At 64.8% G+C, this 45657-nt stretch carries 42 protein-coding genes and 2 tRNA genes (1 of these 44 cut by a window edge); 26 read left to right on the top strand and 18 right to left on the bottom strand.

The features are described from left to right. Positions 1-779: 779 nt before the first annotated feature. Positions 780-1262, bottom strand: a complete 483-nt coding sequence (locus AC07XB_RS11570; protein WP_492829144.1) for a plasmid fertility inhibition factor family protein — start codon at positions 1260-1262, stop codon at positions 780-782. A gap of 1706 nt (positions 1263-2968) precedes the next feature. Between AC07XB_RS11570 and AC07XB_RS11565 the strand changes: the two genes are divergently transcribed. Together AC07XB_RS11565 and AC07XB_RS11560 are read left to right on the top strand one after the other, a co-directional pair. Further along, complete coding sequence (locus tag AC07XB_RS11565) at positions 2969-4513, top strand: methyl-accepting chemotaxis protein (protein WP_492374584.1); 1545 nt, start codon at positions 2969-2971, stop codon at positions 4511-4513. Positions 4514-4901: 388 nt separating this feature from the next. Further along, positions 4902-6140 (top strand): cation:proton antiporter domain-containing protein, encoded by a 1239-nt coding sequence (locus AC07XB_RS11560; protein ID WP_492374583.1) that lies wholly within the window; start codon positions 4902-4904, stop codon positions 6138-6140. Between the two features lie 27 nt (positions 6141-6167). Here the strand turns inward: AC07XB_RS11560 and AC07XB_RS11555 are convergent, their stop codons facing one another. Then, positions 6168-7073 carry a LysR family transcriptional regulator gene (locus AC07XB_RS11555; RefSeq protein ID WP_492829147.1) on the bottom strand — a complete coding sequence of 302 codons (906 nt, stop codon included), beginning with the start codon at positions 7071-7073 and terminating at the stop codon, positions 6168-6170. Positions 7074-7197: 124 nt separating this feature from the next. Between AC07XB_RS11555 and AC07XB_RS11550 the strand changes: the two genes are divergently transcribed. After that, the gene (locus AC07XB_RS11550; RefSeq protein ID WP_492374581.1) at positions 7198-8301 is read left to right on the top strand and encodes a YeiH family protein; all 1104 of its coding nucleotides are present in this window, start codon (positions 7198-7200) and stop codon (positions 8299-8301) included. Between the two features lie 50 nt (positions 8302-8351). Here the strand turns inward: AC07XB_RS11550 and AC07XB_RS11545 are convergent. Beyond that, positions 8352-8438 (bottom strand) — tRNA-Leu (locus AC07XB_RS11545). 208 nt (positions 8439-8646) lie between these two features. On the opposite strand from AC07XB_RS11545, the gene AC07XB_RS11540 reads away from it, so the two are divergent. The 3 genes from AC07XB_RS11540 to AC07XB_RS11530 all read left to right on the top strand — a co-directional run bounded on the left by AC07XB_RS11540 (position 8647) and on the right by AC07XB_RS11530 (position 10117). Beyond that, positions 8647-8973: a hypothetical protein gene (locus tag AC07XB_RS11540; protein WP_492376824.1), complete on the top strand. Its 327-nt coding sequence runs from the start codon at positions 8647-8649 to the stop codon at positions 8971-8973. A 282-nt stretch (positions 8974-9255) separates the two neighbouring features. Continuing rightward, complete coding sequence (locus AC07XB_RS11535) at positions 9256-9513, top strand: hypothetical protein (protein ID WP_492376823.1); 258 nt, start codon at positions 9256-9258, stop codon at positions 9511-9513. Positions 9514-9709: 196 nt separating this feature from the next. Then, on the top strand, positions 9710-10117 hold the full coding sequence (locus AC07XB_RS11530) for a heme-binding protein (protein WP_006158644.1): 408 nt from the start codon (positions 9710-9712) through the stop codon (positions 10115-10117). Between the two features lie 248 nt (positions 10118-10365). Here AC07XB_RS11530 and AC07XB_RS11525 read toward each other — a convergent pair whose 3' ends face one another. The 4 genes from AC07XB_RS11525 to AC07XB_RS11510 form a co-directional block, all read right to left on the bottom strand. Continuing rightward, positions 10366-10698, bottom strand: coding sequence for a hemin uptake protein HemP (locus AC07XB_RS11525; protein WP_492376822.1), 333 nt, complete (start codon positions 10696-10698; stop codon positions 10366-10368). Positions 10699-10915: 217 nt separating this feature from the next. Beyond that, positions 10916-11329 (bottom strand): ExbD/TolR family protein, encoded by a 414-nt coding sequence (locus tag AC07XB_RS11520; protein WP_492809117.1) that lies wholly within the window; start codon positions 11327-11329, stop codon positions 10916-10918. Between the two features lie 29 nt (positions 11330-11358). After that, positions 11359-12096 (bottom strand): MotA/TolQ/ExbB proton channel family protein, encoded by a 738-nt coding sequence (locus AC07XB_RS11515; protein ID WP_150983190.1) that lies wholly within the window; start codon positions 12094-12096, stop codon positions 11359-11361. 29 nt (positions 12097-12125) lie between these two features. Next, complete coding sequence (locus tag AC07XB_RS11510) at positions 12126-12782, bottom strand: energy transducer TonB (protein ID WP_150983191.1); 657 nt, start codon at positions 12780-12782, stop codon at positions 12126-12128. Between the two features lie 448 nt (positions 12783-13230). Here AC07XB_RS11510 and AC07XB_RS11505 point away from each other — a divergent pair, with 448 nt between their 5' ends. After that, positions 13231-15531, top strand: coding sequence for an AAA family ATPase (locus tag AC07XB_RS11505; RefSeq protein ID WP_492376244.1), 2301 nt, complete (start codon positions 13231-13233; stop codon positions 15529-15531). Between the two features lie 21 nt (positions 15532-15552). On the opposite strand, the gene murI is transcribed toward AC07XB_RS11505, so the two are convergent. Next, positions 15553-16365 (bottom strand): glutamate racemase, encoded by an 813-nt coding sequence (murI, locus tag AC07XB_RS11500; RefSeq protein WP_492809120.1) that lies wholly within the window; start codon positions 16363-16365, stop codon positions 15553-15555. Between the two features lie 96 nt (positions 16366-16461). After that, entirely contained in the window at positions 16462-17985 is a 1524-nt protein-coding gene (locus AC07XB_RS11495; RefSeq protein ID WP_492829149.1) for a fumarate hydratase, read from the bottom strand. A 285-nt stretch (positions 17986-18270) separates the two neighbouring features. Between AC07XB_RS11495 and AC07XB_RS11490 the strand changes: the two genes are divergently transcribed. The 3 genes from AC07XB_RS11490 to AC07XB_RS11480 all read left to right on the top strand — a co-directional run bounded on the left by AC07XB_RS11490 (position 18271) and on the right by AC07XB_RS11480 (position 21180). Beyond that, complete coding sequence (locus AC07XB_RS11490) at positions 18271-19083, top strand: hypothetical protein (protein ID WP_492829151.1); 813 nt, start codon at positions 18271-18273, stop codon at positions 19081-19083. Between the two features lie 82 nt (positions 19084-19165). After that, the gene (locus AC07XB_RS11485) at positions 19166-19918 is read left to right on the top strand and encodes a response regulator (RefSeq protein ID WP_492829153.1); all 753 of its coding nucleotides are present in this window, start codon (positions 19166-19168) and stop codon (positions 19916-19918) included. Beyond that, entirely contained in the window at positions 19915-21180 is a 1266-nt protein-coding gene (locus AC07XB_RS11480) for a sensor histidine kinase (RefSeq protein ID WP_492829155.1), read from the top strand. The genes AC07XB_RS11485 and AC07XB_RS11480 overlap by 4 nt, the downstream gene beginning before the upstream one ends. 81 nt (positions 21181-21261) lie before the next feature. On the opposite strand, the gene AC07XB_RS11475 is transcribed toward AC07XB_RS11480, so the two are convergent. Then, positions 21262-22197: a DMT family transporter gene (locus AC07XB_RS11475; RefSeq protein WP_492376238.1), complete on the bottom strand. Its 936-nt coding sequence runs from the start codon at positions 22195-22197 to the stop codon at positions 21262-21264. 356 nt (positions 22198-22553) lie between these two features. Here AC07XB_RS11475 and acs point away from each other — a divergent pair, with 356 nt between their 5' ends. From acs to AC07XB_RS11455, 4 genes are all read left to right on the top strand, one after another. Further along, a complete protein-coding gene (gene acs / locus AC07XB_RS11470; RefSeq protein WP_492829157.1) occupies positions 22554-24536 on the top strand; it encodes an acetate--CoA ligase in 1983 nt (660 codons plus the stop codon). A gap of 127 nt (positions 24537-24663) precedes the next feature. Continuing rightward, a complete protein-coding gene (locus AC07XB_RS11465; protein WP_492829159.1) occupies positions 24664-26715 on the top strand; it encodes a VC_2705 family sodium/solute symporter in 2052 nt (683 codons plus the stop codon). Between the two features lie 62 nt (positions 26716-26777). Further along, a tRNA-Ser gene (locus tag AC07XB_RS11460) sits at positions 26778-26867 on the top strand. A 501-nt stretch (positions 26868-27368) separates the two neighbouring features. Then, positions 27369-27749 (top strand): DUF5594 family protein, encoded by a 381-nt coding sequence (locus tag AC07XB_RS11455; protein WP_492829161.1) that lies wholly within the window; start codon positions 27369-27371, stop codon positions 27747-27749. 21 nt (positions 27750-27770) lie between these two features. Here the strand turns inward: AC07XB_RS11455 and AC07XB_RS11450 are convergent, their stop codons facing one another. Then, entirely contained in the window at positions 27771-28595 is an 825-nt protein-coding gene (locus AC07XB_RS11450; protein ID WP_492809131.1) for an IclR family transcriptional regulator, read from the bottom strand. Beyond that, on the bottom strand, positions 28595-29377 hold the full coding sequence (locus tag AC07XB_RS11445) for an IclR family transcriptional regulator (RefSeq protein WP_492376233.1): 783 nt from the start codon (positions 29375-29377) through the stop codon (positions 28595-28597). Before AC07XB_RS11445 ends, AC07XB_RS11450 begins: the two co-directional genes overlap by 1 nt. Before the next feature lie 227 nt (positions 29378-29604). Between AC07XB_RS11445 and AC07XB_RS11440 the strand changes: the two genes are divergently transcribed. The 6 genes from AC07XB_RS11440 (at position 29605) to AC07XB_RS11415 (ending at position 34100) form a co-directional block, all read left to right on the top strand. Further along, positions 29605-30762, top strand: coding sequence for an acyl-CoA dehydrogenase family protein (locus AC07XB_RS11440; protein WP_416049155.1), 1158 nt, complete (start codon positions 29605-29607; stop codon positions 30760-30762). Positions 30763-30827: 65 nt separating this feature from the next. After that, positions 30828-31805 (top strand): Bug family tripartite tricarboxylate transporter substrate binding protein, encoded by a 978-nt coding sequence (locus tag AC07XB_RS11435; RefSeq protein ID WP_492376232.1) that lies wholly within the window; start codon positions 30828-30830, stop codon positions 31803-31805. A gap of 54 nt (positions 31806-31859) precedes the next feature. Then, complete coding sequence (locus tag AC07XB_RS11430) at positions 31860-33101, top strand: CaiB/BaiF CoA transferase family protein (RefSeq protein ID WP_492829163.1); 1242 nt, start codon at positions 31860-31862, stop codon at positions 33099-33101. An 82-nt stretch (positions 33102-33183) separates the two neighbouring features. Beyond that, a complete protein-coding gene (locus AC07XB_RS11425) occupies positions 33184-33387 on the top strand; it encodes a hypothetical protein (RefSeq protein ID WP_043347764.1) in 204 nt (67 codons plus the stop codon). Positions 33388-33476: 89 nt separating this feature from the next. Then, positions 33477-33698, top strand: a complete 222-nt coding sequence (locus tag AC07XB_RS11420) for a hypothetical protein (protein ID WP_253927639.1) — start codon at positions 33477-33479, stop codon at positions 33696-33698. 117 nt (positions 33699-33815) lie between these two features. After that, positions 33816-34100: a hypothetical protein gene (locus AC07XB_RS11415; RefSeq protein WP_043347757.1), complete on the top strand. Its 285-nt coding sequence runs from the start codon at positions 33816-33818 to the stop codon at positions 34098-34100. Positions 34101-34208: 108 nt separating this feature from the next. Here the strand turns inward: AC07XB_RS11415 and AC07XB_RS11410 are convergent, their stop codons facing one another. Continuing rightward, the gene (locus tag AC07XB_RS11410; protein WP_492829165.1) at positions 34209-35480 is read right to left on the bottom strand and encodes a serine hydrolase domain-containing protein; all 1272 of its coding nucleotides are present in this window, start codon (positions 35478-35480) and stop codon (positions 34209-34211) included. Positions 35481-35682: 202 nt separating this feature from the next. Between AC07XB_RS11410 and AC07XB_RS11405 the strand changes: the two genes are divergently transcribed. Both AC07XB_RS11405 and AC07XB_RS11400 read left to right on the top strand, forming a co-directional pair. Continuing rightward, positions 35683-35910, top strand: a complete 228-nt coding sequence (locus AC07XB_RS11405; protein ID WP_150983206.1) for a hypothetical protein — start codon at positions 35683-35685, stop codon at positions 35908-35910. Positions 35911-36038: 128 nt separating this feature from the next. After that, positions 36039-36323 carry a hypothetical protein gene (locus AC07XB_RS11400; protein WP_043347749.1) on the top strand — a complete coding sequence of 95 codons (285 nt, stop codon included), beginning with the start codon at positions 36039-36041 and terminating at the stop codon, positions 36321-36323. A gap of 525 nt (positions 36324-36848) precedes the next feature. Here AC07XB_RS11400 and AC07XB_RS11395 read toward each other — a convergent pair. From AC07XB_RS11395 to glpK, 4 genes are all read right to left on the bottom strand, one after another. After that, positions 36849-37235: a hypothetical protein gene (locus AC07XB_RS11395; RefSeq protein ID WP_043347745.1), complete on the bottom strand. Its 387-nt coding sequence runs from the start codon at positions 37233-37235 to the stop codon at positions 36849-36851. Positions 37236-37333: 98 nt separating this feature from the next. Then, positions 37334-37708, bottom strand: a complete 375-nt coding sequence (locus tag AC07XB_RS11390; RefSeq protein WP_492376099.1) for an MliC family protein — start codon at positions 37706-37708, stop codon at positions 37334-37336. 123 nt (positions 37709-37831) lie between these two features. Then, positions 37832-39436: a glycerol-3-phosphate dehydrogenase/oxidase gene (locus AC07XB_RS11385; protein WP_492376100.1), complete on the bottom strand. Its 1605-nt coding sequence runs from the start codon at positions 39434-39436 to the stop codon at positions 37832-37834. 94 nt (positions 39437-39530) lie between these two features. Further along, complete coding sequence (gene glpK / locus AC07XB_RS11380) at positions 39531-41093, bottom strand: glycerol kinase GlpK (RefSeq protein ID WP_492829167.1); 1563 nt, start codon at positions 41091-41093, stop codon at positions 39531-39533. Between the two features lie 102 nt (positions 41094-41195). On the opposite strand from glpK, the gene AC07XB_RS11375 reads away from it, so the two are divergent. Both AC07XB_RS11375 and purU read left to right on the top strand, forming a co-directional pair. Beyond that, complete coding sequence (locus tag AC07XB_RS11375; RefSeq protein WP_492376102.1) at positions 41196-42062, top strand: NUDIX hydrolase; 867 nt, start codon at positions 41196-41198, stop codon at positions 42060-42062. Between the two features lie 29 nt (positions 42063-42091). Further along, positions 42092-42958: a formyltetrahydrofolate deformylase gene (gene purU, locus AC07XB_RS11370; RefSeq protein ID WP_043347737.1), complete on the top strand. Its 867-nt coding sequence runs from the start codon at positions 42092-42094 to the stop codon at positions 42956-42958. Between the two features lie 127 nt (positions 42959-43085). On the opposite strand, the gene AC07XB_RS11365 is transcribed toward purU, so the two are convergent. Next, complete coding sequence (locus tag AC07XB_RS11365; RefSeq protein WP_150983211.1) at positions 43086-43853, bottom strand: DeoR/GlpR family DNA-binding transcription regulator; 768 nt, start codon at positions 43851-43853, stop codon at positions 43086-43088. Between the two features lie 156 nt (positions 43854-44009). Between AC07XB_RS11365 and AC07XB_RS11360 the strand changes: the two genes are divergently transcribed. Continuing rightward, entirely contained in the window at positions 44010-45110 is a 1101-nt protein-coding gene (locus AC07XB_RS11360) for an ABC transporter ATP-binding protein (protein ID WP_492829169.1), read from the top strand. Position 45111: 1 nt separating this feature from the next. Further along, positions 45112-45657, top strand: partial view of an ABC transporter ATP-binding protein gene (locus tag AC07XB_RS11355; protein ID WP_492376104.1) — the 5' end (the start) only. The gene runs 561 nt beyond the window's last position; only the first 546 of its 1107 coding nucleotides appear in the window; it begins with the start codon at positions 45112-45114; its stop codon lies beyond the right edge, outside the window.

Raw genomic sequence — 45657 nt, 5'->3', positions numbered from 1 at the left:
CCCCACTTATCGATAGGTGGGGACCTATTGTGCTTATCGGTGCTTCAGTGTCTAGACGGTCATGACCGGGTGCTTACGCTAAATGGCTATGAGATGTCGAGGCACCGACCTACTATCTAATGCATGCTGCGGCGCGGCAATTCGTCCTGTTCGCGGCCACTTGGGGGCGCCGATATGCCATCTTTCGCTCGGAACGGCATATCGTGCATTCAGAATCACTCTATTAGATTCGCCGCTAGTGATGAAACATGTCTTCTTTCACCAGGCAGGACACCCGGAACAGCCGTGGCATGGGGCGCGCTACTACTGGGTGATAGGTGGGGTCCTGGTTGCCTGCGGGCTCGCATACGCCATTTTGGTAACGCTTTGACGAGCCTGTGAGAGTGAGCTGCGCTTTGCTCTCAGGGCTATGCAAATGGGAATAGGGCGCGAGTCGGCCGTATGATTGCCACCCCAGCGACGTTGAAGTTGTAGCTGTGACCACGCCACTCAAAGGACAAGTAGTGCGGTGCCCAAGTCAAGGCTATTAGTTGCCGCACCTCGACACCCTCGACGACGAGGCCTCCCGGGGCGATGGTAATGCTCCCACAATCGAGCTGCAACGTGGCAGCACCTCGGGTAAGGCGGCTCTCTTCGAGTAGGAGTGTTCCCGGAAAGTGTGTTGTCATGGTGAGGCAACTTGCCAAAATTAATCGCGAGCGCGTGCCTGAATCTTGTATTTCGAGGTTACCTCATCTGCTCCCGCGGTGATGGAAGACAAAAACGCACGCGTGGACTAATCAAGGGCTGCAATAGCGTTCGAGCAAGTCTGCCTCAGTCTCATGCACCTCGACTGGAAAGCACGTAGCACCAGCAAATGCCAGGTAGCGCGCGCGATGTTGACCGTTCCGAAAGGAAGCCACGCCTTCCATGCCAATGCCAATCAACCCTAGCAGCTTGTGGCGGCTCTGGATCCCAAAGGTGACATATGGCATTTCGGGGATCCTTGGTTGCCTCGGATCAAGAAAGTCGCGGATGCCACGGACCTTTCCCGGGTGCCAATACTGTACAGATGGCAGTACGTAGTCACCGGTATCGCGATCGGCACATTTGAGCAATTTTTCAGCATCGACCACAACAATCCTGTGGCGGGAGTCGGCAGAAACGAACCCACGTCTTAAACGCGCGAATGCATATGGCTCGTGGTGGCGAAGAGGGACGATCCAAACGTTGTCGTCGCCACAATGCACCTGATCAACGTCCGGCACCTGATTCACTTCCACGTCACCCCCAGCAATTTTTTGCAAAAACGAAGAATTATGCCGACGGGATATGACAAAAGCTGCGGTGCGCTCCCTTGCATCCGCAATGCTCGGCTGATGACCTAACGGTCGGGGCGTGCCGCGGTTGACTAGGGGGAGGGGTTCCGGAAAAAGGTAACCAGGGTAACCACCCCTCAAAAATAGCGCTAAGTAATTGATTTGTAAGGGTCGGCTTGGTTACCTATCAAAGGTGACTTGAGGTAACCAAAAAGGTAACCTGTTCGTAAGTAATTGATTTTATTGATAGTTTTAAAGAGGGGAAGTTACTCTATAGAAAGGTAACCGGTTACCTCTTGGTTACCCCGAAGTTACCTTTTTTCTGAAACCCGGATTCCCTTGTCTGGTAAGGCTCTCCGGGCGATTCCGATAGCACGGTTACCTTGGCTACCTTTTTCCCGACCCCCCCGCCGACTGTAGCGTGGTCCCTCGGCTATACTGTGTTTTTATACAGTGGTCGTGTCAAACGGTTGCATGAGATCCCGGCACACACACCAAACCTCGTGGGCGCAGGACGTGGTCGACGGAAAGCTCGACGCGCCGGCTCGCCCTGGCCAGCCTGGGCACAACTTCCCGGCGCCGCTGACAGCCGCGGAGCTGCGTGCCATTTACGGGCGAAACCGGACGCCGGAAGTTCGAGCCCTGCTGTGGGGATAGCGCGCCTGCGGACGCGGCTGCGCCGGGCCGATCAACTCCGGTCGTGCATCGTGAGGGAGGATCCGATCGCTCGGCAGCTGCTGCCGCACGTCCTGGAGACGCTGAGGCGCGAACTGGAGGGTGAACCATGCCTGCAGCAAGACGAGCCATGTGGCAGGCACGCGATGATCGATGAGGAGATTTTCAGCGTCGGCCAGTCGGTGGGAGGTACTGAGCGCACTAGGCGAAGGAAGTAAGGCGGGCTCTGCCGAGTCGATGGACGCCGAATTGGCGCCGCACTTGGTGCCTGGCTTGAGCCCGCATCTTCTTGAAAATCGTTGTGGCTCGCGCGCACTGCCCGAGGAGGGAGGGCAAGGGAGTGTCTGTGTTCGGGCCAATGAGACCCACCCGGCCATGGGTGGTGTGCCGCGGGGATAGCTTTCGCCATGCGGAGACCGTGCCGCGTGGGCAATAGGATTGGAGGGGCTTGTTTCTGGGAATTGGTGAAAGCGATTCTAATCTAAGTGGTTGATCTAATTGGGAAAAGCCGATGCCTGCAAAGCCGTGTACGCCGGTTCGATTCCGACCCCCGCCTCCAGTATTCAAGCACTTAGCGCTACCCTAACCGGTGGCGCTTTTTGCTTTCTGGCGATCCGATCGCTGGCGCCATCCGCACCGGCAATTCCCTCTTCCTTTCCCCTCCTTCTTCCCCCTCTTTTTTCCCCTCAAATTTCCGCTAGATTGCGCGTCTCGGCTCTTTTTTGTCGTTTATCCTCTCCGATTTTTAGGACAAGTCCTAATATCGTCGCTTATTTTTGTTGTATTTCCCAATTCTGCTTCAGCTATTCCAGTGGCTGCCGTAAAGGCGGATGTGAGGGTCGTCCAAAAGACGGCTCACCGGATTCCGAGATTGTTGCAAGCGCGCTTCCAAAACAGACTGCTTGACCCCGTTCCCGTTGCTCACGGGCGTCATTTCATCGTCCACCTTTCTTGGAGAATCGGTGCCGCCCTCTCGCGCGCGCCGACATTGCGTCATGAACATCACCCAACGCCTCTTAGCTACCTTGTCGCTGGCCTTGCTGGCCCTGCTTGCCGTCGGAGTCGGCGGCCTCTGGCAGCTTCGCGAGTCGCAGGAGCGTTTTACCTACTTCAATGACAACACGCTCATCAGCGTTCGCACGCTGAGCGACCTGCGGGATACCGTCAGCACCATGCGCGTGTCGCTCTACCGCTATGCCTTGTCGCCGGAGGCGAGCAGCCGCGCCGAAGCCACGAAGGCGTTGGCGGAGGCGGATGCGGTTTTCGACAGCACGGTCGCGACCTACGAGCGCAGCGATATTTCCGACGAGACAGACCGCCAGATGCTGGAGGCGGACCGCGCCGCGGCGAGGCAATATCGCGCGGAGCGGGAGCGCTTCCTGGAGCGCTTCGCCGCCAACGACGATGAAGGTGCGCGTGGCATGCTGATGGGGGGCTCGCTCTTTGTCGCGGCCTCGGCGCTGCGCACCGCCATCAACAAGCACGTGGCGTATAACGCGGGTCTGGGCGAGCAGGTGGTGGTGAGCAACGGCAAGGCATACGGACTGGCCTTGACGGTCTTCTCGGCGATCATTGCCTGCGGCTTTCTGGTTACCGGTACGCTTGGCTATTCGCTCTACCGCCACATCCACAACAGCCTTGCCGAGATTGAGCAGACCCTGCGCTATGTGAGCGAGTCGCTCGACCTCAATCGCCGCGCTTCGGTGCGCCATGAGGATGAGATCGGGCGCACGGCGATTGCTTTCAACCAGTTGATAGAGCGCGTGGCGTCGGCACTGCATGAAGTCCGCTCGTCGACCGACTCGGTCAGTACGGCCGCCCACCAGATTGCGGCGGGCAACGCGGATCTGTCCACGCGTACCGAGCAGCAGGCGGCATCGCTGGAGCAGTCTGCCGCCAGCATGGAAGAATTGACCACGACCGTGCGCCAGAATGCCGACAATGCGCGCCAGGCCAGCAGCCTGGCGGACAATGCCGCCGAGGTGGCGGAGCAAGGCAGCACGGCCGTGCAGCAGATGGTGGAAACCATGGGTGCAATCAGCACCAGTTCCACCCGCATTGCTGAAATCACCACGCTGATCGAGGGCATCGCCTTCCAGACCAATATCCTCGCGCTCAATGCGGCGGTCGAGGCGGCGCGCGCCGGCGAGCAGGGCCGCGGCTTTGCGGTTGTGGCTGGCGAGGTACGCAGCCTGGCCCAGCGTTCGTCCAGCGCGGCGAAGGAAATCAAGGATTTGATCGACACCTCGGTGGACACGGTTCGCCAGGGCTCGACGCAGGCCGAGGGTGCGGGCAAGACCATGAGCGAGATTCGCCAGGCCGTGCGGCGCGTCTCCGACATCATCGGGGAGATTGCCGCGGCGTCGAGCGAGCAGAGCACCGGGATCGAGCAGATCAACCAGGCCGTCGGGCAGATGGACCAGGTCACGCAGCAGAACGCAGCTTTGGTGGAGCAGGCGGCAGCGGCTGCGCAATCGCTGGAAGAGCAGGCCGACAAGCTGCGCGATACCGTGGCGACGTTCCAGTTGGCCGGGCGGTAGGACTTCAGGGCGGCGGGATGGCAGGGGGGGGCGGCGCACTTGCGCGGGGATGGGGGGCACATCCTGCCCCGATTCCGCGCTTTGCCATTGTGGTGATCGTGTTACATTCCATGTTGTAGTCTTCACGGGGCGTTCAGGGGATATCCGACCTGAACAGCGTGCCATCGTCGTCCGCTTGGACTCATGCCGCGCTTTTCGCCTCCAGGCTGCCGTAAAACTCCCGTTCCCGTTTTCCCTCAATCAGTGCGGTACCTCTCGGCCTGTGCCCGGCGTTCAACGCCGCAGCGCGGCCCAGAGGTCGCTTTGTGGTCCCCGCCATACGGCCGCTGGGGGCGGGCGGGTTGTCCAGTCACCGCCGCCATGGCCAAGCACGAGGAACCCAGAACGCATGCATCACGCTACCCCGCTCATCAGCACCATCGTCGGCGGTCTCGTCCTGGCGTTTATATTGGGCGCGCTGGCCAACCGGCTAAAGCTCCCGCCGCTGATCGGATACTTGTGCGCGGGCATCGTGGTTGGCCCGTATACGCCGGGCTACACCGCGGACCAGGCGCTGGCGCCGGAACTGGCGGAACTTGGCGTGATTCTGCTGATGTTCGGGGTTGGCTTGCATTTCTCGCTCAAAGACCTGATGGCGGTGAAAACGATCGCCATTCCCGGGGCGGTGGTACAGATCGGCATTGCCACCTTGCTCGGGATGGGCGCGGCCTGGGGCTTTGGCTGGGAATGGGGGCCAGGCCTGGTCTTCGGGCTGGCGCTTTCGGTGGCTAGCACCGTGGTATTGCTCAAAGCTTTGCAGGAGCGCGAGCTGGTGGAGTCGCCGCAGGGCCGGATCGCGGTGGGCTGGCTGATCGTGGAAGACCTGGCCATGGTGCTGACGCTGGTGCTGCTGCCGGCGCTGGCGGGCCTGCTCACGCCGTCCGCAGATGCCACGGCGTCAGGCGCGGCCGCACCGGACTCCGGCGACATCGTGTTCGCCGTGTTCGCTACCCTGGGCAAGGTGGCTGCCTTCGTCGCGGTGATGCTGGTGATCGGCCGTCGCTTTATTCCCTGGATGCTGGAGCGCATCGTCTGGACCGGGAGCCGTGAACTCTTCCGTCTGGCGGTGTTGGCAACGGCGCTCGGCGTGGCCTTTGGCGCGTACTCGCTGTTTGGCGTGTCGTTTGCGCTCGGTGCATTCTTTGCAGGCATGGTGCTGGCGGAGTCGGAATTCAGTCACCGCGCGGCAGAGGAGTCGCTGCCCCTGCGCGATGCGTTTGCAGTGCTGTTCTTTGTTTCGGTCGGCATGCTGTTCAACCCCATGGTGCTGATCAACGACCCCTGGGGCGTGCTGGCCACGCTGTTCATCATCGTGGTGGGCAAATCGCTCGCTGCGCTTTGCATCGTTCGGGTGTTCGGGCATTCCACCCGTACCGGCATGACCATCGCGGTCAGCCTGGCCCAGATCGGCGAGTTCTCCTTTATCCTCGCGGGCCTCGGTGTCTATCTGAAGATCCTGCCTGAGCGGGGCCACGCCCTGATCCTGGCAGGCGCGCTGCTGTCCATCGTGCTGAACCCGCTGCTGTTCCACCTGCTCGATCGCTATACCGCCAAGCATGCAGGCGAAGCGGATCCCCACCCCGCGTGAGCGCGGGCATGCAGCGGCTTGCGCAGCTCACTGGCTGGTCGCCGCGGCATCGCGGCGAAGATACTCCGTAAAGGCCAGCAGGCCTTGCGTAGGGTACTTGTCCTGGTGAACCACGAGGTGCAGCGGCCTCACCACGTCGGGCAGGCCATTGCGCAGCGCCACCAGTGTGCCGCGTTGCAATTCGTCTTCCACCACCTGCAGCGACAGGCAACTCACTCCATAGCCGCTCATCACGGCACGCTTGATCGCTTCGGAGTTGCCCAGCTCCAGCGCAAAGCGCAACTCGCCCAGCAGTGGTGCCAGCCGCTGTTCGATGATCTCGCGCGTGCCCGAGCCGGGTTCGCGCACGACCCAGTCGGCGTCGCGCAAGGCAGCCAGATTGCCAGGGTAGCTTGCGAGCGGGTGTGACGGGCTGACCACTACCACCATCACATCGTCCCGCCAGTGGGCGCTGCGCAGGTCGCGCTCGTGGCATGTGCCCTCGATCAGCCCGATGTCCGCCTCGAAATGCAGCAACGCCTGCAGGACCTCGCGCGTGTTGCCAATGCGCATGTCGAGCGCGCAGGGCCCGCTCTGTGCATGTCGAAAACCCGCGAGCAGACCCGGCAGGATATAGCTGCCGATGGTGTTGCTGGCGGCAATGCGCAGTTGCACCCCGGGTTGCACGGTGAAGCGCTCGAGTTCCTGTGCCTGGTCCAGCAGCGACAGTGCGCGCGGGAAAAACAGCCGGCCGGTCTCATTGATGCTCAGGCGGCGCGCGACCCGGTCAAAGAGGGCGCCGCCCAGCGCGGCCTCCAGATCCGCCAGCGCGGCGCTGACCGCGGATTGCGACATGGCCAGCGCATCGGCCGCAGCCACGGTGCTGCCGTGCTGGGCCACCGCGACGAACACGGAGAGTTGGCGCAGGGTCAGGCGTAGCGGGCGATGGGTCATATCTGTAAAGCAGGTAATGTATAGCGATATTACCTGTTTTACAGATTTCTGCCTGCTAAGTACGCTTCGGACATATTCAATATGCGCCCCGAAGCCCTCCGGCGTTACGGGCAGGACCCCCGCCATGTCTTCCATTCAATCGTCCGCAGTTGCCAATCTCGGCACCGAACCGCCTTCGTGGCCGACCCGGGTCTTGACGCTGGTGCCGCTGGGTTTCATCGCCTGGCTGGCCATGGTGTTCTCGGCCAACCCGGCGGTCTCTCACCTCGGCATGAGCGCGCTGACGCTGGCCATGTTCGCCGGCATGGTGGCGGGCAATACGCTGCCGCAACGCTGGCTCACCCCGCTTGCGCCGGGCATGCAGCTGGCACGCCAGCAACTGCTGCGCCTCGGCGTGGCGTTGTATGGCCTGCGCCTCACCTTCGGCGCTATCGCCGACCTGGGCTTGGCAGGCGTGCTGGTGCCGCTGGCCATGCTGGTCTCGACCATGTTGCTGGGGATCTGGATCGGTTCTTCGCTGCTGGGACTAAGCCGCCGTGAAGCCATCCTCGTTAGCGCGGGCAGCGCCGTATGTGGCGCCGCGGCGGCCATCGCGGTGGCTTCGGTGGTGCGCACCGACGACCGCCAGACGGCCGTGGCCGTGGCCACGGTGGTGCTGTTCGGCACGGCTGGCATGCTGCTGTATCCCTATCTGTTTGAGCTGGCCACCCAGCACTGGCACCTTGCCATCAGCGAGCGCACGTTTGGCATCTACACTGGCGCCACGCTGCACGAGGTGGCACAGGTTATCGCCTCGGGCAAGATGGTCAGCGATGCCACCGCGGATGCCGCCGTGGTGACCAAGATGGTGCGCGTGTTGGCGCTGGGTCCGCTGTTGCTGGTGCTGGCGTTGTGGCCGAAGGCCGGCATCGGGCTGGAGGAAGACGGCAAAGGCGAGAAGGCGGCAGGCGGGCGTCCGTGGGGTGCCATCCTGAAGGCGATCCCGTGGTTTGCGGTGGGTTTCGTGGCGGTGATGGCCGTGCATTCGGCGGGCCTTGTGCCCCAGGGCTGGAAGCCTGCCCTGCTGGCCTTCGATAACTGGCTGCTTGCCTGCGCGATGCTGGCAATTGGCTTGCACACCCGCATCGGCACCTTGCTGCGCGCCGGGCGCAAGCCCCTGGTGCTGGCCGGCCTGCTGTTTGTGTTCCTGGTGTGCGGTGGCGCGCTGTTGTGCGCGGCGGTGGCCTGAGCGCGCAAAGCCGGGACAGGGGGAGGGCGGAAGCTGGGGAGGGTGGATGCTGGTGCGGCCGACGGGGGTCGAACCCGTAAGCCCGTAAAGGCGGCAGATTTTAAGTCTGCTGAGTCTACCAATTTCTCCACGGCCGCACGGCAAGCCCGATATTGTGGTCGGTTGGGCGCGGTGATGCAAGCTTCGCGCGGGATTTGTACCGTGGGCAGCCAGGCGGGCGGCAGCAACGTGTTTATGCGTCGGTTGTTACGCTTGGTAACAATGTAACGTTCTCGGTTTCACCTGCAAATTTCCAGGAACCTACAATACCTCTTATCGAATAACGCATTGCAAGAGGCAAGGATCATGAAACGTTGGTGGCTCGCAGGACTCGCTTTGCTTGGGGCGCTGGCATCCGGTGCGGCAATGGCCCATGTGAGCGTTGGCGTGGCGATTGGGGTGCCTGGCGTTGTGGTCGGCGGCCCGGCGTACTATCCGCCGCCAGCCTACATTGCCGCGCCGCCCGTGGTCATGGCGCCTGCCCCTGTCTACTATGGTCCGCCGCCGGTCATCGTGCGGCCGGCGCCGGTCTACTACGGTCCGGGGCCGGCCTATTACGGCCCGCGTTACTACGGCCGCGGCTACTATGGGCGGGGCTACTATGGCCCGGGACATGGACGCCACTGGCGATAAGCATGAACGACCTGCCTCGTGCAGGCTGGTAAAAGGGGCCCTGCGGGGCCCTTTCGTTTTTCACGCACAGCCCTGGGAGGCAAACTGTAGGCGGCAATCCGGACAAGGTTCCATTGTTATTGGTAGGGTCAAAAAATTTGAAGAGACAGGTCAAACCGGCTCTCATATCCTTATTAGGGTTTCCACCTATACTGCTGCTGTGACGCCGTGATGACAAGATTCCGCAATGCTTCATCATCCAGCGCCCCTCCAGCACGACCTAATTCCCAAGAGGATCCGCCCATGAAGATCAAAAACAGCCTGGTGGCGATCGCAGCCCTGACCGCCCTCTCCGCCCTCTCCGCCTCCGCCTTCGCAGCCGGTATTGCCAAGGCAGACCCTTACACCGATGGCGCCAAGATCGGCAAGGTTGATCCCTACACCGATGGTGCCAAGCTTGGCAAGGTTGACCCGTACACCGACGGCGCACGCAAGGTGGATCCCTACACCGACGGCGCCAAGGTTGGCGATCGCCGCGACCAGTTCAGCGACGGAGCCTGAGTTTGCCGGACACAAGCCTGTGGCCCTGAGGGCTTCGGCTGTCCGCATCCAGCAACGCCGTGAATCATCGAAAGGCCCGCCTCGAGCGGGTCTTTTGCTTTTTGCGGGCAGGTGCCAGGACGGTGGCGGCATGGTCATGCCAAGGGCCGTGGCGCTATACTTCCGGCTCACTGAAATGATCTTCGAGGAGAGTGGTATGCAGCAAAAAACCGTGCTGACGGCAGATGATGTGAAGAAGGTACTGGCCGCAGCCGAGCTGGAAGCCAAGAATCACCAATGGGCGGTTTCGATTGCCATCGTGGACGACGGTGGTCACCTGCTGGCATTGCAACGCCTGGACGGCGCCGCACCGATCTCGAGCTACATCGCGACCGAAAAGGCACGCACGTCGTCGCTGGGCCGTCGCGAGTCCAAGGTTTACGAAGACATGATCAACAACGGCCGTCACTCTTTCATGACCGCGCCGGTGTTGCAAGGCATGCTGGAAGGTGGTGTGCCTATCGTGGTCAATGACCAGGTAGTGGGTGCAGTTGGCGTGTCGGGCGTGAAATCGACCGAAGACGCACAGATCGCGCGCGCGGGCATTGCCGCCCTGGGCGTCTGATACTCGCCTGCAAACAGAGGCGGTCGTGGTGCCGGCAGTGAGCGTGGCTCACTGCCCACGCACCTCCTGCCGACTGCGGAGCAAATCGCTTGTGCTCCCGGATGCTGAAGCCTGTCGACGGGCTTTGGCATCGGGCTGCCGGTTCCGGTAGCCCTTCTTGCATCGAAATCCCGTACAGCGTTACATGGTTGCCACAATGGTTTCCCACGGCATGGCTTGTGCTGGCGCGTGCGCGCGCCTGGGCACGGTCACTTCGTCAGGATCAGCTTGCCATAGCGCGTGATGCGCAGCGTGTAGACCTCGCCGTTATGCAGGATCGGCAGCAGGTTGGCGCCACGCATCAACGAATCCAGGGGCACGGCATCCCCTGCGGGCGCAGCTGGGAGGCTGTCGCGCACCAGCGCTTCGAGCCGTGCGGGCAGGGCAGCTACAGCAGATTTCATCGATTCGATCGCCGCGCTGGCGGGGCTTTCGCGCCGCGCCTGCGCAGCCTTGTTGGAATTGACTTCGACCCGGCGCAGGGAAAGGCGGCGACGGGTGACTTCATGCGGTTGCGACAGCGGCAGGGTCAGGGTGCTCATGGGCGGGCTCCGGTCCGGTGGTCTGTGGCGGCTGCGCGAGACTGCGAGCGGTCACGACCGGGTTCAAGTTGGCTCAATCTTAAATGAGAATCGTTATCATTACAATAGAGATTTTTAATCGTGCAGGACGGGCCAGCGCAAGCAAAAAGGGCACTCCTTTGAGCGCCCTTTTTGTCGATGCTACGTTGCCGGCCCAAAGAGCACGGCACGAACAACACTAGTGCTTGGGTTCCGTGATGAACCCGATCTTGCCCAACCCGCCGTGCTGCGCGGCTGCCATGACTTCCGCCACACGCTCATAGCGCACGTCGCGATCGGCCCGCAGATGCAGCTCAGGCTGCGGCTGCTGCTGCGCGGCCTGGGCTATGTTGGCTTCGAGCGTGGGCTCGTCCACCTCAGCCTGGTTCCAGAAGACCTTGCCGCTGGCGTCGATCGACAGGTTGATGTTCTGTGGCTTGGGATCGTTGGGCGTGTTGGTTGCACGCGGAAGGTCGATCTTGACCGTGTGGTTGATCACGGGAATGGTGATGATGAAGATGATCAGCAGCACCAGCATGACGTCGACCAGCGGCGTCATGTTGATTTCGCTCATTACTTCGTTATCGTCCGAGTCGAGGGTGCCGAATGCCATGATGACTTCCTTGTTGCCTTGCTGCGGCCTTACTGATTCTTGACTGCGAGGCGCACACCGTTGTCATCGGTGGCACGCGCGCTGGCGCTGGTCGGGCGCACACGGGCGCCGGTGACGAAGTAGGCGTGCAGGTCGTGGGCGAAGCGGTTGAGTTTCGAGATCACGCCCTTGTTGCCGCGGGTCAGCGCGTTGTAGCCCAGCACCGCGGGGATCGCAACGGCCAGGCCGAAGGCGGTCATGATCAGTGCCTCGCCCACCGGGCCTGCCACCTTGTCGATGGTCGGCACGCCGGAGGCGCCGATGTTGATCAGCGCGTGATAGATGCCCCACACGGTGCCGAACAGGCCAACGAACGGCGCTGTGGAACCGACGGACGCCAGCACGGCCAGGCCCGATTGCATGCGTGCAACGGCCTCGTCGATGGCGCTCTTGAGCGAGCGGGTGATCCAGTCCGAGATGTCCATCACGTCGTGCAGCTGCGGCTGGCTGGCGCGATGGTGCTGCGCGGCTTCCTTGCCGGTCATGGCCAGCGTGCGAAACGGGTTGGCTTCGCTGCTGCCGAGGGTTTCGAGAGCGTGGTCGAAATCGTCGGAGTGCCAGAACTGCTTTTCAGCGCCATGCGCCATCTTCTTCAGCCGGAAGAGATCCCACGCCTTCGTGAGAATCACGATCCACGAAGCCAGCGACATGATGAGCAGAATGATGGCGGTGGCACGCATGACGAAATCGCCTTGCGTCCAGAGGTGAGAAAGTCCGAGGTCCTGCATGTTGGTTCCTGGTGAGGTCGGTATTGAAATCAGTTGAGTTCGAACCCGATCGGCTGCTGGGCGGTAACCGCCACGGCACGACCGTTGTCCAGATAGGGCTTGCAGCGCATGCGTCGCACCGCCTCCTCGGCGGCCTGGTCCAGCCTCGAGGATCCGCTCGAGGTCACGACTGCGGTCTTGACCACCTTGCCGGTATCGTCTGTAGTCAGACGCACCACGGCCTTGCCGGTTTCACCCATGCGGCGCGATTGCGACGGATAGGTGGGTTGCGGCGGGCTGCACTGGATCTCGCCAATGCCGACCGCGCGTGGCGCTGCCGACACCGGAGCGGCCGGCTCGGGGGCGGGGGCGGGCGGTGCCGGCGGGGCAGGTGGCGCGGGCGGTGCTTCCACGGCATTGGGCGTGGGTGGCAGCGATGCCACCGGCGTCGGCGTGGGGCGCGGTTGCGGCGGTGCAGGCTTGGGTGTAGTGACCTTCACCTGCTTGGGCGGGGTTTCCGGTTTGGGCTTTGGCGTCTCGACGGCGGGCTTTTGGGGTGGCTCGAGCGGGATGATGCGGGCGACGACTTCTGGCGAGATCACGGCCTCCGTGATCTTGCGTCCCAGCCCGCTCTGGATCAGGTAAAGCAGGCCGACGTGGAACAGCAGGACGGCAAGCGTGATCTTGAAAAAACGTTGATCGAACATGAGAAAACAGCAGATGTCGGCGAATTGGCGCGGCGCCGGCTTTATTAGCGATAGGGCCTATTTGCGATAGAACAGGATCAGCGAGATGCCACAACCGACCAGCAAGCTAAGCAGCAATTCCATGATAAACGCTCCTTCAACAGTGATGCCGGTGGGAGCGCCGCTCTTGAGGCAGCGTGTCAGGTCGTCAGTATAAACGATAATGATTCTTATTTGGTGGCATTTTGTGCAATGCGTTGATTCGCTGCCGCGCAGCCGTCTTTATACGCCGATTTGGCGATACCTTCCCGCGGCTGCGACAAAATGCGCGCTCTCGCACGGCACAGGGTTGCCGGCAATGCCCGATCTGCCACAAAGCGCGCTAGCATAGGAAAAAGACGAGCCATTCGATCCATTCGAGCATTTCGCCGCGCTGGCCGCGGCGCCCCCCGTGCGAGAGGACCAGGCCATGGATTTCACCCGTTTCGCCGAAGACGACCGCTCGACCCTCCTGCGTGCTGCGACCGGCTCGCCATGCACCTCCGCGCTCGACTGGATGTGCGCCCAGTTCGCCCTGCGGGTCGTGTGCTCGCTGGGGCCCAGATTCAACCTGCGCAGCAATATCAACGACATCCTGACGGTCAGCGCACAGGAGATGGTGTGGCCGTACGGCGTGGTGTTGCGCGTCCAGCGCTTCCTTGCCGCGCGCTGCGCCGATATGCCGGCCTGGAAAGGTGCAGCGCGCCTCACGCCTGAAGAATTCCTGGAGCGGCACGGGCAATGGAACAGCGCGTTCGACGAGAGCGCGCTGTTCTACTACCTGGATGAGTACGTCAAGCATCACGCCAAGGATATGTTCGCCGTGTTCGATGCGTCGGCGGCGGCGCTGGCAGCGCGGCTGGATGGCGAACGCGTGTTGCTGGTGCGTAACATCGACATGCTCAGCCATGTGCTGGATTTGCCCGAGCACGAGCGCAAGCTGTTGCTGTATGCGGCGCTCGCAAAATACAAGCGCGACCTGCGCGCGGTGATGGTGGACTGTAAGGTGGCGCACAGCCAGGAAGCCTTCCAGATCCTCGCCGGCTTGACCGGCGCAAGTCCGGCCGCGGTGGCGGTGTCGCTGCGGCCCGGCTCGCGTCTGGAGACGCTCAACCTGATCGAGCAGCCCCTGCCCGAGAACAGCGTGACCGATCTGGGCGACCTGATGCGCCTGTCGGACCGGCTGCTGCATGTCCTGCTTGGCAACTACGCGAACGAAGCCGAGATGATGGCGGTGTTCACGCGCCCGGCGGCAGCACCCACGCTTGGCACCGGCGACTATCCGCACGTCGAGACCGATGCGCGCTACCTGTCGGCGCTGCTGGCCAACGCCACGCAGCAGCATGCCTGCGGCGTCAACGTGTTGATCTACGGCCCACCCGGCACCGGCAAGACCGAGTTCGCGCGGCTGCTGGCGCGCGAGGCTGGCTGCGAGTTGTACGAAGTGGACTGCCTGGACCGCGACGGCAACAGCTTGTCAGGCAAGGATCGCTATCGCTCGCTGCAGGTGTCGCAGGCGTTCCTGCGTGGCCGCCCGCGCACGGCTCTGCTGTTCGACGAAGTCGAGGATGTGTTCCCGGGCAGCGCGCGCGAGCTCACCAGCCTGTTTGGCCAGGAGGACCCGCGCGGCTCGGTGAACGGCAAGGCCTGGGTCAACCAGACATTGGAGCAGAACCCGGTCCCGGTGATCTGGATCTCCAACTCGATTCGCCAGATCGACCCGGCCTATCTGCGCCGTTTCCAGTTCCACCTGGAGCTGAAGATCCCGCCCCCGCTGGTGCGCGAGAACATCATTCGCAAGCACCTGGGCACGCTGGACGTGAGCGACGCCTTTATCGCGTCGCTGGCCGCGCGCAAGACCTTGACACCGGCGCAGGTGCAATCGGCCGCGCGCTTCGTGCAACTGGCGGGCTCGGGCGTGGCCGAGCCGGTGGAGGCGCTGATCTTGCGGCAGCTTGACCATGCCGACCGCGCCATGGGCTTGCGCCCGGAAGTGGAAGGGCGCCCGGTGGTGACGCACTACCGCCTGGATTACCTGAACCTGGAGACGCGCTACGAGGTCGGCAAGATCGTGCAGGCGCTCAAGGCACGGCAGCGCGGCACCTTGTGTTTCTATGGTCCCCCGGGCACCGGCAAGACCGCGCTGGCCGAGCACATCGCGGCCGCGCTCGAGCAGCCGCTGATGATCCGGCGCGCCTCCGACCTGATGAGCAAGTACGTGGGGGAAACCGAGCAGCAGATCGCGGCGATGTTCGCGCGCGCGGAGGAAGACGGTGCCATCCTGCTGCTCGACGAAGCCGACAGCTTCATGCAAAGCCGGCAGAACGCCGTGCGCAATTATGAGGTGTCCGAGGTCAACGAGATGCTTCAGGGCATGGAGCGCTTCAACGGCATCTTCGTTTGCACCACCAACCTGTTCGAGCGGATCGACGAGGCGGCGCTGCGCCGCTTCTCGTTCAAGATCCGTTTCCTGCCGCTCAAGCCCGAGCAACGCACGGCGATGTTTGTCGAGGAAGCGCTGGATGCCGATCCGCAGCGCATGGACGCAACCATGCGCGAGGAGCTGGCGAAGATGGATTGCCTGACGCCGGGCGACTTCGCCACGGTCAAGCGTCAGTGCGTGCTGCTCGGCGAGACGCTGACGCCAGACGAGTTCCTGGCACAGTTGCGCCAGGAACATGCGGTCAAGCCGGATGTGCGGCAGCGCCGCCCGCTGGGGTTCCTGCAATGACCTGAAGCGGGAGCCGGTGCCTCAGTCGAATGCGGGCGCCGGCTCGATCACGAGGGTTTCCGCGGGCGCGTCCACATGCAGCAGCGCCGCGGCCATGGCGCGCAGGTGGGCGGCATCCTTGGTCGACGTGTAGCGGTCGTTGGGCACCGCGTCGGCGTTTGCAGCCATGTCGTGCTCGGCCAGCTTGCGCCGAAGTTGCCGCGCGATCGCGTCACCGGTATCGACCAGCGTCAAACGGTCGCCCACCAGTTCACGCACGGTGTCCGACAGGAAGGGGTAATGGGTGCAGCCAAGTACCAGCGTATCGGCGCCGGCCTCGAGCATGGGCGACAGGTAGGTGGTGAGTTTCTCGCGCACGGCCGGGCCATCCACATCGCCTTGCTCGATCAGCGGCACCAGCCCGACGCCAGCCTCGCAGAGGAAGCGGCTCTCGCCTTCCAGGGAGGCAAGCAGCCGGCCGAACTTTGCGCTCTTCAATGTGTTACCCGTGGCCAGCACGCCAACTACTTTGCTGCGGCTGGCGGCGGCGGCGGGTTTCAGGCCGGGCTCGACGCCGATGATCGGCAGCGCCAGCTTTTCGCGCAGCGTTTGCACCGCATGCATGGTCGCCGTGTTGCAGGCGATCACCAGGGCCTTGCAGCCCTGCGCCACCAGCCATTCGCAAACCTGCAGCGTGCGCGCCTCGACAAAATGCTCGGGCTTCTCGCCATAGGGCGCGTACTTCGAGTCGGCTACGTAGATCAGCGATTCCTGCGGGAGCAGGGCACGGATTTCGCGCAACACGGACAGGCCGCCGAGGCCGGAATCAAAGATGCCGATGGGTGCGTTGTTCACGGGAGGGTTCGAGGCAATCAAGAGGTTAGGTAGCAAAAAGCCGGGTCGGAAGACCCGGCTTTTGCAGACAGCTGCGCTGTCACGGCGTGGCTCGCGTTACAGCGCAGCGACCGGGATCTTGCCGATCTTGGCTTGCCATTCGGCGGGGCCGGTCTTGTGCACGGAGGTGCCTTCGCTGTCCACGGCCACCGTCACGGGCATGTCCTTGACGTCGAACTCGTAGATGGCTTCCATGCCCAGGTCTTCGAAGCCGACCACCTTGGCGTGCCGGATAGCCTTGGCCACCAGGTAGGCCGCGCCGCCGACTGCCATCAGGTAGGCAGACTTGTGCTTCTTGATGGCCTCGATCGCCACCGGGCCGCGCTCGGCCTTGCCGATCATCGAGATCAGGCCGGTTTCGGCCAGCATCATCTCGGTGAACTTGTCCATGCGGGTAGCGGTGGTGGGACCTGCCGGGCCGACGGCCTCGTCGCGCACCGGATCGACCGGGCCCACGTAGTAGATCACGCGGTTGGTGAAGTCCACTGGCAGCTTCTCGCCCTTGGCCAGCATGTCGGCGATGCGCTTGTGCGCGGCGTCGCGGCCGGTCAGCATCTTGCCGTTGAGCAGCAGGGTCTGGCCCGGCTTCCACGAGGCGACTTCTGCCGGCGTCAGCGTGTTCAGGTCGACGCGCTTGGAAGTCTCGGTGTTCGGTGCCCACTCGACCTTCGGCCAGGCCGACAGGTCAGGCGCTTCGAGCTTGGCCGGGCCGCTGCCGTCCAGCGTGAAGTGCACATGGCGGGTGGCCGCGCAGTTCGGGATCATCGCGACCGGCTTGGAGGCAGCGTGGGTGGGGTAGCCCATGATCTTGACGTCCAGCACGGTAGCCAGGCCGCCCAGGCCTTGCGCGCCGATGCCAAGCGCATTGACCTTCTCGTACAGCTCGACGCGCATTTCCTCGATCCAGTCCTGCGGGCCGCGAGCGATCACGTCCTGGATGTCGATCGGGTCCATCAGCGATTCCTTGGCCATGACCATGGCCTTCTCGGCGGTGCCGCCGATGCCGATGCCCAGCATGCCCGGCGGGCACCAGCCCGCGCCCATGGTCGGCACGGTCTTGAGCACCCAGTCGACGATGGAGTCGGACGGGTTGAGCATGACGAACTTCGACTTGTTCTCCGAGCCGCCGCCCTTGGCCGCCACCTGGATGTCCACGGCATTGCCCGGCACCACTTCGTAGTGGATCACGGCAGGGGTGTTGTCCTTGGTGTTCTTGCGGCCGCCTTCGGGCGGGCTCACGATGGACGCGCGCAGCACGTTGTCCGGGTTGGTGTAGCCGCGGCGCACGCCTTCGTTGATCATGTCCGACAGGCCCATGGTGGCGCCATCCCAGCGCACATCCATGCCGACCTTGACGAAGATCGTCACGATGCCGGTGTCCTGGCAGATCGGGCGCTTGCCTTCAGCGCACATGCGGCTGTTGGTCAGGATCTGCGCGATCGCATCCTTGGCCGCGGGACTCTGCTCCAGCTCATAGGCACGGCCCAGGCTGGTGATGTAGTCCATCGGGTGGTAATAGCTGATGTATTGCAGGGAGTCGGCGACGCTCTGGATGAGGTCTTCTTGTTTGATGACAGTCATTTTTGTGGGGAGGACAGTCGAGGGGAAATTCAGCCCGAAATCATACACCTAGCGAGGGGGAGGTGCCTGACTGCATGCGGTTGTCGACAGGGCCGCAGGTGCGCTTCGCTGCTCACGGCCGGCCGATGCGCGCTTCCTGCCGCGAAGTTCTTCGCCTGCCTGCGACGCTTGCCTTACAGGGCCTTACGGGCGGGTGAAAAGGCCCCGATTCCGTTTTCTCCTTGGCGCATGTTCACGGTGGGCCGGCGGTTATCTTGGCATCTCCTCAATAACGGAGATGTGACCATGACCTTGAGCGCAATTGGCAGCAACACGTCGCTGTCCAGCCTCTTTCAGACGCAGTACACCGGCAAAAGCTGCGGTAGCCAGGATGCGTCCAGTGGCAGCGACACCAGCAACTCGGCCAGCAATCCGGCCGATGCGCTGATGCAGGCACTTCAGCAAACACTGGCGCAGTTGGGCATCACGACCTCGTCGTCCAGCACTGACAGTTCGACGACCGCGGCGTCCGCCTCGTCTGCCACTTCCGCCACCTCTGCCAGCACCGCTTCGGGCGCCGCCGCCAGCAGCAGCACCACCGCGTCCAGCGCAACGGACAGCGCCGATGCGTCCGGCAACGCGGTGCAGGCGTTCGTCGGCGCGCTGTTCCAGGCACTTGCCGCCCAGGCTGCCGGCACCACCGCGAGCCAGGGCACGAGCGCTGCTACCACCGCTACCACCGCCGCCAGCACGACCGACAGCACCGTAGCCAGCGCGACCGGCACCGATGCTGCGCAGACGACCCAATCGCCGGCTGGCGCAACCGGCCATCACCACCATCATCACCACTACCAGAGCGTCAGCGCGGACCTGTCCAGCCTGGCGCAAGAAGCTGGCGCCAGCAGCACTTCATCGAGTGGTGCCAGTTCGGATAGCGCCAGCAACCCGGCCTCAGCAACGCTCGCGACCCTCGAGACGGATTTTTCCGCGCTTCAGCAATCCGGTAGCTCGGGATCGACGGTATCCTTGCAGTCGTTCCTGCAGACGCTCTCGGCCAACCTGAGCAGCGGCAACGGTACGATGAGCACCGTCGGCAACTTCGTTACCACGCAGGCATAAAGAACCACCCGCAAGGGGGTGCTGCTGTTCCCGGCACGCCCTGCGCATGCTGCCCCGGCAGCGTGCGCGCGCCATCACATTCATGACTCCTCACGTGCTTCTCGTCGACGACGACCCTGTCGCCTGTGACCTGCTGTCACGCATCCTGCTATCCAGCGGCATGACGGTGTCAGTGCTGCATGACGGCTACGATTTGTCGCGTCGCCTCACGCAAGAGAGGCCATCGGTGGTGCTGCTCGATATCATGATGCCGCGCAAGGATGGGCTGAGCGCGTTGCAGGAAGTGCGCGCTGCCGGTGACGATGTGCCCATGATTTTCCTGTCGGCGCGTGGCGAGGCCGCCGACCGTGCCGCGGGCCTGGAGCTTGGCGCCGACGATTACCTGCCCAAGCCATTTTGCTCGCGCGAATTGCTGGCGCGGATCCACGCGGTGCTGCGCCGCCGCCCGCAGGCCCCGGGGAGCGCGCCGGAGCAGCGTCACTCTTACAGTTTTGGCCCGTTCGACGTCGATTTTTCCGCCCGCATCTTGACCCGCGACGGCGAGCGCCTGCCTTTGCGCGATACCGAATTCGCCATGCTCAAGGTCTTCACCGGCCACCCGATGAAGGTGCTTTCGCGCGCCCGGCTGCACGACCGTCTCTATGGCTCCGACATGCATTTCCGCGACCGCAGCCTGGATGTGCCGGTCTGGCGTTTGCGCCGCGTGATCGAGGAGGATCCATCCGTGCCTCGTTACATCCAGACCGTGCGGGGCCGCGGCTACGTCTTCGTCCCCGGGCTCGACGCGTTCTGCGCCGACGAAGCCGACGACCTCGACGAAGCGCCGGACGCATGAAGAATCCGTTCAATACGCTGTTTGGGCGCATGGCGGTGCTATCCGTCTCCGTGCTCGTCATTGTCCATCTGGGCTGGACCGCGCTGATGTTTCACCTGCGCCCGCATGGTCAGGCGGACGGCATGGCACGGGGCATCGTGCTGGCGCTGGGCACGCTCGACGGGAGGCCGGGTGCCGGCGCGCAGCGCAAGCCAGGCGCCGCCATCCGGCTTGCCGCCCTTGGCACCGAGCCCGCCGCCGGCCCGTTGCCAGAGCATGGACCCTTGCGCCATCTGCTGCGTGACCTTCGGCAAGGGCTTCCAGCAGGGGCGGAGCTGCGTGTGGACCAGGCATGGCCGCCGCACCTGTGGGCGCGCCTTCCCGGGCAGTCCCGCTGGGCGGTCATGGCGCTGGACATGCGGCCGCCGCCATTGCCGCCGTTCGTCTTTGAAACCACGGGCATGCTGGTCGCGGCGATCCTGCTGTCCCTGTTCGTGGCATGGCAGATGCAGCGCCCGATCGCCCGCGTGGCCGGTGCCGCGCGCGAGCTTGGCAATGGCGGGAGCGCGGCGCTGATTCCGGTGACGGGCCCGTCCGAGTTGCGCTATCTGGCCGAGTCCTTCAACGACATGATGCGCAGGCAGGCGGAGAGCCGCGAGAACCAGGCGGTCATGCTCGCCGGCGTGGCGCACGACCTGAAGTCGCCGCTGACCCGGCTGCGCCTGCGTGCCGACGTGCTCGCGGACACCGCTGAGCGCGGTGGCTTTGTGCAGGACATCGACTCGATCACGCATATCGTCAACCAGTTCCTGGAGTACGCGAACGAGAGTCCCGATCCCGGTGCGGCCATCGAAGTCGATGCCTTTCTGCGCCAGCAGTTTTCCGGCGCGTTGTTTCAGTTGCGCGTGGACGCCGGGCCGCGGTTCTTGTTGCCACGCACGCTGGTGGACCGGATGGTCACCAACCTGGTGGACAACGCGCTGGAGTACGGCATGCCGCCGATCCAGATCGAGACCCGGCTGGACGGCGAGCACTGGCATATCGTGATACGCGACCATGGCGAGGGCATGCCGGATGCGCAGGTCGAGGTGGCGATGCGTCCATTCGTGCGGCTAGACACCTCGCGTGGCGGCGACGGCCATTGTGGCCTTGGGCTGGCGATCGTCAGCCGCCTGGTGGAACGCATGGGGGGCAAATGCCTCGCTCGCAATGCGCCCGGGGGCGGTTTCCAGGTCTGCCTCGTGCTGCCCGCGCCGCAACCGCCAGAGCATCTGGTGGCATGAAGCGCTGGCTGCCGGCGAAAAAATCCGCGGCCTTGGCTGCGGTTCTGTGATGCCGGCGTTGGGCCGAAGCCCCTCAATGGGCTAGCCCTTGCCTGTCCTGCTGGCGCGCCAGGCGCGGCGGGCCAGCGGTCCGGGCCAGCTCGCCAGTGCGATGCCGGCCAGCACACAGGCGAGCGCCACGCCGTGCGGCCAGCCCGGCGTCTCCCCGAGGAAGACGATGCCGTAGGTGGCGGCCGCGATCGGCAGCACCGCAGTGAACACGCCCGCCATCTGTGCCGGCACATGGCGCACGCCTTTCATCCACAGCCAGAACGAGAAGATGCTGGCCGACAGCGCATACCAGAGCACCATCCACCATATGCTCGCCGGAACCGATGCCATGTCGAAATGCAGCAGCGGCATCAGGCCCAGTGGCAGCATCAGCAGCCCGCCGATCAAGTGCGTGTAGGCGCAGATCTCGATGGCCGCCAGGGTTTGCGCCAGGCGCCGCGAGAGGATCACGTAGATCGATTCGCAGACCACCGCGCCCATGATCATCAGGTTGCCGAGCAGCGCATGCTCGCTGCCGACGTCGGCAGCGCTGCCGCCGCCGTGGTCTGTGCCCCGCGCCACGTTCAGCACCGCAATGCCCGCCACCGCTAGCAAGACCGAGAACACGGTGCGCCGCGATAGCCGCTCGCGCAGGATCAGCCATGAGAGCAGGGCCACGGTCGCCGGGATGGTGCTGGTGATCACGCCTGCGGCCATGGCGCTGGTCAGCCGCACGCCGCCCAGCATTAGCAGCGTGAACAGGAACGTGCCGAAAAAGGCTTGCAGGAAGAGGTTGAGCCATTCGCCGCGCGAGACGGCGCGCATGCGCGCGGGGCGGTACCAGGGCGCCAGGCACACGATGGCGATGGCGAAGCGCAGCAGCGCGAACAGCAGGATGGGTACGTAAGCGACGATGGCCTTGCCCAGCCCGACATTGCTGCCGACGAGGGCCATTGAGGCAATCAGGAAGAGGGCGTGGATGGGCACGGGGTTCTGGGTGGCGGCGCTGTTTGATCGGGATCTGGCCGGCTTCTGGCCTGGTTCTGGCACGGTACTGGCCGGTGGCTAGCGCAGGCGCGTTGCGCTGAGCATGTCTGCCAGCGAAGGTCCGCAATGCCGCAGCGCCGCGTTCGGGATAGGGCTCGCGGCATTATAGCTGTGCTAGCCTAATGGAGAAGGCTGCACATCCTTACCCGTGTCCGGCCGTTATCCATGGTGCGCCGCAGCAGCCGGCGCACGGGTGGCGGCATGCGAGCGGGTTGGGTTTGGCAGCGTCAGGTTTAAGTAAGCCGTCGAGCGTAAGTTCGCAGCCAGGCAGCCACGCTATATCAGGAGACAAACAAATGTCCGCCATCGAGTCCGTGATGCAGGAGCATCGCATTTTCAATCCCCCGGCGTCGTTCGCCAAGCAAGCCGCGATCCCCAGCATGGAGGCTTACCAGGCTTTGTGCGACGAGGCTGAGCGCGACTACGAGGGTTTCTGGGCGCGCCACGCCCGCGAGCAACTGCACTGGACCAAGCCCTTCACCAAGGTGCTGGACGAGAGCAATGCGCCGTTTTACAAGTGGTTCGAGGACGGCGAGCTCAATGCTTCCTTTAACTGCCTGGATCGCAACCTGGACAACGGCAATGCCGAGAAGGTGGCCATTGTCTTCGAGGCTGACGACGGCACCGTTACCAAGGTCACCTATCGCCAGTTGCATGCCAAAGTGTGCCAGTTTGCCAACGGCCTCAAGGCGCTGGGCATCAGGAAGGGCGACCGCGTCGTCATCTACATGCCCATGTCCGTCGAGGGCGTCGTAGCCATGCAAGCCTGCGCGCGCCTTGGCGCCACGCACTCGGTGGTGTTCGGCGGCTTCTCCGCCAAGTCGCTGCAAGAGCGGCTGGTCGACGTGGGCGCGGTGGCGCTGATCACCGCCGACGAGCAGATGCGCGGCGGCAAGGCGCTGCCACTCAAGGCCATCGCCGATGAAGCGCTGGCGCTGGGTGGCTGCGAAGCCGTGAAGAGCGTGATCGTGTACCGCCGCACGGGCGGCAAGGTCAACTGGGCCGAAGGCCGCGACCGCTGGATGGACGATGTCGCCGCCGGCCAGCCGCAGACCTGCGAGCCCGAGCCCGTCAGCGCCGAGCATCCGCTATTTGTGCTCTACACCTCTGGCTCAACCGGCAAGCCCAAGGGCGTGCAGCACAGCACCGGCGGCTACCTGCTGTGGGCGCTGATGACGATGAAATGGAGCTTCGACATCAAGCCCGGCGACATGTTCTGGTGTACCGCCGATATCGGCTGGGTCACCGGGCACACCTACATCGCCTACGGCCCGCTGGCCGCCGGCGCCACGCAGGTGGTGTTCGAAGGGGTGCCCACTTATCCCAACGCCGGCCGCTTCTGGGACATGATCGCGCGCCACAAGGTCAGCATCTTCTACACCGCGCCGACTGCGATCCGCTCGCTGATCAAGGCGGCCGAGGCCGACGAGAAGATCCATCCCAAGCAATACGACCTGTCCAGCCTGCGCCTGCTGGGCACGGTGGGCGAGCCCATCAACCCCGAAGCGTGGATGTGGTACTACCAGAATATCGGCGGCGAGCGCTGCCCGGTGGTCGACACCTTCTGGCAGACCGAGACCGGCGGCCACATGATCACGCCGCTGCCGGGCGCTACGCCGCTGGTGCCGGGCTCGTGCACCTTGCCGCTGCCGGGCATCATCGCGGCCATCGTCGACGAGACGGGGCAGGACGTGCCGAACGGCAGCGGTGGCATCCTGGTGGTCAAGCGGCCCTGGCCTTCAATGATCCGCACCATCTGGGGCGACCCGGAGCGCTTCAAGAAGAGCTACTTCCCGGAAGAACTCGGCGGCAAGCTGTACCTTGCAGGCGACGGCTCGATCCGTGACAAGGAGACCGGCTACTTCACCATCATGGGCCGTATCGACGACGTGCTCAACGTCTCGGGCCACCGCATGGGCACGATGGAAATCGAGTCCGCGCTGGTCTCCAACCCGATGGTGGCGGAAGCCGCCGTGGTGGGCCGCCCGGACGACATGACCGGCGAGGCCATCTGCGCCTTCGTGGTGCTCAAGCGCTCCCGCCCGAACGAGGAAGAAGCCAAACAGATCGCCGCGGAGCTGCGCAACTGGGTGGGCAAGGAGATCGGCCCGATCGCCAAGCCCCGCGACATCCGCTTTGGCGACAACCTGCCCAAGACGCGTTCCGGCAAGATCATGCGGCGCCTGTTGCGCTCGCTGGCCAAGAACGAAGAGATCACCCAGGACACGTCCACCCTGGAAAACCCCGCCATCCTGGAGCAGTTGAAGCAGGCACAATAACGCGATAACGAGACAACGCGGTCATCCGCCCCTGCCGGCACGCCCTGCGCGTGCCGGCAGGTTGCTTGCTCGCCCAACCCGGCTGCCCAACCCGGCTGCCCAACCCGGCTGCCCAACCACTGCTCCCATGCCTGATGAACAGTCGCGCTTTCGCCGACGGCTGCTGCTGTACTACGGCTTGTTCACGATAGGCCTGTTTGTCTTTATCGGCATGATGGGCCTGCTGGAGCATTCCAGCGGCGATGCTCTCTGGCTCGGCTACGTCTTCCTGTTCGTCACCATCGCCATCTATGCGTGCATCGGGCTGATCTGCCGCACCTCCGACCTCAATGAATACTATGTAGCTGGCCGGCGCGTACCCGCGTTGTTCAACGGCATGGCGATCGCAGCCGACTGGATGAGCGCGGCGTCCTTCATCGGCTTGGCCGGCATCCTGTTTGCGTCGGGCTACGAAGGCCTGGCCTACGTGATGGGCTGGACCGGCGGCTATTGCCTGGTCGCGTTCCTGCTCGCGCCCTACCTGCGCAAGTACGGCGGCTACACCATCCCCGACTTCCTCGCCGCGCGCTATGGCAATGGCAAGCCCGGCGGCAACATGCCAGTGCGCGCGATCGCCGTGTTGGCGGCATCGTTATGTTCCTTCGTCTATCTGGTGGCGCAGATCCAGGGGGTAGGGCTGATCGTCACGCGCTTTATCGGCGTGGAGTTCGCCGTCGGCGTGTTCTTCGGCCTGGCCGGCATCTTGGTGTGCTCCTTCCTTGGCGGCATGCGCGCGGTGACCTGGACCCAGGTCGCGCAATACATCATGCTGATCGCGGCCTTCCTGGTCACGGTCTCGATGATCGCGTGGAAGCACCATCACCAAGCGCTGCCGCAACTGAGCTACGGCACGCTGCTGCAGCAGCTCGACACGCGCGAGCGCAGCATCGAGCGCGACCCGGCCGAGCAGGCCGTGCGCGAGTACTACCGCCAGCAGGCCATCCAGATGCAGGACCGCATCTCGCGGCTGCCGCAATCGTTCGATGAGGAGCGCAATGCGCTGTCCGCGCGCTTGCAGGAGCTGCGCTTGCGTAACGCACCCCTGCGCGAGATCAAGACGGTGGAGCGCGAGCGGGTCGAGTTTCCGCGTGACATAGCGGCGGCCCAGCAGCAATGGAACCAGCAGCGCGAAGAAGCCCTGGCGCGCAGCCAGCCCTCCACGCCGTCGACCGAGCCCTATCCGTCGCCCTCGGAGGCGGAGCGCAAGACCAAACGGCTGAACTTCGTGTTGCTGGTGTTCTGCCTGATGCTGGGCACCGCCAGCCTGCCACATATCCTGACGCGGCTCTACACCACACCTTCGGTGAAGGAGTCGCGCAACTCGGTGGCGTGGGCGGTGTTCTTCATTGCGCTGCTCTACGTCTCCGCGCCCGCGCTGGCGGCGCTGGTCAAGTACGAGTTCTTCCAGCACCTGGTTGGCACGCCATACGCGGAACTGCCGCAGTGGGTAGTGCAATGGCGCAAGGTCGACCCGCCGGTGTTCGGCATTCGCGATGTGAACGGCGACGGCATCGTGCAGTGGGCGGAGATCCTCATCCAGCCCGACATGATCGTGCTGGCCGCACCGGAAATCGCGGGCTTGCCTTACGTGATCTCGGGGCTGGTTGCCGCGGGCGCGCTGGCGGCCGCGCTATCCACCGCCGACGGCCTGCTGCTCACCATTGCCAACGCGCTGTCGCACGACGTTTTCTATCACATGGTCGACCGCACCGCGAGTCACCAGCGGCGTGTCACCACGGCCAAGATCGTGCTGCTGGGCGTGGCCCTGTTTGCCTCTTACGTCACCTCGCTGCGGCCCGGCAATATTCTCTTTCTCGTTGGCGCGGCCTTCTCCCTGGCCGCGTCCAGTTTCTTCCCGGTGCTGGTGCTGGCGATCTTCTGGCGCCGCACCACGGCTGCGGGCGCGGTGGCAGGCATGGTGGCCGGACTCGGCGTGGCGGTCTACTATATCTTCGTCAACTACCCGTTCTTTACCCGCATGACCGGCATTTTCGGCAATCGCTGGTTCGGCGTGGACCCGATCGCTTCCGGCGCATTCGGCGTGCCCGCCGGCTTTGCCGTAGCCATCCTGGTCAGCCTGCTGACGCCGCGCAACGCCCCGGTGATTGACCGTCTCGTGACGTACTTGCGACGCGGCTAGTGTCTTCGATCACGAAACACTAGATTTGCGAAACAACACTCTGATATACTCGCGGACTTGCTGGAGAGATGGATGAGTGGTTTAAGTCGCACGCCTGGAAAGCGTGTATAGGTTAATACCTATCCGGGGTTCGAATCCCCGTCTCTCCGCCAGAACAACGGAAAAAGCCCTTGGTATTCAAGGGCTTTTTCTATTTTCGGGGCAGCTTCAGGGGCAGTGCGCGGGTCTTGCGCGCTGGCATGGGCGAACTCTCCACACATGAAAAAGCACCTGTAGCAGGTGCTTTTTCATTTCCCGCGGTTGAAGGGGGGAGGGGACCGAACCGGGTCGGCAAACTCATTGGGATCCGGTTCGGACTTGCAAGCCTAATCGGCTTGCTCGATCTCACTGCCATGCTGGCCAGAGGATCATCTGCCACTTACCTTCGCTTTGCTACTGCGTGTCTCAGTCGGCAGGACTTCAGTATAGGTCAGCAGGAATCGGGGTCAACCTGAGTTTAATGGCGGGTTGCTGGTGGCTCTCACGCTTGGTTTTTGCCGGCGGGCCATCGTGCTTGTGAGTTCTGCTGCACGTGGCGATCCGCGCGTGTTCCCGATGCCGTCGCGGCAAACGCGCCGTGCTACGATCGATAAAAAATCGGGAAGAGACACACAGTGAGCCAAGACATTGCAGCGCGTTTCAATGCGGAGTTCGCCCCGCGGATTGCGCAGACGATCGTGGATTTGTTCAAGCGCCGCGTTCACGTCGAGGTGGTGCCGGACGAGAGGCCTGGCCGCGCCGCGCGCGTCCGCCTTTCCGGCGAGTCGTTCGATGAGCCGCGGCGGTTCGCGCAGCCATTGAACGTCTATCTGTCGTGGGACGGCCTCGAGGTAGAAGCGCTGTTCGCCGCCGGTGGCGCGGAAAAATTCGAGCACTATCTCGCGGCCCTGCCGGGCAAGATGCGCGCGTGGCAAACGCCCCGGCAGATCGATTTCGGGACGCGCTCGCAGGCAGACCCTACCGTGCTGCTTGGCGGGCTGGATTTCGAGCATTGAGGCTGAGCTGTTTGGGCGTACTCACCGCATCCCCTGCAGCCTTTCCACGTTTCGCACCAGATCCATCAGCCCCGGCGCGACTTCCCGCTCGCGCGCGGCGAATGGCTTGGCTTGTGCTGATACCCCGCAGTTGAAGATCAGCCATTGCGAATCCACCGGCCGGAACAGCGGCACGGCAAAGGCATGGACATCGCTGCGCCATTCGCCACGGTTCACGCAGTAGCCCTTGGCCTCGAAATCCTGCCGCAGGCGCAAGATCTGTGGCTGGAAGCGCAGGAAGGCATCGGGGTCTTGGAGGCGCAGGCGATTGAGCACGCTTTCACGCTCTTCGGCGGGCGCCTTGCATAGCCAGGCCTTGCCGATCGCGGTGGTGAGCATGGGCAGCGCGGCGCCGATGTCCGGCACCGCGACAAGGCTGTCGGTGGAGCGGGCGGTCTCCACATAGATCATCTGCGTGCGGTCGCGCATGCCTAGCGATACCGCACCGCCGACGCGGTCGGCGAGCTCTTTCATCAACGGCCGGGCGATCTGGCGGATATGCATGCTGGCTAGCAGCGGATAGCCGAGCGAGAGCACGGGCGCGCCGAGCCGGTACTTGGCTTGCGCGGCGTCGCGCCGCAGGTAGCCGAGCACGGTCAGCGTGTGCGTGAGCCTTGCCACGGCTGATCTCGACTGGCCGGTGCGTTGTGCAAACTCCTTGTTGCCGAGCAGGGATTCGCCAGGGCGGTAGGCCAGCAGGATATCGATGCCGTGCGCGAGCGTGGTGGCGAACTGGCGATCGCCGGTGTCGCGCTCGTCGCCTACGGGCGTGCCGCGCGATCGGCCGGGTGAGGGCGCCGATGCCATCACGCGATCCCCAACGACGCTTCCACGCGCCGCACCATCCGCAGCAGGCGCGGCCCCATTTCGCGTTCGAGCTTTCGTGGTGTCATCCTGCCGCCTGGCACCCCGCAATTGAAGACCAGCACCTCGCCGTCGATCTCGGCACGCATCGGCACGGCCACGGCATGCACGTCGCGCTGCCATTCCCCGCGCGACAGGCAGAAGCCAAGCGTGGCGAAATCGTGCGCCGCGGCTTCCAGCGCGGTGGCGTGCGCCTGCCATTGCGCGGCGTCGCTGGCGCGTAGCGCCGCCAGCACCGGCTCGCGCTCGTCGGGGGATGCCTGGCACAGCCAGGCGCGTCCGATGGCGGTGGGGAGCATGGGCAGCGATGCGCCGATATCGGGCCGGAAGGCGATGGCGTCGTGCCCGCGGCTGGTCTCCACGTAGACCATTTGCAGCCGGTCGCGCAGGCCGAGCGAGACCGAGCCGCCCACTTCGTCGGCGAGCTGCTTCATCAACGGGCGCGCAAGCTGCCTGACCTTGAGGCTGGCCAGCAGCGGGTAGCCAAGCGAGAGCGCAGTGGAGCCCAGCCGGTAGCGGCGCAGATCGGTGTCGTAGAGCAACAGGCCGCGTGCCGCCAGCGTGTACGTCAGGCGGCTGATGGTGGCCTTGGACAGCCCGGTGCGCTCCGCCAATTGCTTGTTGCTCATGACCGTCTCTCCCACGCGAAAGCACTGCAGCAGCGCTAGCCCGTGCGCCAGCGTGGTGGCGAAGGCAGGGTCCGGGTGATGGGGGCGGAGCGGCATCTGGCGTGAGAGAAAAGCGGTTCAAAGGCGGTTCAAAGGCGGTTCAAAGGCGGCGCATGGGCTGCATCGCAGGGCAGTGGTACGCATCCATCATAGCCATCGCCGGGCATTCCGGGCACGCCTCGCGTTCAAGATAGCGAAACATCGATCCGTTTTTCTGGCACGGGTTGCTACGCTGGTTTCCACGCAGCCGATCCCGGCCGCACTTACCGGATGGAGCAAGACTGATGATCAGGGAACCGGACGCCTTTCAAGCCTTTCTGGCCGAATTGCGGCGTTTCGTGCGCGAGCGGCTGGTGCCGCGCGAGGCCGAGGTGGCCGCGCTCGATGCCATACCCGAAGCGCTGGTAAAGGAAATGGCCGAGCTGGGCTTGTTCGGCTTTTCGATTCCCGAGGCGTACGGCGGCGCCGGCATGACAACCGAGGAACTCGTGCTGGCGGCGCTGGAGTTGTCACAGTGCTCGGTGGCCTTCCGCGCGCGGGTGGGCACCAATACCGGCATTGGCTCGGAAGCGCTGGTGGCGGATGGCACGCCCGAGCAAAAGCGCCGCTACCTGCCTTTGCTCGCCAGTGGCGAGCTGACCGGCTCGTTCGCGCTGACCGAGCCGGAGGCCGGTTCGGATGCCACGGCGCTGACGACTTCCGCGCGGCGCGACGGCGACCACTATGTGCTCAACGGCACCAAGTGCTTCATCACCAATGCGCCCATTGCTGGCTTGTTCACCGTGATGGCGCGTACCGATCCCGCGCGTAGCGGGGCGGCCGGCATCTCGGCGTTTATCGTGGAGCGCGGCACGCCGGGCCTGACCACGGGGCAGCCTTATCGCAAGATGGGGCAAGAGGGCTCGCCGGTCTCGGAGGTGCACTTCAACGATTGCCGCGTGCCCGGCGCCAACCTGATCGGAGGCGAGGAAGGGCAAGGATTTCGCACGGCGATGAAGGTGCTCAACAAGCAGCGCATCCATCTGGCGGCGCTGTGCACGGGGCCGGCCATCCGCATGCTGGACGAAGCGATCCGCTTCGTCACCGGGCGCCAGCAGTTCGGCCAGCCGTTGGCGGAGTTCCAGCTGGTGCAGGCAATGATCGCCGATTGCCAGACCGAGATCTTTGCTGCGCGCGCGCTGATCATGGAAACGGCGCGCCAGCGCGATCGCGGCGAAGACGTGACCATGCAAGCCTCGATGTGCAAGTACTTCGCCTCCGAGATGTGCGGGCGCGTGGCGGATCGCTGCGTGCAGATGTTTGGCGGCTACGGCTATATCGCGGACTTCGGCATCGAGCGCTTCTATCGCGACGTACGCCTGTTCCGCCTGTACGAAGGCACCAGCCAGATCCACCAGCTCAATATCGCCAAGCGCACGCTGGCGCAGGCCGCGGCGAGCTGATCACGAAAGCGCAGAACAGCCGCCGGCCAACTTGCCAGGCGGCGTCATTCCTTCAAGGAGACACCATGTTGAAAACCTTGCTTGCAGCGGGCTCTGTCCTGCTGACCCTGCCTGGGCTTGCGCAACCGGCGCTGGCCGAGGCAAGTTATCCGGCCAAAGTGATCCGCCTGGTCGTGCCGTTCCCGCCGGGTGGGTCCACCGACACGCTGGCGCGCTTGCTGGCCGAGCAATTGAAGGAAGAACTCGGCCAGACCGTGGTCGTTGAGAACAAGGCAGGCGCTGGCGGCAATATCGGCGGCGATGCGGTGGCCAAGGCTGCGCCCGATGGCTACACGCTGCTGCTGGCCGCGGCCGGTCCCACGGTGATCAACCCCAGCCTTTACGCGCGCATGTCCTATGACCCCCTGCGAGACCTCGCACCGGTCACGATGCTGGCGCGCGAGCACAACCTGATGGCGGTCAACCCGTCGGTGCCTGCGCACAACCTCAAGGAGTTCATCGCCTATGCCAAGAGCAAGCCCGGGCAGCTCAGCTTTGGCTCGCCGGGCAACGGCACCACGGCGCAACTCGCTGGCGAGTTGCTGAACCAGTCCGCCGGCATCAAGCTGCAGCACGTACCGTACAAGGGCAGCGGCCCCGCGGTGGCCGACCTGATCGCCGGGCATATCACGCTGATGATCGACAACATGCCGGCGTTGCTGCCGTTTGTGCAATCGGGCCGCCTGCGTGCCCTGGCGGTGGCCAGCGACAAGCGCGCCAGCGCCTTGCCCGATGTGCCGACGGTCGAGGAGGCCGGGCTCAGGGGCTATGTGGTGACCGCGTGGAAGGGGCTGATGGCGCCGGCTGGCACGCCGCGCCCGATCATTGCCAAGCTGCATGATGCGACAGCGAAGATCCTGGCCAAGCCCCAGATTCGCAAGCGCCTGGTGGACCTCGGCGCGGAGCCGGTAGGCAACACGCCCGAGCAGTTCGCCGCGCTGATCCGCAGTGATACGGCGTGGTGGGCCGCGCTGGTGAAGTCGACTGGAACCACGCTCGACTAAGCACGCTGCCCTGAGCCAATTTCCAACACACCAGAACATCGCCTCGGCACCCGCATGAACCACATAGATCAAGACGCGCCCGCCGCGCAGCAGAACGGACCGCTCGCCGGCGTGCGCATCCTCGACATGGCCACGGTAGTCGCCGCGCCATTTGCCAGCACGCTATGCGCGGACATGGGCGCGGAAGTCGTCAAGCTCGAGTTGCCCGATGGCACCGATCCGCTGCGCGGGCTCGCGCCGGTGAAGGACAAGCTGCCGCTGTACTGGAAGGTCACCAATCGCGGCAAGCGCGGCATCACGCTGGATGTGCGCAAGCCGCAAGGACGCGCGCTGTTTCTCAAGATGCTGCCGCGGTTCGATGTGCTGGTAGAGAATTTCCGCACCGGCACGCTGGACCGCTGGGGCCTCGACGCCGAGACCTTGCACGCAGCCAATCCGCGCCTGACGATCCTGCGCCTGACCGGCTTTGGCCAGACGGGGCCGTATGCGGGGCGAGCCGGCTTTGCGCGCGTGTTCGAGGCGATGAGCGGGTTCACCAACCTGGCGGGCGATCCGTCGGGCTCGCCGATGCACATGAACTATCCGATGGGCGACATGGTGGCCGGGCTGTTCGGCGCGTTCTCGATCGCAGCCGCCGTGGCCGACAGCCGGCGCGCGCACGCGCATGGCAACGAGGCGCGTGGCCGCGAGATCGACCTGTCCGCCACCGAGGCACTGTTCCGCCTGCTGGAGCCACTGGCAGTGGAGTACGAGCAACTGGGGCAGGTGCGCCAGCGCGCCGGCAATCGCGCCACCTACACCGCGCCATCGAATATGTACGCTACCGCGGACGGGCACTGGGTTTCGCTCGTGGCGTCATCGGACCCGATCTTCCGCCGGCTTTGCCATGCCATCGGCAAACCTGCCATGGCCGACGATCCGCGCTATGCCAGCAACCCGGCGCGCGTGCGTCATCTCGATACGCTCGACGCCATCGTCAAGACCTGGTTTGCCGCGCATGACGACGAAGCCGTGGCGCGGGCGCTGGGCGCGCACGAGATCCCGTTCAGCAAGATCTTCACCATTGTCGATATCCTGGAGGATCCGCATTTCCAGTCACGCGGCGCGGTCGTCCGCCTGCCCGACCCCGATCTCGGCTCGATTCCCGCGCCCTGCGTGGTGCCGAGGTTTTCCGGCCATGCGCCACCGGCACCCCGCAGCGGCCCCGCGGTGGGCGAGCACAACGCGGCGTTCTACGCCGAGCTTGGCCTGACGCCGGCCGATCTGGAAACGCTGCGCGAACTGCAGGTGGTCTGACAAGCGCGGTGCACCGGCGTTGCGGCAGCCTCGTGCGCAACTCGTGCTACAGTGGCCTGATCCGATTCTCCGGAGGAGCATCATGGCTAAGGATTCCACGCCGCATCTTCAGGCAATTGTCCAGACAGCGCCGCAGGCCGGGCGCTATGTGTGGGTGATCACGCTGGTCGACTTCGCTGCGCAGATGGTCAAGCGCACCATTGTTTCGGACGATACCTTCACCACCTCGGACGCGGCGCGCGTGGCTGGCGACGCGCAGCTCAAGGCGATGGCGGCGGATAAGTAGCCGCTACGCGCGCCATGGGAAAGCGCAGCATTGACACTGTCGGCGCGCAGCGGCCCGCTCGCTGACTGCATGTGCAAGGCGCGGGAGCGATGATGAGCATGTGCGAGGCCTGTGCGCAGATACGGCCCGGCTCGACCGGTGGCACGGGGCATCCCCGGCTGCTTCTGACGGATACGCAGCGCATCAAGCCGCGTGGCCAGCCCGCGATCACCTTTGCCACCTACACCTGTGCCGATTGCGGCTGCCGCTGGCGCCATGAGAGCGACAAGAACGGCAAGGGGCCGGGTTGGTCGATACAGCCGGCAGACTGACGCGGCCCGATTTGCCTGAAAGCATTCCCGCCACCGCCTGGCAACAGGGCGGGGCGAATCCGTGGCGGTGCGGCGCCGGCCGCATCCACCCATCCATCATCGACAGGGGAGCGCAAGTTGGACACTGGACCTTTCACCCGCTACAAAGGCTTCGATCTCTACCCGCTGATCTATCGTCACCAGGCGGAACGTACCTGGCCCGAGCGCCGGCCGGATCGCAGCTTCAACGCGTCGGTGGTGATCTGCCGCGAAGGGCATGAGCCGGGGACCGAGCGCTCGCGCGTGTTTCGCCTCAGCGCCGCGCCCTGGGACAATATCGGCACCGCGCGCCGCGGCGCCGTGAAGTTCGGCGAGGACATCATCAACGGCCTGGTGCCGGGCGAGTCCGTTGCTGCGCTGTAGGGCGCTGTAGGGAGGCCTTGGGGGGCGGTCAAGCGCGGCAGCCGCGGTGGCAGCGGGCGGCCACCGCGGCGCTTCATCACGGCGCTATGGCGCTATGAAGTCATGGGCTCATGGGATCATGGCGCTGTACACCGTGTTCCTGAACCACGCGCGGTAATACTCGCGCTGCCCCGGCGCCTGCATCATCCAGATCGCCACGGTCTTCTCCTTCGGGTCGACCCAGAAGTAGGTGCCCCCGACCCCGCCCCAGTAGTAGTCCCCGACCGATCCCGGCGTGGCCGATTCGCCGGTGCCCGTGCGCGTGCCGAACCCCAGGCCAAAGCCATAGCCCGGCCCCGGCAGGTAGGCCGCGCCGCGCGCCAGGGAACGGGCGCCCACGATGCCAAGGTGGTCGGCCGTCATGTAGGCGACCGTCTTGGGCGATAGCAGGCGCACCCCGTCGATCTCGCCGCCATTGAGCAGCATCTGGGCAAAGCGGAAGTAGTCGGCCGCGGTCGACACCAGGCCGCCGCCGCCCGATTCAAGCTTCGGGGCGCGGCGTACGTCGATCAGCCCGACCGGCACCTTGCTGTCGGGATCGACGGCAAAGGGCTCCGCAATGCGGCCTTGTTGTGCCGGCGGAACCCAGAAACCGGTGTCCTTCATCTGCAATGGCGCAAAGATCCGCTGCTGCAGATGCGTGGCCAGCGTCTGGCCCGACACGCGCTCGAGCAGGGCGCCCAGGACATCGGTGGAGCGGCTGTATTCCCACGTGGTGCCGGGCTGGAACTGCAGCGGCACCTTGGCCAGACGCGCGATGAACTCGGTATTGCTTTGCTCGGTGGCATCCACGTCCAGCCGCTTGTATTCCTCCTTGACAAGCGACTTGCCGAACACGCCGTAGGTCAGGCCAGACGTGTGGCGCAGCAGGTCCTGCACGGTCATTTCGCGCTGGGCGGGCACCAGTTCCAGCACGGGCTTGCCGGCAGCGTCGATCTTCTCCACGCCAACGCGCAGGTCCTTAAGCTCGGGCAGGTACTTCGACACCGGGTCGGCCAGCTGGATGCGGCCGTCCTCGACCATCATCATGACTGCCACCGAGACGATCGGCTTGCTCATCGAGTAGATGCGGAATATCGAGTCCGGGCGCATCGGCACCTTGCCCGCCGTGTCCTGCCAGCCAATGGTCTGCGTGTTGACGATGCTGCCATTGCGGGCCACCAGGTAGACGGCGCCGGGAATGCGCCCTTGCGCGACATCGGCACGCACGCGCGCGCTCATGCTGTCCAGTTGCGTGGCGGAGAAGCCGGTCGTGAGCGGTGCGGTATTTTGCGTGTTGGCCGGGGCCGCGCAGGCGGCCAGCAGTGCGACCGCCAGCGCAGGCAAAGTGCTGCGTATCATTTGTCTCATCCTTTGTCTTATCGTTGTCTTGGCAATGTCTTATCGATGCAGCCTCGGTGTGGCACCGATGTGGCATCGGGAAGGGCTCGATTGCTGCAAATGCAAGGTGATCATCGCATGCGGGTTGGCGCGCGTGAATCGAGGCTCACCCGAATCGGGCCGCGCGCCATGCTACGATCCCGACAAATCATCGGAGGTGAAGATGTCAAAACACGTGTTCACTCGCAGCCAGTACCTGGCCATCCTCAATGAAAGCCTGAAGAACGACCCGAGGTGGAAGCCAGGCATGGCCTTTGTCTTTCATCCGTTGGGCGCGGACGAAGCCAGCGCGACCGGTGTCGGGTGCACCGGCCCCGACGAGGCGCTTCCCGTCTATGCGGAGATCGAGCGGGTGGCGGCGGATTTGATCGAGGTGAGGCAGGCGCGGTAGGGGGCTGGCGCGGTGACGCCATGCAGTGCCGGCCAGGCGTGCATCGCGTCATGTGCACGTCGGAAAGGTGGGCCTTCCCGCCGACCTGCGTACAATACCGCCCCAGACAGACTCTAGCGGAACAAGCCGTGAAAAAGACCGACCTCGAAAAGAACAAAGCGTTGAAGCTCGCAAACAGCCTGAAGCTGTCCGCGGCAGTCCGTGCCGGCCGTGATACCGGCCCGGCCAAGGTCGATCGCCGCGAACAGCGCCGGCTCGACCAGGAACAAGGCCTGGTGCCGTTTGCATGCAAGCTGGATGCCGAACTGGTGAAGCGCCTGCAGGCACTGGCGCCGGCACACGCCGGTGGCATGAGCGGCCTGCTGAAAGAAGCGCTGGAACGCGGCCTGCCGCAGGAAGACGCGGCAGCCTGATTGCAGCGCGCTGGGCCGGGTGGGCAAGAAGCACTGGTTTGTGCCTTTTTGTCCACGCAAACGGTGTGGTGCGCAGGGCCGTAGCAAACAGAAGCAAGCAAAACGCCCGCTGGGTTTCAGCGGGCGTTTTGCTTTTGCTGTTTTGCTTTGAGGGGTTTATTAAGGGGGGTCTCCCGGATGCCGTTCCGGTGTGAGCGAGGGCAAAACCTCAATGCACGAACAGCCAGATCAGCAGCAATACGAAGGCAGGGACACCGAGCAGCCAGGCGAGAATGTAGGGCATGATTTCCTTCCTTTCCTATCTGTTTTCCACGGTTCCACTATAGGCACGGCCGTTTTGGCAGGGTGTCCGGCGGTTTCCGCTTGCGGTGTAGGACTGGGCTGACGGGGGCGGGAAAGACTCGGGGCAGTGCGGTTGCCCGCGGCGAGGCACGCCAGGGCGGAGGGAACGGAGCGGCCGCGGGGACCGCTCCAGGGGATCACAGCCTTATGGCCGTCATCCCTTCGGGGTGGAGCAAAGGGCGCTCAGTCCTCTTCGCCTTCTTCCGAGTCGAGGAAATCGCGGCGAAGCATCCAGTTTTCGATGGCCTCATCGCAGATTTTCTTGAGCTTTTGCTTCTCCGGCACTTTGTCGAACAGCTCAAAGTTCACCAGCGCAATGCCGGCGTCGGAGATGTAGAACAGGCGGCCGGGCTCGTCGTAATGCACGATGCGCCCGTCGATGCCGCTTTCCTCGCTGTCGACCGGCATGTCTTCCAGTTCGACTACCCGGCAGGTGAAGCGGGGCGCGCGAGTGTGGGTCAGATATTCAAATTCGTCATGCATGACCTCGCCGCCCTTGGGCGTAAAGATCGCGAAGCCCCAGATAAAGCGAGGCATCGGCAGATCGGACAGATCATCAATCTCGTCCATGGTGTTCTCCCTGATTCGATAACCCGCATTATCGCTCGGCCAGGGCACAAGCACCAAAATGTTCTGGCGATGACCTGCTCGGGCGCTGCTCCGGAGCCCTATTTCGCTGCGTGGCAGTTGGCGTAGGCCGGTGGCGCGCTCTCGCCCTTGGTCAGGTCCTGCAGCATGCCTTCGTCGCCCTTGGTGATCCACAGATACGCGCCATGCGCATAGCGGGCGCCCGAGCCGGTCAGCACGCTGACAAAGAGCAGCGGCTTGCCATCCAGCCGCAGGATGGCGATCTGGTTGTCGGTGCTGTTGAAATAGCGCGCCGTGACCTGCTTGCCGTCTTCGCACTGGTAGCGCACGGCACGGGGCGGGTCGAAGCGCACGCCGTCGATACCGGGCTTGGCCATGGCGGGGGCAACGGCCAGGCCGATGGTGGCGGCGATGGCGCAGGTAGTGAAGCGACGCAGGGGCGAACGAAGAGGCATGTGGTTTCCTTGTTGGCTAGCTCGGTAGCAAGATGCCGATGGCTGATGAGGCGGCCCAGGTCGTGACTGGCGTACTCCCCGCGGCACGCGCGGCGGGGTGGCGTCCCTGCCGCGGGTTGTCGCTCAGGCCAACATATAGCCGCTTGCCAGCTCCCGGAAGCTGGCTACCTCGGCCGCTTGCCAGGCGGCGTCGTGCCCATGCTCCTCGGCCAGGATCTCGGCCACCCGCGGCGCTGCCGCACTCGCGGCGCTGGCTTCCAGGAACAGGGCGCGATTGCGGCGCGCCAGCACGTCCTCGACTCGCCGAGCCAGTTCGAAACGCGCGGCAAAGCGCACATGGGCGGCGGTCAGCCCGGCGCCGGGCACGAGCATGTCGTCGTTGCCGGGCAGCGTGTGCAGCATGCCGACCTCGTTGCCGTAGTAACGGTCCGGCGAGCCGCTGCCGGGCGCGGGCAGGTTCGCGGGCAAGCCCTGCGCGCCGTGCAGCGGCAGATCTGCTGTCACGCAGGGCGCGGCCGGCAGCATCTGGCGCTGGATGGCCGTGCCCACCACGTCCTCGGCCATCTTGCGGTAGGTGGTCCACTTGCCGCCGGTGACGGTGATCAGGCCGGCCTTGGACACCAGGATGGTGTGCTCGCGCGAGAGCGAGGCGGTGGAGGCTTCGCCGGTGGCCTTGACCAGCGGGCGCAGGCCGGCCCAGACGCTGGTCACGTCGGCGCGGGTTGGCGCGCGCGACAGGTAGCGCGTGGCGGTCTCCAGGATGAAATCGACGTCGTCGGCGCCGGCGCGCGGCTCCAGCGGCAGGTCCTTGCGCGGCGTATCGGTGGTGCCGATGATGGTGTGGCCGTTCCAGGGCACGACGAAGAGCACGCGGCCGTCATCGGTCTTGGGGATCAGGATGGCACGGTCGCCGGGCAGGAAGCTGCGCGGCAAGGTCAGGTGCACGCCCTGGCTGGGGGCCACCATGCTGCGGGCCTGGCCGTCTTCCATCTGGCGCACGGCATCCACCCACACGCCCGTGGCGTTGATCACGCAGGACGCCTTCAGGTCGAAGCTGGCGTCGCCCAGTACGTCCTTCACGGTGACGCCGTCGATCACCCCGTTGCGCTGCGACAGCCCGCTCACGCGCAGGTAGTTGATGGCCGTGCCGCCCACGTCAAACAGCGTGCGCATCAGCGCGATGGCCAGGCGGGCGTCGTCGAACTGCCCGTCGAAATACAGGTTGCCGCCGCGCAGGGGCCGCCCACCCACGTGCTCGGCCAGGGTCGGCGCCGCTGCCAGGGTTTCGCGGTGGTTGAGCCAGCGGCTGCCGGACAGGTTGAGGCCGCCGGCCAGCATGTCGTATAGCTTCAGGCCGATGCCGTAGAAGGGCTGGTCGAACAACTGGTAGGCCGGCACCACGAAGCCGAGCGGCCACACCAGGTGCGGCGCGTTGCGGGCCAGCAGGCCACGCTCATGCAGCGCCTCGCGCACCAGGCTGATATTGCCCTGCGCGAGATAGCGCACGCCGCCGTGAACCAGCTTGGTGGCCTTGCTGGAGGTGCCCTTGGCGAAGTCGGCGGCCTCCACCAGCAGCGTGCGGTAGCCGCGCGAGGCGGCGTCCACCGCCGTGCCCAGGCCGGTGGCGCCGCCGCCGATGACGATGACATCCCACTTAGGCTCGCGCTCCAGGGTGGCGAGCAGGGTGGCGCGGTCGGGCGGCAGGATGGGGGTGTGCAGTGTCTGCATGATTCCTTGTTTGGTGCGAATGCGTGTCGCGGTGTTGCTTGTATGTACTTTTGTACTTGCCGTGTGTGGCTTGTGCGCTGCGCTCAGCTCGCGCTCAATTTGTCGAGTGCGGTGGCGCGCCATCTTCCCGCGCCCAGTCGCGTGCGCGCTCTACCGCGCGATGCCAGCGCCAGAGCCGGTACGCGCGCGCGTCGGCGCTAAGGTTGGGCTCGAAGCGATGCTCCACCTGCCACTGGCTGGCGATCTCGTCCTCGCCGCTCCAGTAGCCGGTGGCCAGTCCCGCCAGGTAGGCCGCGCCAAGCGCCGTGGTCTCGGTCACGCGCGGGCGAACCACGGCCGTGCCAAGCAGGTCGGCCTGCATCTGCATCAGCAGGTCGCTGCGCGATGCGCCGCCGTCCACACGCAGTTCGGCCAGCGAGATGCCGGCATCTTTCTGCATGGCGTCCAGCACGTCCACGCTCTGCAGTGCGATCGACTCCAGCGCGGCGCGGGCAATGTGCGCTCGTCCGGTGCCGCGGGTCAGGCCGACCAGCGTGCCGCGCGCGAACGGATCCCAGTGCGGTGCGCCCAGGCCGGCAAAGGCCGGCACCAGCACCACGCCTTCGGTGTCGTCGCACTGGCGCGCCAGCGGCTCCACCTCGGGCGCGCTGTTGATGATCTGCAGCCCGTCGCGCAGCCACTGGATGGTGGCGCCGCCCATGAACACGCCGCCTTCCAGGCAATATTGCGTGCGGCTGGCGGGCGGCGTGGTGCCGCCCAGTTGCCAGCCAATGGTGGTGAGCAGGCGATTGTGCGAAGTGACCGGCTGCGATCCCGTGTTCATCAGCAGGAAGCAGCCCGTGCCGTAGGTATTCTTGGCCATGCCCGGGGACAGGCAGGCCTGGCCGTAGGTAGCGGCCTGCTGGTCCCCGGCGATGCCGGCAATGGGGATCTCCGCGCCAAACAGCCGCAGCGCCGTGCGCGCCACCTCGCCGCTGGAGGGCACCACCTCGGGCAACAAGCTGCGCGGGATGTCCAGCAGGTCGAGCAAGTCATCATCCCACTGGAAGGTGTGAATGTTGAACAGCATCGTGCGCGACGCGTTGGAGACATCGGTGACATGGCGCTTGCCGTCCGTCAGCTGCCAGATCAGCCAGCTGTCGACCGTGCCGAACGCCAGCTCGCCACGCGCCGCGCGTTCGCGCGCGCCCTCGGTGTTCTCGAGCATCCAGCGCAGCTTGGTGCCGGAGAAGTAGGCGTCGATGATCAGGCCGGTCTTGTCGCCGAACAGCTCGCCATGGCCGTCGGCCTGCAGCGCCTCGCACATCGGCGCGGTGCGGCGGTCCTGCCAGACCAGCGCGCGGCCGATGGGCTCGCCGGTCTGGCGGTCCCACAGCACGGTGGTCTCGCGCTGGTTGGTGATGCCGATGGCGCTCACCTGGCTGGCCGCGACGCCGGCGTCGTTCAGCACCTCGTGGGCCACCGCCAGCTGCGACTGCCAGATCTCGTAGGGATCGTGCTCGACGTGGCCGGGGTGCGGGTAATATTGGCGGAATTCGCGCTGCGCGACCCGCGCCACGTTGCCGGCGTGATCGAACAGGATCGCGCGCGAGCTGCTGGTGCCCTGGTCGAGCGCCAGCACGAATTGCGGCAGGCCCGAAGGCTGGGTTTGCTTCATGCGTCTTGTCCTGGATTGACTGCTTTTACCACTACATTAACCACTACATTAACCATTGCATTGACCATTGCAGGCGTGCCTTGCCGGCCGCCGGGATCCTTCATGTCCGATACCTTGCCCGATAGCGCCAGCCAGAACCCCGTCGTGTCCCGCGTTGCCGCCTCGCTGGCGGCGCGCAGCCGTTTCGATGCCGGCGCGCATTTGCGGCTGACCGTGGCAGGCCGCCAGGTGGGATGGCTGCCGCGCGCGCATGCGCAGATCCTGCGCGCGCAGGATACGGTGCCGGGCGTGCTGGGCGAGCCGCGGGGTGGCAGCGTGGCACTGCTGCCGGACTGCGGCGATGCTTGCACGCGCAGCGCGGCGCTGAAAGTGCTGGCGCACTGGCTGGCGGATGCCGGCCATGTGCGCGGCTGGCGCGACGAACTGTTCGCCGTCACGCCGGAACTCGCGGCGCCGGCCTTCGCGGTGATCGAGCGCGCGGCCGCGCGCTTTCTCGGGCTGCTGACCTTTGCCTCGCACATGAACGGCGTCATTGCCGGCGCGCGCGCGCTGTGGATTTCACGGCGCAGCGCCGCCAAGGCGGTCGACCCCGGCATGTGGGACAACCTGGTGGCTGGCGGCATGCCGCACGGTAGTGATCCGCTTGCCACGCTGGTGCGCGAGTGCGACGAGGAGTCAGGCATTGCGCCCGTGCTGGCGCAACGCGCCGAGGCGCATGGCGTGATCGAAGTGCTGCGTGAAATCCCCGAGGGCGTGCAGTGGGAGGCCGTGTACGTGTACGACCTGTTGCTGCCGCCGGATTTCGTGCCGCATAACCGCGACGGGGAGGTGGCCGAGCACCGCCGTATCGAGCCGGAGGCATTGCTTGCTATCATGGCGGATGGCGCCATGACGGTCGACGCGACCCTGGTGACGCTGGATGCGCTCAATCGCCGCGGCTGGAGCGCCCCCGGCATCCCCCGCCCTTGATCGGCGCGCACTAGACAAAACCACACACGATGAGCAATACCGGATTCATTCTCACCATTTCCTGCCCGGATCAGCCGGGCATCGTCCATGCCGTCTCGGGCCTGCTGTTCCAGCACGGCTGCAATATCGTCGACTCCGACCAGTACGGCGATGAGTTCACCGGCCGCTTCTTCATGCGTGTGCATTTCACGCCGGCCGCCGGCGGCCCGGACCTGGCCACGCTGAAGACCGCGTTCGCGCCGATCGGCGATCAGTTCGCCATGCAGTGGGACTTGTTCGATGCCAGCGTCAAGCCGCGCGTGATGATCATGGTGTCGAAAATCGGCCATTGCCTGAACGATCTGCTGTTCCGCGCCAAGGCCAGCGGCCTGCCGGTGGAGATCGCCGCCATCGTGTCGAACCACCGTGATTTCTACCAGCTTGCCGCGTCGTACGATATCCCGTTTTTCCACCTGCCGATGATGAACGCCTCGGCTGAGCAGAAGGCCGCGCAAGAGAACAAGGTGTTCGAGATCGTGCGCGAGCAGAACATCGACCTGGTGGTGCTGGCGCGCTACATGCAGGTGCTGTCCGACGACCTGTGCCGCAAGCTGGCCGGCCGCGCCATCAATATCCATCACTCGTTCCTGCCCAGCTTCAAGGGCGCCAAGCCTTACTATCAGGCGCACGACCGCGGCGTGAAGCTGATCGGCGCGACCGCCCACTACGTGACCGCGGCGCTGGACGAAGGCCCGATCATCGAGCAGGAAATCGAGCGCGTGGACCACAGCATGGATCCCGAGCAGCTCACCGCGGTGGGGCGTGACGTGGAGTGCGTGGCGCTGGCGCGTGCCGTCAAATGGCATGCCGAGCACCGCATCCTGCTCAACGGCCACAAGACCGTCGTCTTCAAGTAAGACCTCCGGCAAGTCCCTAAGCAAGTCCTTAGGCAAGCCACTCAGCAAGCCCTTCGCCAGGTGCCCGGCGGCAGTCGCGCCGGCACCGCCTCGCCCGCAGGGGCGCCTGCGCCGTGGCTGGCCGCTCTCAGGCCTGCGCGACCACACAGCGCACTCCGCTTTCTTCCAGCATGCTCTCGAATGGCGGCTTCAACGGCTCATCGGTGAACAGCCGGTCGATCTCCGAGACGTGCGCCAGTTCCACCATGGCCTGCCGGTTGAACTTGCTGGCGTCCGCCGCCAGCCAGACTTCGCGCGAATGCTCGATGATGGTCCGCGCCACCTTCACTTCGCGAAAATCGTAATCGCGCAGCGTGCCGTCGGCCTCGATGCCCGAGATGCCGATCAGGCCGATATCCACCTTGAACTGGCTGATGAACTCCACCGTGGCCTCGCCCACGATGCCGCGGTCGCGCGAGCGCAGCACGCCGCCGGCGACGATCACTTCGCAATCGGGGTTGTCGGCCAGGATGCTCGCCACGTTCAGGTTGTTGGTGATCACGCGCAGGCCGCGGTGATGCATGAGCTCGCGCGCGATTTCCTCGACCGTGGTGCCGATATTCAGGATCAGCGAGCAACCCTCGGGCACGGCGCTGGCCACTGCGCGCGCAATGCGGGCCTTGCCCTCGGCATTGAGCCCCTGGCGCTGCCGATAGGCGATGTTCTCCACCGTGGAGCCCTCCACCCGCACACCGCCGTGAAAGCGCGCCAGCATGCCGCCTTCAGCCAGCAGGTTGACGTCCCGGCGCACGGTCTGCAGGGTCACCCCGAACTTGCGGGCAAGTTCGTCGATGGAAGCGAAGCCCTGGCTGCGAACCTCTTCCAGCAGGGCGGTCTGGCGTGGATTTAGCGTCATGCCGGCATTCTAGTTCAAACACAAACGAAAACAAATGATGCAGTGCATGATTGTTTTATTTTCGTTTTTGCTCTAAAACGAGCGGGAAGCAAGGATTTGTGCGTTTGCATCATTGCGGTATATGTGATGTATGTGGCATTCGGAATCGGAGACTCGATGCAGCTCAGATTGGAAGGCATCGCCCAGCAAGCAGGTTCGCAGGCGTATCTATATCCCATGTCGCTGACGCCCGTGCCGGGCGCAGTGACCATCCTGCTAGGAGCCACCCAGGCCGGCAAGACCTCGCTGATGCGGGTCATGGCGGGGCTGGACCGGCCCAGTGCCGGCTGCGTCGAGGTGGACGGCGTCGACGTGACCGGCATGCCGGTGCGCGAGCGCAACGTCTCGATGGTCTACCAGCAGTTCATCAACTACCCGTCGATGACCGTCTTCGACAATATTGCTTCGCCGCTCAAGCTGCGGCGTTCCAAGGATATCGATGGACAGGTGAGGGCGCTGGCCACCCGCCTGCATATCGAGCACCTGCTCGAGCGCTTTCCCGCCGAGCTCTCCGGCGGGCAGCAGCAGCGCGTGGCGCTGGCACGCGCGCTGGCCAAGGGCGCGCCGCTGATGCTGCTCGACGAGCCCCTGGTCAACCTGGACTACAAGCTGCGCGAAGAGTTGCGCGAGGAACTCACCCAGCTTTTCGCGCATGGCAATGCCACCGTGATCTATGCCACCACGGAGCCGGCCGAAGCGCTGTTGCTGGGCGGCTATACCGCGGTGCTGGATGCCGGCGAGCTGTTGCAGTACGGGCCCACGCCAGAGGTCTTCCACTATCCCGCCTCGCTGCGCGTGGCGCGTGCTTTCAGCGATCCCCCCATGAACCTGATGGCCGGCAGCCTGCTGGCCGGCGCGGTCACGTTGCCTGGCGGCGTTGTGGTCCCCTTGCCCGGGGCCGTGGAACAAGGCGGCACGGTAACGGTCGGGGTGCGGGCCGGTGCGCTGCGCCTGGACGCCGTGCCCGGCTCGGTGCCGGTGGCGGGCCGGGTGGCGCTGGCCGAGCTGTCCGGGTCGGACACCTTCGTGCACATGGATTCCCCGGTTGGCAACCTGGTGGCGCAGTTTCCGGGAGTGGTCGACTTGGAACTGGGCGCACCGCTCACGCTGCACCTGGATCCCGCGCAGCTCTACCTGTTCGACGCAGACGGCATGCGCATTCATGCGCCAAGCCGGCCGTTGAAGGTCGCCCCCGCCACTGCCGAGCTGGGAGCCTGAGATGACACGCATCGACCTCGAGCTGTCCCATTCATACCGTCCCGATCCGCAAGCGGATGAGGACTACGCGCTGCTGCCGCTGAAGTTCACGTTCAATGACGGCGGCGCCTACGCCTTGCTCGGGCCGTCCGGCTGCGGCAAGACCACCTTGCTCAATTGCATTTCCGGCTTGCAGCGGCCATCGCATGGCACCGTTTCCTTCGATGGCCGCGACGTGACAGCAGCCACGCCGCAGGCGCGCAACATCGCCCAGGTGTTCCAGTTCCCGGTGATCTACGACACCATGACGGTGGGCGAAAACCTGGCCTTCCCGCTGCGCAACCGCGGCGTGCCCGCGGCCCAGGTGAAGGAGCGCGTGGGCCGCGTGGCCGAGATGCTGGACCTGTCCGCATCGCTGGACCGGCGCGCCAGCGGCCTGGCGGCCGACGCCAAGCAGAAGATCTCGCTCGGGCGGGGCCTGGTGCGCCAGGACGTATCGGCCATCCTGTTCGACGAGCCGCTGACCGTGATCGATCCGCACCTGAAATGGCAGTTGCGCCGCAAGCTC

The organism is Cupriavidus sp. GW821-FHT02F09, from assembly GCF_059421605.1.
This window is presented reverse-complemented; position numbering and strand designations above follow the sequence as displayed.

Excerpts from the sequence above, each read along its gene's own strand:
- AC07XB_RS11565 (WP_492374584.1), top strand. The coding sequence starts at position 2,969 with ATGAACATCACCCAACGCCTCTTAGCTACCTTGTCGCTGGCCTTGCTG.
- AC07XB_RS11560 (WP_492374583.1), top strand. The coding sequence starts at position 4,902 with ATGCATCACGCTACCCCGCTCATCAGCACCATCGTCGGCGGTCTCGTC.
- AC07XB_RS11555 (WP_492829147.1), bottom strand. The coding sequence starts at position 7,073 with ATGACCCATCGCCCGCTACGCCTGACCCTGCGCCAACTCTCCGTGTTC.
- AC07XB_RS11550 (WP_492374581.1), top strand. The coding sequence starts at position 7,198 with ATGTCTTCCATTCAATCGTCCGCAGTTGCCAATCTCGGCACCGAACCG.
- AC07XB_RS11540 (WP_492376824.1), top strand. The coding sequence starts at position 8,647 with ATGAAACGTTGGTGGCTCGCAGGACTCGCTTTGCTTGGGGCGCTGGCA.
- AC07XB_RS11535 (WP_492376823.1), top strand. The coding sequence starts at position 9,256 with ATGAAGATCAAAAACAGCCTGGTGGCGATCGCAGCCCTGACCGCCCTC.
- AC07XB_RS11530 (WP_006158644.1), top strand. The coding sequence starts at position 9,710 with ATGCAGCAAAAAACCGTGCTGACGGCAGATGATGTGAAGAAGGTACTG.
- AC07XB_RS11525 (WP_492376822.1), bottom strand. The coding sequence starts at position 10,698 with ATGAGCACCCTGACCCTGCCGCTGTCGCAACCGCATGAAGTCACCCGT.
- AC07XB_RS11520 (WP_492809117.1), bottom strand. The coding sequence starts at position 11,329 with ATGGCATTCGGCACCCTCGACTCGGACGATAACGAAGTAATGAGCGAA.
- AC07XB_RS11515 (WP_150983190.1), bottom strand. The coding sequence starts at position 12,096 with ATGCAGGACCTCGGACTTTCTCACCTCTGGACGCAAGGCGATTTCGTC.
- AC07XB_RS11510 (WP_150983191.1), bottom strand. The coding sequence starts at position 12,782 with ATGTTCGATCAACGTTTTTTCAAGATCACGCTTGCCGTCCTGCTGTTC.
- AC07XB_RS11505 (WP_492376244.1), top strand. The coding sequence starts at position 13,231 with ATGGATTTCACCCGTTTCGCCGAAGACGACCGCTCGACCCTCCTGCGT.
- AC07XB_RS11495 (WP_492829149.1), bottom strand. The coding sequence starts at position 17,985 with ATGACTGTCATCAAACAAGAAGACCTCATCCAGAGCGTCGCCGACTCC.
- AC07XB_RS11490 (WP_492829151.1), top strand. The coding sequence starts at position 18,271 with ATGACCTTGAGCGCAATTGGCAGCAACACGTCGCTGTCCAGCCTCTTT.
- AC07XB_RS11485 (WP_492829153.1), top strand. The coding sequence starts at position 19,166 with ATGACTCCTCACGTGCTTCTCGTCGACGACGACCCTGTCGCCTGTGAC.
- AC07XB_RS11480 (WP_492829155.1), top strand. The coding sequence starts at position 19,915 with ATGAAGAATCCGTTCAATACGCTGTTTGGGCGCATGGCGGTGCTATCC.
- acs (WP_492829157.1), top strand. The coding sequence starts at position 22,554 with ATGTCCGCCATCGAGTCCGTGATGCAGGAGCATCGCATTTTCAATCCC.
- AC07XB_RS11465 (WP_492829159.1), top strand. The coding sequence starts at position 24,664 with ATGCCTGATGAACAGTCGCGCTTTCGCCGACGGCTGCTGCTGTACTAC.
- AC07XB_RS11450 (WP_492809131.1), bottom strand. The coding sequence starts at position 28,595 with ATGGCATCGGCGCCCTCACCCGGCCGATCGCGCGGCACGCCCGTAGGC.
- AC07XB_RS11445 (WP_492376233.1), bottom strand. The coding sequence starts at position 29,377 with ATGCCGCTCCGCCCCCATCACCCGGACCCTGCCTTCGCCACCACGCTG.
- AC07XB_RS11440 (WP_416049155.1), top strand. The coding sequence starts at position 29,605 with ATGATCAGGGAACCGGACGCCTTTCAAGCCTTTCTGGCCGAATTGCGG.
- AC07XB_RS11435 (WP_492376232.1), top strand. The coding sequence starts at position 30,828 with ATGTTGAAAACCTTGCTTGCAGCGGGCTCTGTCCTGCTGACCCTGCCT.
- AC07XB_RS11430 (WP_492829163.1), top strand. The coding sequence starts at position 31,860 with ATGAACCACATAGATCAAGACGCGCCCGCCGCGCAGCAGAACGGACCG.
- AC07XB_RS11425 (WP_043347764.1), top strand. The coding sequence starts at position 33,184 with ATGGCTAAGGATTCCACGCCGCATCTTCAGGCAATTGTCCAGACAGCG.
- AC07XB_RS11420 (WP_253927639.1), top strand. The coding sequence starts at position 33,477 with ATGATGAGCATGTGCGAGGCCTGTGCGCAGATACGGCCCGGCTCGACC.
- AC07XB_RS11410 (WP_492829165.1), bottom strand. The coding sequence starts at position 35,480 with ATGATACGCAGCACTTTGCCTGCGCTGGCGGTCGCACTGCTGGCCGCC.
- AC07XB_RS11405 (WP_150983206.1), top strand. The coding sequence starts at position 35,683 with ATGTCAAAACACGTGTTCACTCGCAGCCAGTACCTGGCCATCCTCAAT.
- AC07XB_RS11395 (WP_043347745.1), bottom strand. The coding sequence starts at position 37,235 with ATGGACGAGATTGATGATCTGTCCGATCTGCCGATGCCTCGCTTTATC.
- AC07XB_RS11390 (WP_492376099.1), bottom strand. The coding sequence starts at position 37,708 with ATGCCTCTTCGTTCGCCCCTGCGTCGCTTCACTACCTGCGCCATCGCC.
- AC07XB_RS11385 (WP_492376100.1), bottom strand. The coding sequence starts at position 39,436 with ATGCAGACACTGCACACCCCCATCCTGCCGCCCGACCGCGCCACCCTG.
- glpK (WP_492829167.1), bottom strand. The coding sequence starts at position 41,093 with ATGAAGCAAACCCAGCCTTCGGGCCTGCCGCAATTCGTGCTGGCGCTC.
- AC07XB_RS11375 (WP_492376102.1), top strand. The coding sequence starts at position 41,196 with ATGTCCGATACCTTGCCCGATAGCGCCAGCCAGAACCCCGTCGTGTCC.
- purU (WP_043347737.1), top strand. The coding sequence starts at position 42,092 with ATGAGCAATACCGGATTCATTCTCACCATTTCCTGCCCGGATCAGCCG.
- AC07XB_RS11365 (WP_150983211.1), bottom strand. The coding sequence starts at position 43,853 with ATGACGCTAAATCCACGCCAGACCGCCCTGCTGGAAGAGGTTCGCAGC.
- AC07XB_RS11360 (WP_492829169.1), top strand. The coding sequence starts at position 44,010 with ATGCAGCTCAGATTGGAAGGCATCGCCCAGCAAGCAGGTTCGCAGGCG.